At 45.7% G+C, this 57,671-nt stretch carries 49 protein-coding genes; 30 read left to right on the top strand and 19 right to left on the bottom strand.

All coding sequences use genetic code 11. From position 1 onward, the window contains the following. The 3 genes from EZE20_RS14130 (at position 1) to EZE20_RS14120 (ending at position 4,912) form a co-directional block, all read left to right on the top strand. Positions 1 to 1,035 (top strand): efflux RND transporter periplasmic adaptor subunit, encoded by a 1,035-nt coding sequence (locus tag EZE20_RS14130; protein ID WP_132118728.1) that lies wholly within the window; start codon positions 1 to 3, stop codon positions 1,033 to 1,035. 138 nt (positions 1,036 to 1,173) lie between these two features. Beyond that, positions 1,174 to 4,224 (top strand): efflux RND transporter permease subunit, encoded by a 3,051-nt coding sequence (locus tag EZE20_RS14125; RefSeq protein WP_132118726.1) that lies wholly within the window; start codon positions 1,174 to 1,176, stop codon positions 4,222 to 4,224. A gap of 76 nt (positions 4,225 to 4,300) precedes the next feature. Next, positions 4,301 to 4,912 (top strand): pseudouridine synthase, encoded by a 612-nt coding sequence (locus EZE20_RS14120; RefSeq protein WP_132118724.1) that lies wholly within the window; start codon positions 4,301 to 4,303, stop codon positions 4,910 to 4,912. A 194-nt stretch (positions 4,913 to 5,106) separates the two neighbouring features. Here EZE20_RS14120 and EZE20_RS14115 read toward each other — a convergent pair whose 3' ends face one another. After that, on the bottom strand, positions 5,107 to 5,868 hold the full coding sequence (locus EZE20_RS14115; protein WP_132118722.1) for a creatininase family protein: 762 nt from the start codon (positions 5,866 to 5,868) through the stop codon (positions 5,107 to 5,109). 146 nt (positions 5,869 to 6,014) lie between these two features. Between EZE20_RS14115 and EZE20_RS14110 the strand changes: the two genes are divergently transcribed. The 5 genes from EZE20_RS14110 to EZE20_RS14090 all read left to right on the top strand — a co-directional run bounded on the left by EZE20_RS14110 (position 6,015) and on the right by EZE20_RS14090 (position 11,548). Beyond that, entirely contained in the window at positions 6,015 to 7,373 is a 1,359-nt protein-coding gene (locus EZE20_RS14110; RefSeq protein ID WP_132118721.1) for a neutral/alkaline non-lysosomal ceramidase N-terminal domain-containing protein, read from the top strand. Positions 7,374 to 7,391: 18 nt separating this feature from the next. Continuing rightward, positions 7,392 to 7,943: an acyl-CoA thioesterase gene (locus EZE20_RS14105; RefSeq protein WP_132118719.1), complete on the top strand. Its 552-nt coding sequence runs from the start codon at positions 7,392 to 7,394 to the stop codon at positions 7,941 to 7,943. Between the two features lie 149 nt (positions 7,944 to 8,092). Continuing rightward, complete coding sequence (locus tag EZE20_RS14100) at positions 8,093 to 8,740, top strand: hypothetical protein (protein ID WP_132118717.1); 648 nt, start codon at positions 8,093 to 8,095, stop codon at positions 8,738 to 8,740. An 88-nt stretch (positions 8,741 to 8,828) separates the two neighbouring features. Further along, the gene (locus EZE20_RS14095; RefSeq protein WP_132118715.1) at positions 8,829 to 9,248 is read left to right on the top strand and encodes a DUF2141 domain-containing protein; all 420 of its coding nucleotides are present in this window, start codon (positions 8,829 to 8,831) and stop codon (positions 9,246 to 9,248) included. Positions 9,249 to 9,349: 101 nt separating this feature from the next. Continuing rightward, a complete protein-coding gene (locus tag EZE20_RS14090; RefSeq protein WP_132118713.1) occupies positions 9,350 to 11,548 on the top strand; it encodes a penicillin acylase family protein in 2,199 nt (732 codons plus the stop codon). Positions 11,549 to 11,626: 78 nt separating this feature from the next. Here EZE20_RS14090 and EZE20_RS24055 read toward each other — a convergent pair whose 3' ends face one another. From EZE20_RS24055 to EZE20_RS14035, 12 genes are all read right to left on the bottom strand, one after another. Further along, positions 11,627 to 11,764, bottom strand: a complete 138-nt coding sequence (locus EZE20_RS24055; protein ID WP_165933482.1) for a hypothetical protein — start codon at positions 11,762 to 11,764, stop codon at positions 11,627 to 11,629. Positions 11,765 to 11,795: 31 nt separating this feature from the next. After that, positions 11,796 to 12,710: a T9SS type A sorting domain-containing protein gene (locus EZE20_RS14085; protein ID WP_132118711.1), complete on the bottom strand. Its 915-nt coding sequence runs from the start codon at positions 12,708 to 12,710 to the stop codon at positions 11,796 to 11,798. Positions 12,711 to 12,737: 27 nt separating this feature from the next. After that, the gene (locus tag EZE20_RS14080; RefSeq protein ID WP_132118709.1) at positions 12,738 to 13,364 is read right to left on the bottom strand and encodes a leucine-rich repeat domain-containing protein; all 627 of its coding nucleotides are present in this window, start codon (positions 13,362 to 13,364) and stop codon (positions 12,738 to 12,740) included. A 72-nt stretch (positions 13,365 to 13,436) separates the two neighbouring features. Continuing rightward, positions 13,437 to 13,958 carry a phage tail protein gene (locus EZE20_RS14075; protein ID WP_132118707.1) on the bottom strand — a complete coding sequence of 174 codons (522 nt, stop codon included), beginning with the start codon at positions 13,956 to 13,958 and terminating at the stop codon, positions 13,437 to 13,439. 48 nt (positions 13,959 to 14,006) lie between these two features. Next, on the bottom strand, positions 14,007 to 14,705 hold the full coding sequence (locus EZE20_RS14070) for a hypothetical protein (protein ID WP_132118705.1): 699 nt from the start codon (positions 14,703 to 14,705) through the stop codon (positions 14,007 to 14,009). 21 nt (positions 14,706 to 14,726) lie between these two features. Beyond that, positions 14,727 to 15,254, bottom strand: coding sequence for a hypothetical protein (locus tag EZE20_RS14065; RefSeq protein WP_132118703.1), 528 nt, complete (start codon positions 15,252 to 15,254; stop codon positions 14,727 to 14,729). 45 nt (positions 15,255 to 15,299) lie between these two features. Then, the gene (locus EZE20_RS14060; protein WP_132118701.1) at positions 15,300 to 15,833 is read right to left on the bottom strand and encodes a hypothetical protein; all 534 of its coding nucleotides are present in this window, start codon (positions 15,831 to 15,833) and stop codon (positions 15,300 to 15,302) included. Between the two features lie 33 nt (positions 15,834 to 15,866). Then, complete coding sequence (locus EZE20_RS14055) at positions 15,867 to 16,709, bottom strand: Ca2+-dependent phosphoinositide-specific phospholipase C (RefSeq protein ID WP_165933481.1); 843 nt, start codon at positions 16,707 to 16,709, stop codon at positions 15,867 to 15,869. 291 nt (positions 16,710 to 17,000) lie between these two features. Further along, entirely contained in the window at positions 17,001 to 19,769 is a 2,769-nt protein-coding gene (locus EZE20_RS14050) for an ATP-binding protein (protein ID WP_132118697.1), read from the bottom strand. A 250-nt stretch (positions 19,770 to 20,019) separates the two neighbouring features. Further along, on the bottom strand, positions 20,020 to 21,855 hold the full coding sequence (locus EZE20_RS14045; RefSeq protein ID WP_132118695.1) for an ABC transporter ATP-binding protein: 1,836 nt from the start codon (positions 21,853 to 21,855) through the stop codon (positions 20,020 to 20,022). A 45-nt stretch (positions 21,856 to 21,900) separates the two neighbouring features. Then, positions 21,901 to 22,683, bottom strand: a complete 783-nt coding sequence (locus EZE20_RS14040) for a 3-keto-disaccharide hydrolase (protein WP_132118693.1) — start codon at positions 22,681 to 22,683, stop codon at positions 21,901 to 21,903. Positions 22,684 to 22,780: 97 nt separating this feature from the next. After that, on the bottom strand, positions 22,781 to 22,963 hold the full coding sequence (locus tag EZE20_RS14035) for a hypothetical protein (RefSeq protein WP_132118691.1): 183 nt from the start codon (positions 22,961 to 22,963) through the stop codon (positions 22,781 to 22,783). Between the two features lie 527 nt (positions 22,964 to 23,490). Here EZE20_RS14035 and EZE20_RS14030 point away from each other — a divergent pair. The 11 genes from EZE20_RS14030 to EZE20_RS13985 all read left to right on the top strand — a co-directional run bounded on the left by EZE20_RS14030 (position 23,491) and on the right by EZE20_RS13985 (position 37,863). After that, a complete protein-coding gene (locus EZE20_RS14030) occupies positions 23,491 to 24,135 on the top strand; it encodes a response regulator transcription factor (RefSeq protein WP_165933480.1) in 645 nt (214 codons plus the stop codon). Positions 24,136 to 24,293: 158 nt separating this feature from the next. Further along, complete coding sequence (locus EZE20_RS24050) at positions 24,294 to 24,440, top strand: hypothetical protein (RefSeq protein ID WP_165933479.1); 147 nt, start codon at positions 24,294 to 24,296, stop codon at positions 24,438 to 24,440. A 91-nt stretch (positions 24,441 to 24,531) separates the two neighbouring features. Then, entirely contained in the window at positions 24,532 to 25,920 is a 1,389-nt protein-coding gene (locus EZE20_RS14025) for a hypothetical protein (protein ID WP_132118687.1), read from the top strand. A 49-nt stretch (positions 25,921 to 25,969) separates the two neighbouring features. Further along, positions 25,970 to 30,889, top strand: a complete 4,920-nt coding sequence (locus EZE20_RS14020; protein WP_132118685.1) for a beta strand repeat-containing protein — start codon at positions 25,970 to 25,972, stop codon at positions 30,887 to 30,889. A 128-nt stretch (positions 30,890 to 31,017) separates the two neighbouring features. Next, positions 31,018 to 31,392, top strand: coding sequence for a hypothetical protein (locus EZE20_RS14015; RefSeq protein ID WP_132118683.1), 375 nt, complete (start codon positions 31,018 to 31,020; stop codon positions 31,390 to 31,392). Further along, positions 31,389 to 31,868, top strand: a complete 480-nt coding sequence (locus EZE20_RS14010; protein ID WP_132118681.1) for a hypothetical protein — start codon at positions 31,389 to 31,391, stop codon at positions 31,866 to 31,868. Before EZE20_RS14015 ends, EZE20_RS14010 begins: the two co-directional genes overlap by 4 nt. Further along, positions 31,855 to 32,364, top strand: coding sequence for a CsgE family curli-type amyloid fiber assembly protein (locus EZE20_RS14005; protein WP_132118679.1), 510 nt, complete (start codon positions 31,855 to 31,857; stop codon positions 32,362 to 32,364). Before EZE20_RS14010 ends, EZE20_RS14005 begins: the two co-directional genes overlap by 14 nt. 23 nt (positions 32,365 to 32,387) lie before the next feature. Continuing rightward, entirely contained in the window at positions 32,388 to 32,816 is a 429-nt protein-coding gene (locus EZE20_RS14000) for a curli production assembly/transport component CsgF (RefSeq protein ID WP_132118677.1), read from the top strand. A 46-nt stretch (positions 32,817 to 32,862) separates the two neighbouring features. Then, positions 32,863 to 34,287, top strand: coding sequence for a CsgG/HfaB family protein (locus EZE20_RS13995; RefSeq protein WP_132118675.1), 1,425 nt, complete (start codon positions 32,863 to 32,865; stop codon positions 34,285 to 34,287). 51 nt (positions 34,288 to 34,338) lie between these two features. Further along, the gene (locus EZE20_RS13990) at positions 34,339 to 35,865 is read left to right on the top strand and encodes a carboxypeptidase regulatory-like domain-containing protein (RefSeq protein WP_132118673.1); all 1,527 of its coding nucleotides are present in this window, start codon (positions 34,339 to 34,341) and stop codon (positions 35,863 to 35,865) included. 12 nt (positions 35,866 to 35,877) lie between these two features. Next, entirely contained in the window at positions 35,878 to 37,863 is a 1,986-nt protein-coding gene (locus tag EZE20_RS13985; protein WP_132118671.1) for an asparagine synthase-related protein, read from the top strand. 15 nt (positions 37,864 to 37,878) lie between these two features. Here EZE20_RS13985 and EZE20_RS13980 read toward each other — a convergent pair whose 3' ends face one another. After that, on the bottom strand, positions 37,879 to 38,346 hold the full coding sequence (locus tag EZE20_RS13980) for a nuclear transport factor 2 family protein (RefSeq protein WP_132118669.1): 468 nt from the start codon (positions 38,344 to 38,346) through the stop codon (positions 37,879 to 37,881). A 128-nt stretch (positions 38,347 to 38,474) separates the two neighbouring features. Here EZE20_RS13980 and EZE20_RS13975 point away from each other — a divergent pair, with 128 nt between their 5' ends. Beyond that, a complete protein-coding gene (locus tag EZE20_RS13975; RefSeq protein ID WP_132118667.1) occupies positions 38,475 to 39,767 on the top strand; it encodes a sterol desaturase family protein in 1,293 nt (430 codons plus the stop codon). 21 nt (positions 39,768 to 39,788) lie between these two features. Here the strand turns inward: EZE20_RS13975 and EZE20_RS13970 are convergent, their stop codons facing one another. Then, positions 39,789 to 40,757 carry a 1-phosphofructokinase family hexose kinase gene (locus EZE20_RS13970; protein ID WP_132118665.1) on the bottom strand — a complete coding sequence of 323 codons (969 nt, stop codon included), beginning with the start codon at positions 40,755 to 40,757 and terminating at the stop codon, positions 39,789 to 39,791. Between the two features lie 328 nt (positions 40,758 to 41,085). Here EZE20_RS13970 and EZE20_RS13965 point away from each other — a divergent pair, with 328 nt between their 5' ends. The 5 genes from EZE20_RS13965 to EZE20_RS13945 all read left to right on the top strand — a co-directional run bounded on the left by EZE20_RS13965 (position 41,086) and on the right by EZE20_RS13945 (position 48,718). Beyond that, positions 41,086 to 42,780, top strand: coding sequence for an FAD-dependent oxidoreductase (locus tag EZE20_RS13965; RefSeq protein ID WP_132118663.1), 1,695 nt, complete (start codon positions 41,086 to 41,088; stop codon positions 42,778 to 42,780). Between the two features lie 78 nt (positions 42,781 to 42,858). Beyond that, the gene (locus EZE20_RS13960; protein WP_132118661.1) at positions 42,859 to 45,159 is read left to right on the top strand and encodes a PSD1 and planctomycete cytochrome C domain-containing protein; all 2,301 of its coding nucleotides are present in this window, start codon (positions 42,859 to 42,861) and stop codon (positions 45,157 to 45,159) included. A gap of 46 nt (positions 45,160 to 45,205) precedes the next feature. Next, complete coding sequence (locus EZE20_RS13955; protein WP_132118659.1) at positions 45,206 to 46,675, top strand: DUF1501 domain-containing protein; 1,470 nt, start codon at positions 45,206 to 45,208, stop codon at positions 46,673 to 46,675. 83 nt (positions 46,676 to 46,758) lie between these two features. Then, positions 46,759 to 47,823: an NHL repeat-containing protein gene (locus tag EZE20_RS13950; protein WP_132118657.1), complete on the top strand. Its 1,065-nt coding sequence runs from the start codon at positions 46,759 to 46,761 to the stop codon at positions 47,821 to 47,823. Positions 47,824 to 48,025: 202 nt separating this feature from the next. Next, complete coding sequence (locus EZE20_RS13945) at positions 48,026 to 48,718, top strand: response regulator transcription factor (RefSeq protein WP_132118655.1); 693 nt, start codon at positions 48,026 to 48,028, stop codon at positions 48,716 to 48,718. On the opposite strand, the gene EZE20_RS13940 is transcribed toward EZE20_RS13945, so the two are convergent. After that, positions 48,687 to 49,691, bottom strand: coding sequence for a LytTR family DNA-binding domain-containing protein (locus tag EZE20_RS13940; RefSeq protein WP_132118653.1), 1,005 nt, complete (start codon positions 49,689 to 49,691; stop codon positions 48,687 to 48,689). The two genes, EZE20_RS13945 and EZE20_RS13940, sit on opposite strands and share 32 nt — an antisense overlap. A gap of 243 nt (positions 49,692 to 49,934) precedes the next feature. On the opposite strand from EZE20_RS13940, the gene EZE20_RS13935 reads away from it, so the two are divergent. Together EZE20_RS13935 and EZE20_RS13930 are read left to right on the top strand one after the other, a co-directional pair. Further along, positions 49,935 to 50,114: a hypothetical protein gene (locus EZE20_RS13935; RefSeq protein ID WP_132118651.1), complete on the top strand. Its 180-nt coding sequence runs from the start codon at positions 49,935 to 49,937 to the stop codon at positions 50,112 to 50,114. A 36-nt stretch (positions 50,115 to 50,150) separates the two neighbouring features. Beyond that, positions 50,151 to 51,266: a lysophospholipid acyltransferase family protein gene (locus EZE20_RS13930; protein WP_132118649.1), complete on the top strand. Its 1,116-nt coding sequence runs from the start codon at positions 50,151 to 50,153 to the stop codon at positions 51,264 to 51,266. 109 nt (positions 51,267 to 51,375) lie between these two features. Here the strand turns inward: EZE20_RS13930 and EZE20_RS13925 are convergent, their stop codons facing one another. After that, positions 51,376 to 52,104, bottom strand: a complete 729-nt coding sequence (locus EZE20_RS13925; RefSeq protein ID WP_228713752.1) for a hypothetical protein — start codon at positions 52,102 to 52,104, stop codon at positions 51,376 to 51,378. A 212-nt stretch (positions 52,105 to 52,316) separates the two neighbouring features. On the opposite strand from EZE20_RS13925, the gene EZE20_RS13920 reads away from it, so the two are divergent. Next, positions 52,317 to 54,611, top strand: a complete 2,295-nt coding sequence (locus EZE20_RS13920; RefSeq protein ID WP_228713750.1) for a TonB-dependent receptor — start codon at positions 52,317 to 52,319, stop codon at positions 54,609 to 54,611. A gap of 46 nt (positions 54,612 to 54,657) precedes the next feature. Further along, positions 54,658 to 55,224: a hypothetical protein gene (locus EZE20_RS13915; protein WP_132118647.1), complete on the top strand. Its 567-nt coding sequence runs from the start codon at positions 54,658 to 54,660 to the stop codon at positions 55,222 to 55,224. Positions 55,225 to 55,233: 9 nt separating this feature from the next. On the opposite strand, the gene EZE20_RS13910 is transcribed toward EZE20_RS13915, so the two are convergent. Further along, the gene (locus EZE20_RS13910; protein ID WP_132118645.1) at positions 55,234 to 55,653 is read right to left on the bottom strand and encodes a Fur family transcriptional regulator; all 420 of its coding nucleotides are present in this window, start codon (positions 55,651 to 55,653) and stop codon (positions 55,234 to 55,236) included. A gap of 215 nt (positions 55,654 to 55,868) precedes the next feature. Here EZE20_RS13910 and EZE20_RS13905 point away from each other — a divergent pair, with 215 nt between their 5' ends. After that, on the top strand, positions 55,869 to 56,282 hold the full coding sequence (locus tag EZE20_RS13905; RefSeq protein ID WP_132118643.1) for a MerC domain-containing protein: 414 nt from the start codon (positions 55,869 to 55,871) through the stop codon (positions 56,280 to 56,282). A gap of 27 nt (positions 56,283 to 56,309) precedes the next feature. Here EZE20_RS13905 and EZE20_RS13900 read toward each other — a convergent pair whose 3' ends face one another. After that, complete coding sequence (locus EZE20_RS13900) at positions 56,310 to 57,602, bottom strand: serine hydrolase (RefSeq protein WP_228713748.1); 1,293 nt, start codon at positions 57,600 to 57,602, stop codon at positions 56,310 to 56,312. Between the last annotated feature and the right edge of the window lie 69 nt (positions 57,603 to 57,671).

The following is a 57,671-nucleotide window of genomic DNA, read 5'->3' as shown; positions in this document are numbered from 1 at the left end:
ATGAAATCCATTGTACTTCCATCCATTTTCCTTCTTTCCTGGGTTTTGGCGGCATGTTCTGAGAAAGAAGCTCAGCAAACCAAGGTGACCGATGAAGAGTTTATTGCTATCAAAACGGTTTCGGTACGGGACACCATTCGGGTAGAACCGGTACTGGTTTCGGGCCGGGTAGCCTCGTCGGAAGAGGCAAGACTTTCGTTCAAAATCGGTGGAATTGTGAGCCAAATCCTGGTAAAAGAAGGGCAGGCCGTTCGAAAAGGTCAGTTGTTGGCCGTTCTGGATCAGACCGAAATTAGCGCACAGGTAAAACAGGCGCAGTTTTCTGCCGAAAAGGCAGAACGCGACCGCAATCGGGTAGAGCAAATGCTTCGCGACACCGCTGCCACGCTGGAACAAATGCAAAATGCCAGCACGGGATACGATGTGGCCAACCAAAGTCTACAAATTGCCCGTTTTAATCAGGCTTATTCACGCATTACCTCTCCCATCGACGGCACCGTCACACGTAAGTTTATGAATGAAGGCGAGTTGGCTTCTTCCGGTGCGCCGGTCCTGTTGCTGGCTTCCAACCGCCGCAGCGACTGGGTAGTGCGCGTGGGAGTTTCTGATAAAGATTGGGCCCGCCTCGCTCCCGGCGATCAGGCCACGATAGAGCTGGATGCTTATCCGGATGAGATTTTTAAAGGCAAAGTGACCACTATGGCGCAGGCTGCCGACCCGTTGAGTAGTTTATATGAAGTAGAAATTCGCCTGGATAATTCGGACAAAAGATTAGCTACCGGGCTCTTTGCCACCGTGACGCTTCTGCCCCGTCAAAGTCGTTCGTATGCGGTAGTTCCGATTGAGGCTATTGTGGAAGGAAACGGAAAAAATGCCTTTGTCTTCGTCAATGCACAGGGAAAAGCCCGGCGAATTCCGGTTGTTGTGGGCTTTCTGGATGGCAAAAATGTGCTGATCCGCAGCGGATTGGATGGCGTTTCTCAGGTCATCACGGCCGGAAGTGGTTTTCTGCGGGACGGTTCCAGAATTCAGTAATGCACGGATATCTTGCTAACTCAGATTCGCTGGAACCACTCACTTTTGGTTTTTCTACGTATTCCCAAACTCTCTTGATTCCGGTTTGAAATTTCGATCGGAGAAGGAAAAATTATCTTTATTCTAGCTCATATAACCATGAACTTATCGGAATTTAGTGTAAAAAACTGGCAGTTTATGCTGGTGATGTTTATCGGTGTGGTGGCCTTGGGTGTCAACTCGCTGCTCAATATGCCCCGGGGCGAGGACCCCGAATTTTTCGCACCTTCTTTTGCCGTGGTTTACGTATATCCGGGTACGGATGCGCTTGACATGGAAGAACTGGTGGTAGATAAAGTAGAGGAGCGATTTTCGGCCCTTGACAATGTAAAAACGATTATAACAACCATCGACGATGGCCTCGCCGTGGTACAGGTAGACTACGAGTTTAGCGAAGATCCCGACGAAAAATACCAGGAAATGGTCCGGGAAGTAGGCGCCTTGCAAAGCCAATTGCCGCAGGATATTTTCCGAACCGAAATCCGCCGATTTTCTCCTACCGACGTAAACATCGTACAGGTGGCATTGCTGTCTGAAACCGCCTCCGATAAAGAATTGGGCGATCAGGCAGACCGGCTCAAAGATGAACTTACCAAAATAAAAAGTCTGAAAAGCGTGGCAGACTGGGGCTATCCGGCAAGTACGGTGCGGGTAACGCTCAATATTGAAAAAATGGCTCTCGAAGGCATTGCGCTGAATCGGGTGCTGGGGGCGGTACAGGCAGAAAACGCCACGATTCCGGGCGGAAGTTTGCAGGCTGGTGAGCGAAAATTTAATGTAAAAACATCCGGCGACTACACCACAATCGACGAAATACGGAATACGATTGTGGGTACCAATGGTAGCAAAATTGTGTATCTGCGAAACGTTGCGGACGTAGACTTTAACTACGAAGAAGAAACGCACATTACCCGGCTCAACGGTCGGCGCTGTGTATTGGTCACGGCGGCCCAAAAGGAAGGTCAGAACATCGAGCAGGTTGGGAAGGCCATCAATCCGGTGATCGAAAAGTTTTCTGCCACGTTGCCCCAACATATTGAACTGGTCAAGAATTTTGATCAGGCGGAAAGTGTAAGCAAACGTCTGGGACGCTTTTCCAAAGATTTTGCCATTGCCATTTTTCTGGTTTCCCTGACGTTACTTCCTTTGGGGTTTCGGGCGGCGCTGGTGGTCATGATCTCCATTCCACTTTCGCTGGCTATCGGCCTTGCAGCCATTGATTATCTGGGATTTAGTATTAATCAGCTGAGTATAGTCGGACTAATTGTAGCGCTTGGAATTCTGGTTGATGATTCCATTGTGGTGGTCGAAAACATCGAACGATGGATGCGCGAAGGCTATCCACGCCGCGAAGCGGCTATTAAAGCTACGCGCCAAATTACCCTGGCCGTTATTGGTTGCACCGTTACGCTGGTGCTGGCGTTTTTGCCGCTTAATTTTCTGCCCGAAGCCTCCGGCGATTTCATCCGCAGTTTGCCAATGGCCGTCACCATGACGATCCTTGCCTCGATGGTTGTATCGCTCACAATTGTGCCGTTTTTGAGTAGTCGTTTGTTAAAAGCTGATCATAATCCAGAGGGAAATATTTTTCTTCGTGCCCTCAAAAAAGTAATCAGTGGCTCGTATAGTAAACTCTTATTCTGGGCGTTACGGCATCCGCTTCCAACACTTGCGGTGGCCGGAATGCTTTTTGTGGCTTCGCTCGGGTTGGTAAAAGTGATTGGCTTTGCGCTATTTCCAAAATCCGAAAAACCAATGTTTCTGGTTACCGTCGAAACGCCCGATGGTACGGCACTTTCTGAAACCAACCGGATTGCTCGCCTGGTGGAAGCTGAACTGAAAATGATTCCCGAAGTAAAATACAGCACCACCAATGTAGGAAGGGGAAATCCACGGATTTACTACAATGTCATTCAGAAATCGGAAGCTTCCAATGCAGCAGAATTTTTTGTGCAACTTACCGATGTGTCCACGAGCAAAAAAGGCGAAATTATTGATGAACTAAGAAACCGTTTTGCACAGGTTCCCAATGCCAAAGTTCAGGTAAAGGACTTTGAACAAGGGCCCAATACCGAAGCGCCCATTGCCATTCGCGTGTTTGGAGAAGACCTCGAAAAGCTGCGTTCGGTTGCCGCTGAGGTTGAGTCAATTCTCAAAAATACGCCCGGAACCATTTATGTGAATAACCCATTGGCAAACCGAAAAACGGATTTGCGGGTAAAAGTCAATAAAGAAAAAGCCGGAATGCTGGGCGTATCTATGGTTGACCTGAATCGCACGATTCGGCTGGCGGTGGCGGGCCTTTCGGTTGGTACGTTTAAGGATACTAACGGAGACGATTTTACGATCACGGTCACGATGCCCAAGGGAAAGGTGACGGATCAGCGGGTTTTGAACAATCTATACATTAATTCGCAAACGGGCGTTTCAATTCCGTTGAAACAAATCGCAGATATTGAATTTGAGAGCGCAACCAATCAGATTCGTCACTACGATAAAGACCGCTATGTAACGATTTCAGCTTTTGTCAAAAGTGATTTTCTGGTAGATAATGTCTATAATCAAATCATCGGAAAGTTGGATCAATATACCTTCCCGGCGGGTTTCAGCTACGCAGCAGCGGGCGAACTCGAAGCCCGCGCCAAGTCTTTTGGTGGGTTGGGCACCATTATTCTCATCACCGCATTTGGTTTTCTGGGTGTTTTAGTGCTCGAATTTGGTACGTTTAAAAGTTCTTTAATTGTGCTTTCGGTTATTCCGTTGGGCGTTATTGGAGCACTTTCGGCACTTTTTCTGGTGGGTTATCCTCTTTCATTTGTGGCCATTATCGGGCTCATTGCGTTGATTGGTATCGAAGTCAAAAACTCAATTCTACTCGTCGATTTCACCAATCAGTTACGGGCGCAGGGTGTGCCGCTCATTGAAGCCATTCAGCAGGCGGGGGAAGTTCGGTTTGTGCCCATTGTGCTTACGTCGCTTACGGCAATCGGAGGGCTGATTCCGCTGGCGATTGAAGGCAATCCGCTCTACTCGCCGTTGGCGTGGGTGCTGATTGGCGGACTCGTCAGCTCCACCATTCTGTCACGAGTCGTGACGCCCGTTTTGTATAAATTGCTTCCGCCGGCGGTGGAGGAGGAAATAAAAGCCTGATTTTTTTTATAAACTATATTGAAGAATTTTGTCCAGGAAAGAAGCCTTACATACAAGATTTAAATAAAGTCCACGAATGCCGCATCGCTATTTTATCCTGAATAAACCCTACGATATGTTGTCGCAATTTAAGGGAGTACCGTCTATGCGCATGTTGGGTGACTTGGGGATTGATTTTCCGGAAGGCACGCATCCCATCGGCCGGCTCGACAATATTTCGGAAGGATTACTGATTCTGACGACCAACAAAAAAGTAACGAGACTGCTTTTTCAAGGCCCCAAAACCCACGCCCGTACCTACCTCGTACGTGTGATTCGGGAAGTAAGTGAGGATACTTTGCAGCAAATCAGAAGCGGAATTTCTATTAGAATCAAGGGAAATGTGGACTACACAACCGCGCCCTGCGAAGCATCGATTGTAGTACCGCCCGAAAATTTGTTTGCCGCCGGGTACAGCTTTCGCGAAGATCTGCCGCATACGTGGCTTCGGCTATCGCTGACGGAAGGGAAGTTTCGGCAGATCCGAAAAATGATGAAAGTGATTCGACATCCGGTGCAGCGGCTCATTCGCGTGTCGATTGAAAACCTATCGTTGGGCGACTTGCGGCCGGGAGAAATTCGGGAAGTAAATGAAAAAGATTTTTTTAGCCAATTGAATATTGAGTATTCCCCAGATTATCAGGATTGAAATTTAGGTAAGATTATGAAGAAAAAATACCGTACTCTGGAAGGAGTACGGTATAGTTGGTTAAAGGCTAGGAAGTTAGTGAATTGGCCTATTCACGTGTGATTTTTAGATAACCATTTCTGAAAACGCAAAAATGATTTTCAAATATAGTTAAATTTTTTATTTATTTAATTATATAAAATTAGTAAAAAAAATTACTCGTACATTGCTTTGGGATCAGCCTGAGCGAGTTCTACAAAGAATTGCCCGAGCTTTTGGGTAAGATCCATAAAGAAACGCTCGCCTTTTGGAGCAGATGATTTTTTAGGATTTCCAATGCCCGTATCTTCTGTCACCTGCGACCATTTACGCTCGGTCCAGGCCCAGCCTTCCCGAAAAGCCTCCACGGTATGCACTTTGGCGGAGCCATCGCCCGCTTCTTCGAGCGGACGGACCAAATCGGGCCGCAGATGCATCATCAGGCTTGTCTCGACTTCGTCGGCATGATCGCCCTTTTCTTCAAAGTACTGGCTTCTATCCAACACCGAAAACCAAAAACACAGGCTCAAATGCATGCTCGGAAACCGCACGCCCAATTCCCGCAAAATGGGTTTGAAGTCGTTGCCACCGTGACTATTCAGCACAAGCAGTTTGTAAATCCCCTGACGATTAAGAACCTCTACGATGTCATTCAGCACGGCAAGTTGCGTGCTTGGGTGCATGTTAATATCCAGCAAAATATCCGTTTGGCCGCTATTGACCCCAAAAGGAATTGTCGGCAAAACCATCACTTTGGCACCGGCTTCCCACGCAATGCGGGCCGACTCGGCAGCGATATGATCCGCTTCAATCACATCCGTAGCGTAAGGCAAATGGTAGTTGTGCGCCTCAGTAGCTCCCCACGGCAAAATGACCAGGTCAATTGTTTGATTTTTTAGAGCTTTCCAGTTGGTTTCGGCAAGAATATAGGGGCGCATCGTGGTTTTTAGTAGTAAATTGTAGAATTAAAAATGCGGTAAAAAAGTAAATTCTGAGGTTATTTGTCAATAAAAACCCGGTAATTCGTTTTTTCAGACGTTAAGATAAACCCAACCTACTGTTCTACCTGCTTTCGGAAAACGGCATGAAACTACTAAAAATTTCTTTGAAAATCCTGGCAGGATTCCTCCTGCTGATCCTGCTTTTGCTGGTAAGTCTTGTCACAACGCTTGACTATACGCCATACCAGGAAATGGACTATTACCGGGTATGGAAAAAAAATATAAGTCAGATCAAATCCGTTCCGTTCGATTCGACCGGACAGATGCAGGCGGGTTGGGCCAAAGTTAATTTTACGCCTGACAGCCCAACGCCAATGGCAGGCTACGGCAATCGACGGGGCAAGCATTACGAAAGTGTGCATGATTCAGTTTTTGTCCGGGCTCTGGTTTTTGACAATGGACATACACAGGCCGTAATTCTGGCTGCCGATTTATTGATTATTCCGCCAGCCGTTACCGACAGTCTGAAAGCCCGCCTCCCCGCTTTGGGGTTGAACTTCGATCAGGTGTATCCGGGAGCCACGCATACGCACAATAGCATTGGTGGCTGGGGCGATACCGTCACCGGGAAATTATTTGCGGGTGATTACAATCCGGCTACGGCAGGGAAAATTGCCGATGCCATGATTCGGGCGATTCAATTGTCCCAAAAAAACAAGCAGAATGTTGAGATTGACTACGTTCAGGTAAGCGACTCGGCGGATGTCCGTAACCGCCTGCGCGGGCTCACAGATACCACAGTTGACCCATGGGTACGGAACATTGTTCTCCGGGCTGCTGATGGCCAAACGGTCCTTTTGAGTTCGTATGCCGCGCATGCTACGGTTCTTAATTCCAAAAATCTGGTGCTGTCGCGCGACTACGCCGGGGCGTTGGTGGATTCTCTGGAAGATGGCGAAGCAGATTTTGCGATTTACCTGGCTGGCGCAGTTGGCAGCATGGGGCCGGAAGAGGTAGGGAATACCGATTTTGAAGAAATCGGGCATCAGGCTGACGGCGTTGAAACGGCAATCCAATCAGTTCTAGACTCAGTACGTGTGCAGCCAACTTTTCACTTACAGGCCTATACGGTTGCTTTGCCACTTCGGGAGCCAAGCCCACGATTGAATCAGACATGGGCCCTGCGCTCGTGGGTGTTTCGCTGGGCCTTTGGCGATTACCCGGCTTTTGTGAAAGTGCTGCGCCTGGGTGATATTCTGATGGTTGGTATGCCCTGTGATTTTTCGGGGGAGCTCATGCAGGAACTGACCGCCTACGCTTCCTCCAAAGGACTGCATCTGATGGTAACAAGTTTTAATGGAGCCTATGCCGGATACATTACGGATGACCGCCATTTTGATAAAGACCAATACGAAACCCTCACAATGAGCTGGTTTGGGCCGTACAACGGGGCCTATTTTCAGGAAGTAGTGCGTGATATAATTGATCGTTCAACCCTTTGATGCTAGATTAATCGATTTATGGCGACTCCCCCCAAAGCAGTCAGTTACTCCAAAACTACCCTCACCGAATTGATGATTCCGTCCTATGCCAATTTTGGCGGAAAAATCCACGGCGGAATTATCCTCTCCCTGATGGACAAAGTGGCATACGCCTGTGCGTCGCGGCATGCGGGTACTTACTGCGTCACGGTGAGGGTCGACGAAGTGAATTTTCTGCAACCCGTAGAAGTTGGCGAACTTGTATCACTACATGCCGCGGTCAATTTTGTAGGTCGCACGTCCATGGTCGTTGGTATCAGAGTTGTGGCTGAACACATTCAGACAGGAACACAGAAACACACCAATACATCCTATTTTACAATGGTGGCCAAAGACGAAGACAACCGCCCGATGGAGGTTCCCCCGCTGTTGCTTGAAAATCCGGAAGACGCTCGCCGATTTCTGGAAGCCATCAAAAGGCGGGAGTTGCAGGAAGGCTATCGGGATGCATTTGACAATGAAAAAAATCGAATTTCGTTGCAGGATGAAATCCATCTTTTGGAAAATTACCGGTGTGTATTGGCCTGGTAAATCAGCACCATTAATCTGCCACAGGTTGGGGAATATTGTGCTCAAAAAAATCAAAGAACCGTTCAGGAGCTGTGTGGCATGCTTTTCACTGGCAAAGAAATCAACAATTCATTTCAGTTGTTTTTCTTTAACCTTGAATTTTTTACCCCATGCAAAAAATCAGTACCCTTTGCTTGCTCGCTACCATCGTAGTGCTTGGTAGCTGTGGCCGTCAGTACCCCACTTTTAACCAAATGCCTGTCAATGCGCACTACGAACCACGCGAACGTGTGCAGCCTGTGGCCGAAACTCCAACAGTAGTTGCAGAAGCCCCGTCCCAGGCAAACGAAGCAACTCCGGCGGTCAGTCCGATAGTTTCATCTGTGTCAGAAGGTGAGGTTTTGGCAGGTATCGAATCAGATGAGCGCATGACGGCGATACTTGCCGAAAAGAGCCCAAAACAAATCGATCAGCAACTCGAAAATGCACTTGCATCAGCCGAAGGACAAAAACTACTGGCCCGCCCGGCCGTAGCCGCCCAAATCGAAAAAGTGCGCAGTATGCTGGCACAGACGAATATCCAAAAGGTAAATCCATCGGAGGTTCAGGTGTCAAAAGCGAGCAAACTGGTCGATAAATCCATTCGTAAACACATGGGGCCGAGTGCCGCCAAAGCGCTGAATCGCGATTTGAAAATCGGTTTGATTTTGATTGCCGTTGCTATTTTAGTAGGTTTGATTCCTGGCTTAGGACTTGTTTCGCTAATTGTCGGAGTTATCGGAGTCGTATTTGTTATTTTGGGGTTAATCGCTCTCTAGCATAGGTTTTTCCCTGAAAGAAGTTACACGCCGACTCTGAAACAATTTTTCAGAGTCGGCGTTTTTCTTTTTACAAACCTCTTTTTACATGCTGAAAATCCTGATTGCTTCTTTACTTATCGTATCCACCGATTTGAACCAGAAAATGGCAAAGCTAACCGTAGAAATAACGAATATCCGTCATCCTACCGGACAGTTACGGGTTGGCGTGTATAAGCCCTCCAATACGTTTGGCAAAGCCAAACCGGACTACAACAAAATAGTGGACGTAAAGGCCGTTGGTAGTCAAAAAGTTGTACTTGATGTAGAGCCGGGGACTTATGCTGTGGCGCTGTATCATGATGTAAATAACAATCAGGCTTTGGATAAAAACATGATCGGCTATCCAAAAGAGCCATTCGGATTTAGTAACAATTATCGTCCGATTGTCTCCGGGCCTGACTTCAAAGACTGTGCGTTTGAGATTAGCGAAGCAGGGAAAACAATTTCTATTAAACTCATCAAATAAGAATGTCTGTGTAGTTTTTTGAGAAATTTAACCAGCAGATTCCCTGCAAAAGTGCGTAGATTTGTTTGCCGCGCTTTGTTCAACCTGGTTTAATTTATCTCATGAAAAAAGTACTACTGCTCTTTCTTTTCGTCCCGTTTAGCCTTCTTGCCCAACCTTTTACGCCCAAAGAAATCAAAGGATGGGAAAAACAGGCGCAGCGCGTCTCCATTCATCGCGATACCTGGGGCATTCCGCATATTTATGGCAAAACAGACGCGGATGCGGTATTCGGTTTGCTGTATGCGCAGTGTGAAGATGATTTTAGTCGGGTAGAAATGAACTACATCGAGAAATTGGGGCGCCTGGCAGAAATAAAAGGAGAAGAAGAATTGTATAACGATTTGCTGATTCGGCTTTTGATTGACGAAAATGAGGCAAAAGCGGAATACAAAAAAGCCCCCGAATGGCTGCGAAAATTGTTAAATGCCTATGCCGACGGCATCAATTTTTACCTGCACAAACACCCGGCAGTTAAGCCTGCGCTCCTCACGCGCTTTGAGCCCTGGTTTCCGTTGCTTTGGACAGACGGGAGCATCGGCGCCATCAGCACGGCGGATATAACTACCCGCGATCTGAAAAATTTCTATGGCAACGAATCGCCTTCCGTAGGCTACGAACCAACTCCGCAAGTGCTGGAAGAGGAGATTCTGACCGGTTCCAATGGATTTGCATTTGCACCAAAAATCACCGAATCAGGCAAAGCCATTTTGTACATTAATCCCCACGTAACATTTTATTTCCGGCCCGAAGTACACATGGTTAGTGAAGAGGGATTGAACGCCTACGGTGCTGTTACCTGGGGTCAGTTTTTTGTGTATCAGGGTTTTAATGAATATTGCGGATGGATGCATACCTCTTCCCGAGCCGATGTGGCCGATACGTACCTTGAAAAAGTACAAAAGCAAAAAGACGGGTGGGTTTACGAATACGATCAGGAATTACGGCCTTTGAAAGAAAAAACAATTGCCCTTACCGTTAAGGAAGGAAACGCCCTTACCTCAAAATCTATTCAGGCGTACTATACGCACCACGGACCCATTATGGGCAAGAGGGAAGGGCAGTGGGTGAGCATGAAAGCCAACAACCGCTCGATGAACATGCTGATTCAGAGCTGGCAACGAACCAAAGCCAAAGGATTTGCAGATTATAAAAAAGCGATGGATTTGCTGGAAAATACATCCAATAATACCGTTTATGCTGATGCCGAAGGAAATATTGCTTACTGGCACGGCAACTTTCTGCCCCGCCGCGACCCGTCCTACGATTGGTCGAAGCCTGTAGACGGTAGTACCTCAGCCACCGAATGGAAGGGTTTGCACCCCGTTAGCGAGTCGGTTCATGTGTATAATCCAAACAGCGGATGGCTTCAAAACTGTAACTCAACACCCTTTACCGTTGCGGGAAAAGAAAGTCCAAATCCAGAGAAATTTCCTGCCTACATGGCACCTGACGGGGAAAATTTTCGTGGGGTAAATGCCGTACGCGTTCTGGGAAAACCCCGCAAATATTCGCTCGATCAGGTAATTGCCGCCGGCTATGATACCTATCTCACTTCCTTTGAAATACTGGTCCCGGCATTGGTAAATGCTTTTGAAACGAGCGTTCCTTATACTGACGCCCGCTATCCTTACCTTGTGGGGCCGGTGATGGTACTGAAAAACTGGGATTTTTATAGCCATGAAAATTCTGTGGCTACCACATTAGCCGTAGAGTGGGGACAAAAGATTTCTTCCAAGATGGCTCGCACGTCGATTCCCGGTAAGCCCAATGCCGATCAGGTAGAAAAAGCCGTAGCTTTTGCGGCTACCGCTTCGGCAGAAGATTTGCTGGTTCCTTTTTCTGAAATGCTAGCAGAATTAGAAAAAAATCATGGCAAATGGCAGATTGCCTGGGGAGAAATTAATCGGTTTCAACGCGTATCAGCTGATATTGATCAAAAGTATTCCGACGATCAGCCAAGCCTTCCGGTTGGGTTTACTTCTTCGGCCTGGGGCATGTTACCTTCGTATACGGCCCGCTATTTTCCCGGAACCAAAAAGCGCTATGGCGTCAATGGCAACAGTTTTATTTGTGCCGTGGAATTTGGTGAAAAAGTTACGGCCAAATCCCTGCTGGCAGGCGGGCAGAGCGGCGATCCAACCTCACCTCATTTCTTTGATCAGGGCGAAATGTACACCCAAGGGAAGTTTAAAGATGTACTTTTTTATAAAGAAGATGTCCTGAAACACACCGAACGAACGTACCATCCCGGAGAATAAAAATAATTTTTAAACCAATAAAAGCGGCCTTAGAATTCACTAAGGCCGCTTTTGTGTGTATAGAGCGATATGTTAAACTCAGGGCATGGGTTGCATTCCGCCCACATCAGAAGTGGAGCCTATTTTTAGCGTCAGTGCTTTCACTCCACCATGAGAAACAAGGGTTGGCCTGGTGTAGCGCTTGCGTGCTGGTATGTTTGATATACTTGAATTCATAGCAGAAGGAAGTAGAGAATTAGAAAGATTTTTATTTTTTTAAGAAACGTTCAGCAAATCGGCCACCTTCGGTTGTGCCTGCTTCCAGCAGATAAGTACCTGCGGGTAAATTTGCAATATCAAGGTTTCGTTGTCCGGTTTCAAAGGTTTTTATGGTGCGTCCGGTCATATCCTTTATACGAATAAAACTTGCGGAAGTCATGTCGGGTAGACGAATCTGTAAACTATTCTCGGTAGGATTGGGATAAATCAGGAAAGCATTTTTTCCATCAAAACGTATGGCAATTGCTTTTGACAAGGCAAATTTGCCATCCAAATCGAGTTGTTTCAATCGGTAATAATTGATACCGTTCAAAGGCTGAACGTCTTCAAAGGAATAAGCTTTTCTTTCGGTAGTAGTTTCATTTCCTTTTACAAACCCGATTCGTTCCCAGCTTTTGGCATTGGCCGATTGCTGAATCTCAAAACCGGCATTGGAAACTTCCTCGGCTGTTTCCCAGCGAAGCAACACACTTTCGGGCCCGGCTCCACCAGTAAACGACACTAGTTTGACGGGAAGTGGGTCGTTCTGTGTGCCTGTACCGTTTATCACAACAGCTGTTGTAACTGGACAGCCGCCAACAGCGAGCTGCGTCCAGCTTAATGAATTGTTATTTGGTGGGGCTGGAGTATCGCCAACATATTGAAAAGCGGGCGTACCCCCACCAAGTAGCAGGAACCAGGAATTTGCACCGGTGTTCCATAGAATGTTTATGGTTACGGGAGTTCCTCCGATAGAGCCTGTTCCGCCATAGGCTGTTTTTCCATCATTTGTGCCTACTACACTTAATGTAGCGGTGCCTGTAAAACAGCTACTCGAAACGTCAATGGTTTGAGCCGAACTTTCCTGCGCTTGAAGCAACAGTAGAATACAGGTGGATAAACAAGTAAGTAATAGTTTTTTCATAAAAGTGAATTGATAATTTAGAGTGAATTATTTACAACGAATTCCCAGTTGGTTTTCCACCCTTAGCAGTTCGCGCCGCCGGAGGTGTTCATTGGGCATACAGATAAATGTGTACAGCGAATCGGCATGATGCTCCTTCAATCCTTCGAGCGACAATAGCTGATTATTGTATATATGTAACTCACTAATATTCAGTAAGTTTTCAATAGGTTGCAGGCTTTCAATGCGATTGTTTTGCACGTATAGTTTTTCCAGTTTTTCGAGTGACTCCACACCATCCAGGCTACGGATGCGATTATTGAATACGAACACATCCCGCAGATTGTGAAGCTTTCGCAGGGTAGTCAACTCTTCGATTTGATGATCGCTGATGATTAAAATTTCGAGTTGAGACAGTTGTTCTATTCCTGAAAGATTCGTGAGTTCAGGCGTCACGTTTGGGTGAAAGGAACGGGGCCCGGCAATTCGAAGTACTTTACTCGAAAATAGGTTTTGCAACGCCTCATCTGTTGGTTCTGTAATTTCTTTCTGTTGCCAAAGGGCTTCTGAAAAAGCTTGTTTCCATTGGTCTTCTAAAGAATTCCACCACCGACGCCTAAGGTTGGTAGTAGTTTGGGCAGGAGCTTGTGCCGGGGTTGTGTCGGATGTATTCATACAAGCGTAGAAAAAAGAACACTTCCGCCTACCCATGTATGGTACAAGGGTAGGCGGAAGTAGCATTAGAAATTAGTCATTCCGAGATGGATAAATTCCGTACAAGCATATGCAGGACTGTATAGCAAGGTAGGGTTGCATATTGTTGACAGGCATATTGTTTCCGGTCATTCCAATCGCCTGTGAGCTCATTACAGCATTTGGAGGTCCTGAATGGTATTCTGAATCAAAACTTCCGGTATTGGCCAGTAGATTGCCGCTTGGGTCGGGGCTGTTTCCGGGCACTTCTGTTGCTAAAAGTGAATGGCTATGTGCCGGTAGGTTTGGTAAAAGTAATGTGTTGTGCTCAGCCCCGCTCATTTCACCTTGTACGTGAGGAGTAAGGCCGGGACCCTGTCCGGGACCTATCACGACACGCCCCCGAAGATCGGGAAGAGCAAAGGTATGTACTCCGTCACCGCCGAAGGTGGTACCCAATAAGGAAAAAAGTGCAGAGTTTTCCGCAATGGAAATCAACTGTCCGTTGCAATAGGCCCAGTTTCTTGGGGCAAAGGTGTAGGGAAAAAGGCATATCATGCCAATGTAAGCATCCATAGTAGTTGAGCAGTTAATAGTTAAGGAATTTGTAAATGTAACTAAATATCAAGACTTTTTTCCAAACAAATACACAATTTTTATTGCCATTGTACCAAAATATTCGGTTTTAAAAAATCCCCCATCTGTCGTGTCAAGGGTGGTTAATGGTTGTCCATTAATGGTGATCACCTGATTTTGATAGTCAAACAAAAAATCTCGTGGTTGTCGGATCGACAGTTTTTCGTAAGTCAGCGAAACCATCAGGTCATGATTGATCCGGTAGCCAAGTCCAAGTCCGCCGTCAATTCGTTGGTTAAAAACTCCTCCATTCATGGCATCATGAAAGGCCGTGAGATTCACTGTGGCGACCAGGTATAAGCCATACGGAATGTAGTACACCGGACCAAATGGTTTGCCTGATTCATCATATTTTCTGAAATAACTTCCTCCCAGCTCTCCCTTAGACAGCGGCATAGCCAGTACCGTACTCATCAAAAATGCCGATTGTTTCATCCGATTCAGATAAAGCCGGGAATCGATGGGAGAGATGACAGCCTCATACAACGGATTAAACACCACTGTACTCCCAAGGCTGACACCCAGACTGTACCCCTTGTTTACTTTTCCCGAAATACTATCCGCGCTCCATTCAGGAAGTGTTTTGGATTTAATTTTTTGAGCATGCCCTGCATTCACCGTTAGTAACAGCCAGCAAAACAGGTATAATGCCTTACTTTGAGAAAAAAAATCAGGTGGTACAATCATGGTTTCTGAGTGGTAAACTTCTTAGATACTGGTGGCCTCGTCCATTGCTTCCAGGTTCACTTTGGCAATGTAGGGCAAGGTATGCCGGCCGTCGGTGCTGTCGTCAACGTGTCCATAGCTATCCAGAATTTGTTCTTGAATGGCATCCTGCAATCCCTGAGCGATATCGCCCGATGTAATTGGAGAAGTAATAATATTGGCATCTTCGTGGCCATGAAACTGAACAGACGCCTGTGCAAAAATGAGGTCGGCCTTGTGGTTAAACCCTGCCATCAGAATGATGTGATCATCACCGGTACCACGGTTGAAATCAATTTTGGCAGACACCATCATTCCCGCATTTTGCTTCATCAAAGAAGTTTCCTGATGCCAGGTTTCGTAGTGAAAAGTGCCTTTGCTGTTTTCGTAGGTATATTTTACAACTTTGTTAAAATCGTCGGTACTTTTCTTGTCCCATTGCACCCAGCCATAGTTGGTATGCTCGTCGTCTACGTCCATACCCGAGTAGCCGTCCAGTTTTTGTGCGAAAGTATTATAGTTAAAATTCATGTTTTTAAGGTTTAGAATGATAGAAGTAAAAAGAGAAACGATAACCTAGGCGCTCACTGACACGCACAGGCGATTGAAGGTGTGGCACACCACCGGCAGGAAGTAAAAACGGCCGCCGTTGTCGGTCCACTTGACGATGTGCGTCGAAAGCTCGTTGAAAATCTTGCAGCAGGTATCAAACGTTTCGACGATTTCCTGTGCGGCTGCTTCCGAAATACCGGCAGTTTCGAGCGCTCCCACTGCGCCAAGTACCTCTGCCGTTATATCGACAGCCTCAATAACGCCTTTCGGAATCTGATAGCCATCATTGCCGGGAGTCCAGGTATAGGCAACCGATTGTACCACTGCGCTGCCGTTAAAAGTTACCGTTAGCTGTACGTGGTCGTCCGTAGCACCGCCCCGAACGTGATCGAGCTGCAAATCAAAGGTGGTTGCAGAAGAAGAGTTTGAGGTAATGCTCGGGTTGTAAATGCGATACGTTGAGTCCTCTACGGTATACTCAATTGCCGTTCCGTTCTTGGCTGACACCGCGCCTGGAAACAGGCTGGTGAAATTCTGTTGATTGAAAGTTACTGACATAGGAAAATAGTTAGGAAAAGGTTTAAGGTATATTTATTGACGTAATTCAAAAGCGGAATAGGGCGCCTGCGAAGAAACTGCGGCCCAGGAATGATCCGATACTTTGTCTGTTGCAATGATGGTTGCGCCTTGGGTTTGTGCGTCGTCCCAATCGTCATCACCATCAGCATCGTAGACTCTTGCCAGAATATTCGCAGCTTTCAGGTTGCTCAGGTCGCTGTGCTTTTCATCACCGGCCTTTACATTATATACGGCTCGCTTGTTGGGGGAAAGCAGCGTACTTACGCTTTCACAATCGGCCAGGCAAAGGCGTACAGAAGGTTGATGTTCGGCATAGTATTTTTTCCAATCTTCATCGCCACTGAGACAAAAAATGAATTTTCTCGTCATGGCACTCAATTTTGGCCAGCCGGTAGCTTTCACCAAATCCGACAGAAAATTTGTATCGGTCAATTCGGAGAACATGTCTTTCGGACTAAGGATCAGGTCACGGCCCAGGAAATTGGTCAGGTATCGGTCGAGTTCATCCGGGAAAGTGCTTTTATCACCACTCCAACTTTTTACATCCAACGAAACCCAAATCACATCGTGCCCGGGATTGGCTGTGTGCCAGTTTATGAGTTGATCGAGGTAATATTTTAGCTGCGGACCACCGTTGGTAAGATGATTGACCGTAAACCAATCGGCTGAATTTGGATCACTCTGCGAATGACGCCAAATGTCCAGTTCCAAACCCCTGCACCCACAGTTGTAGTAGTTACTGGATTGAGGATGAAAGTCAAGTTGTCTGCCTAACGGCTTTTCCTGTCGGTCATAGGAGTTGTGCGAAGATTTAAATACGACCTGATGATAGGCGTAATCCTGGTAATTGGTCATAACTGATTGAGTAAATAGGTAAAAGTTTAGGAAGAGTAACTGGCAGAAATTATTAAGCCTGCGCATCGGATACAAATCTATAAAGCCTATTCGTGTAACTGTTGAACGCATGTTTCAATCCTTGCTCTATTGTTCCACGCCCAATTTTTCTTTTGCTCTATTGTTCCAATCGTTTGTCCATATGTTCCATTTTGGGCACAAACCCAAAAAAAACGGGAGACAGCCAAACTTTCCGTTGGCTTATCTCCCGATAAATACTATTGAAATAATTAAATTTTTTCTTCTTATATTTTAATGTTTAGCCACCCACTCGGTGGGTGAATACCCAATTTGTTCCTGGAATGAACGTGAAAAATAGGATAGGCTTTCGAATCCAACTTTATAGGCTACCTCTGAAATAGAGCCCTCCCGGTTTTTTAGTAAGGTAGCAGCCCGGTAAAGCCGCATGTTGCGAATGAATTCGGTCGTTGACTGATTGGCCAATGCTTTAAGCTTTCGGTGCATGTTGGTTCGGCTAACCTGCATGAGTTCACAGAATTGGTCTACCTTAAACTTACTATCGTGCATGTGCGCTTCCACTACCCGGATGGCTTCTTTCAGAAATAGTTCATCGGGACCTACGGGCTCTGGAATGGCTTCCTGCCTGCTGCCGTAGTTAGCTACCTGTATACTATATTTCTCACGTAATTCGGCTCTGATTTTTAGTAAATTCCGCACCCGCACCTGCAGCTCTGCCTTACTGAAAGGCTTTTCCAGATAATCATCCGCCCCTAATTCCAAACCTTCCAGTCGATCTTTGAGGCTAGCTTTGGCCGTCAGAAGTACTACCGGAATGTGGCTCGACCGTGCGTCTGTTTTTATTTTTCTGCACATGTCAAATCCGTCCATTATGGGCATCATTACATCAGAAATCACAATGTCCGGACTATATTCAAATGCTTTTGATAATCCTTCAAGGCCGTCAACAGCTTCAATAACCAGAAAGGTTTCGTCAAAAATTGTACGTATGTAGGCTCTCAGATCCGGATTGTCTTCCACCACAAGCAGAATCTGTCCGTCATATTCATTCAGGATTGGATCCACGGGTTTGGTCGGAACGGTCAGTTCATATGCTCCGGGATCGTAGAATGTCGGCGAGGTTTTTGTCTGAATAGCAAACTCAGCCCACGTGGCCTGATCGATGGGCAATTTCACGGTAAATGTACTGCCGGCTCCCGGTTCGCTATTGACCCAAATTTGGCCCTTCATAACGTCTACCAGCTCATTCACCAACGACAATCCAATGCCTGAACCTTCGAGTTGGCGGGCATCTTTGGGTTCTATCTGGTAAAAGCGATCAAAAATATAGGGGAGACGTTCGGCTTCAATTCCGATGCCGTAGTCCTGAATTTTCAGCAGCAGATGCGTGTCGGTATAGTCTGCCCGCACTTCAACCCGTCCGTTATCGGGTGTATATTTGAAGGCATTGGATAGCAGATTGGTCACAATTTTATCCAGCTTATCCTCATCAAAACAACCGATTTTATGATATTCCGATTGCTCATGATTGAAAATGATGGCCCTGCTTTGCGCCAACGACTCAAAGGAAGCAAAAAGCTGCTGCAGGTAGGCCGCAATGTTACTTTGTATTAGTTGGGGTTGCAGTTTTCCGGCTTCCAGTTTCGACAAATCCAGCAGTTGATTGATCAGCACATGAAGCCTTTTCAGGTTACGTTGCATGGCCGGAATCATTTTTTCCTGTGGATATTTGCTGCGTAAATCAGCAAGTGGACCAATGAGCAGGGTAATTGGCGTTCGGAATTCGTGGGAGATATTGGCAAAAAAATTGGATTTCAGCGCATCCAGTTCTTTCAGTTTATGCGTTTGAGCCTGATTGAAGACAACTTCCCGCTGCGAAGCCGCCTCCGCCTGCTGCGAACTGAGAATGATTTTGCCCAGAAACAGGCCAAAAACGAATATTTCACTTATAAAGAAGAAGTTTGCAACCTCAAATACCCATAAGGCATTTAGTAGGCCGGCCTGACTGAGCAATAGGAAAAAGTAGCTCATGATGCCCAACAGAAATGGCACGGAATAGTACCAGTCAATTGCGTATTTCTTTTTTACAGAAAACACGTAGAGTCCAAAGACCAAAAGCTGCGAACAAATGACAAGATAAGTACTCGCCTGTAACCAGTACCAGCTATAATCCAGCCAGATAAATACCAAAAGCAATACGTCAACACCCATAATCGCATGCACGAGATGCCGCACGTATCCCGGAAAACGCTGGAATGGGAGCAGCACTTTGATCACAAGCATATACCCGATTGGGAGCAGGTGGTAGGAAGAAAAATTGAGCAAGGTTGCCAGGTAAGCATTGGAGGTAAGAAAATTTCCCAAACTGGTTTTAAGACCCCAATAGGATAAGGAGCGCAACAGAAGCATGAGCGAATAATACCGGAAAGTAATTTCTTTCACAGCAAATGCCGCTAACAGCAGGATGTAAAACAAGCGGAGAGAAACGAGCCCGTTAAAAAAACTATTGGTAGAGGCATTGCTTACACGGTTTGCCTGATAGGTTTTCTCATCAAACAGCAGAATGTCTACCCGATGTCCGCGCTGACTTTTTACTTTCAGGTACACCTTTTTGGTTTGACCGGCGGGGAGGTTTATTCTGAATGTTGGATCTCGGGTTGTGTAATTTCTTTCGTTTTTTGGAATAAACGTCCCCCCTTTGTCTTCACTGAACGTCCCGTCAGGTTGTTCAACGTAACAGGTAATGAGCTCTACAACAGGGTTTTCCCATTGAATATACCAGGTTTCGTTTGTTGAAATCGTGTTCGTGAGGTTGCAGATATACCAATAGGTATTATCCGAAAAAGGCAGCAGGAAATTTGATTGGGGTACGGGTAAGAATTTCTGCTTTTGAGCTTCGCTGAATCTGAGCGCCGACGTAGAATCTTTGAAAAAAAAAGCATTCTCTGTAAGAATGACCGGCTGTTTGGTGGTGGCCGTCAGCTGAATGGACTGACCATTCGCGAGACCGCAAATAAGTAAAGAAAAGAGGAGTAATCTCATGTACTTTATTAGTCTCTCAGTGTTGAGTTTGTGTGTAATTCTTTTTCCTATAGTATCTGTGCAGGAGCAAATCTAATACAGAAACATATTTCCTGATAGTGTTTTTCAATTATGTCTTTTTCTTTCCCTGCGGCAATATAGTACAATCATTCCTATGAAAAGCACTATTCGTTCAAGCAGTTTTTTTTAAAGACCGTAAAAGTCAGGGAGGGGTGTAATAGATTTAAATATAAAAATATGAATAAGTTACTTATACACCCTGCATGAGCGTCAGTTTTTTATAAAAACCCTGTGAATTTTCAAGCAATTGATCGTGGGTTCCGCGCTCGATAATTTGCCCCTGATGAACCACGAGAATCTCATCGGCGTGCTGAATCGTACTTAGTCGGTGCGCAATAACCAACACCGTCCGGTTTTGCATCAGATGTGTAAGTGCTTCCTGCACAAGCTTTTCTGATTCGGTGTCCAACGCAGACGTGGCTTCGTCTAAAATCAAAATTGGTGGATTTTTCAAAATCGCCCTCGCAATGCTGATTCGCTGACGTTGTCCGCCCGACAGTTTTGAGCCGCGGTCGCCAATAATAGTTTGGTACGCCTCGGGTTGTTCCAGAATAAACGCATGCGCATTGGCAATTTTTGCGGCTGCTACCACCTGCTCTTCCGAAGCCGATGAGCCAAAGGCGATGTTATTGAAAATTGTATCATTGAATAAAATAGATTCCTGCGTTACAATCCCCATTTGCTCTCGCAGGGAGGAGGTTGTAAGATCCCTAAGGTCGGTTCCGTCTAACAGAATCTGCCCTTCTTTTGGATCGTAGAAGCGCGGTACGAGATCGGCAATTGTCGATTTTCCCCCACCCGAACTACCCACTAGGGCAACTGTTTTGCCTTTTTTCATCCTGAAACTGATGTCTTTCAGAATCGGCAGTCCAGGTTGGTATTCAAAAGAAACATTGCGGACCTCAATCGAATCCTGAAATGACTTCGCGGCCTGTGCGCCCACTTTTTCCTGAATGGTATTTTTTGCATCCACGAGTTCGAGTACCCGTTCGCCCGAAGCTATGCCCCGCTGCGTATTGCTGAATGCGTTGGAGATTTCTTTGGCCGGACGAAGTACCTGAGAAAACGTAATGATATAAAAAATGAACTCGGAAGCCGATAGTTCTGATTGGTTAGAAAGCACAAGCGAGCCCCCATAAAGCAAAATAAATGCAACAATTGTTACTCCCATGAACTCAGAAAAAGGCCCGGCCATTTCACGTTTATAGGCCATCGACTTGATGGCTTTTTTGTAGGCGTCATTTTCGGTACGAAACCGATTTTTTATGAAATTCTCGGCATTAAATCCTTTCACGACCCGCATACCTCCAAAGGTTTCGTCCATCAGGCTGATGAGCCCGCCGAGTTTGCTTTGGCCCGTTCGGGCATCTTTACGCATTTGCTTTACAATGTAGGCAATGAACGCTCCCGAAATTGGAAAGACCAGAAACGCAAAGAGCGTCAGGCTGATAGAGACCTGAAAAAGTACGATCAGATAAACAAGAAGCGTAAAAACTTCTTTAAAAGCCGCTGAAAATGTATTGGCAATGGAGTTTTCTACCTCCTGAACGTCCGTCATAACCCGGGAAATAAGATCGCCCTTGCGCTCATTGGAGAAAAAGCCAAGATGCAGCCCGACGGCATTGTCAAAAACGGCCTGCCGAAGCCGGGCCACCATGTTTACCTTGAAGCGTTCGAGAATACGCGCCGACAGATACCGAAATACATCCGACAAAAAAACGGACGCTACGATGATGGCACACACAAACTGCAACGCGCCAAGCTTCCCGCGACTTTGCAGGAAGGTACCAAAATAATAGTTGAAAAGTCCGCTTAGATAATCAAAGCTAAACGCAGGGTCCGGTTTTGTGGTGAGAAGCGGCACGTCGGCCTGACCTACCTGATTGAATAGCAGATTGAGCAGCGGAATCAGCAGCGAGAAATTGAGAATGCCAAACAGACTCGCCAACAGGGAGGTTATAAAAAAAGGAATGATGTATTGTCGAAGCGGTCGGGCATACGACAACAGGCGCCAGTAAATTTTCATGGCGTAAATGTACAGCAAAAGTACTAGTGAAAGGAATCAGGCGTGTTAAAAGTCCGTGTCGGCTTTTTGAAGATCGAGTTTCTGAATCCAGATGTTTTTATACAAAACATCATGTCCTTCGGCTTGCAATTTCAGTCCACCGGGTGTGTCGGTTATGCCCTTTCCACCGTCGTTTCCGCCGTCAATGCCCGAGTTCGGTCCGCCCCACACCTGACTGATCGGTTGGTTGGTATGTACTTTTTGGCCGTTAAAATACATCGTAAGCATGGCCTTTTCGGTACGTTTGCCGTTTTCAAACCGGGCGGCCCGAAACACAATGTCGTAGGAATTCCAGGCACCCACGCCTTTGTAGGCATAGTAGGGAGAAGGCGTTTCGTTAATCACCGCCGCCATGCCGTGGTTTGTGGTGTCGCCATCAAGTACCTGAATTTCGTAGCGGTTTTGTAGATACACCCCGCTATTGCCGCCTTCTTTGGAAATGTAAAACTCAATGTGCAGGCGAAAATCCCGGAAGGTATCTTTGGTAACAATGTCTGCCGCCCCGTACTTACCGCCTGCCGCGGCCGGGTCGTTGGTATTGAGTACGGTTCCTTTTCCGGTCGGGTTTTGCACAATCGCCCATTTGATCGGTGGCTCGGCGGCCAATCGGGGCCCCTCCCAATACATCCATTTTTCATCCAACATTGCACGGCTGCCGTCAAAATAGATTTCAGCACCTTTGGGCGGTTTGGCACCAACCGCTTTCTTTTGCGCAACCACAAACAAAGGGAATGTACTCAGCAACAGGACAAAAAGCGGTGCAGCACTGCGATGTATCAGGTATTTCATCAGGATCATAGGTTAAATGTATTCTTCTTGACTACGTATATGTAAAGGCGAACTACTCATTAGCCTACTTAATGCAAAACCTGCAATCTTTTTCAGCCTAGTCCGCCGAATATCCTCTGAGCATATTCACAAAATCATCTTCATAGGCTTTCAGTGCTTTCAGAAGTTGATCCAATTCTTTCTTCCCGGCAGTTCCGGGCTTTGCGCCCATGAGTTCCTCGGCTCGTTCGGAAGCCTTTTCGTAGTCACTTTCGTTTTTGATTGGTAACGTGTAGTCCATTGGTCGTAATGAAAAAAGTGAAGTTTAAAGGTAGGAAGAATATTTTTTCGGGAAAACGGGAAGGCTGATATGAGAAATGTTCCTATAAATTAGCCTCGGTTATCTATTTGATCAATTTTATTGTACCGTTGGATAAATTTCCTGAATTTAAAAACTCTTCCATTTGTCAATAGATATAGGGTTACGTATATACATGAGAGTTTAAATATAAAACCTAATAAGTAACCTGTATGCTTTTGGTTACTGGGCCCAGAATATGTTTTAGATACTTTCACTGATTAGAAATCACTTTTAATTCAAAATACAGAGGATTAGTTGGACGTGCATTAAGTATCCAATAGTTATTAAAAAATTAGTGCATGGTTGAGTAAAATTATATAAGTCCAAATAAAATAGGATATTATACTATATTGGCTTGATGGACAATTTCTCATATTTGTATAATGAAATGGCGCTAGTAGCACATGATTTTACCTAGTACAACCTTTAACTACACACAACTAATACTTTCCACGCACTCACGCACTATGGTAAACCTCTCATCCAAAAACCAATTGATTTATTTTTGTGGATTCCCCGAGCTAAAAGCAGTTCAATTTGATACTTCTTTCGTGGAGACCACCTATTCAAGTTACCAAAGGGAATACTTAGGGCTGGAAGACGGCCTTAAAATTTCCATTCATACCAATCCCGCTAACCTTTTTATTTTTATCACGTCAATTCAGGATCTGCAACGGATATTCTCAGATATTACCTTCCTGAGACGTTTTCTGCCACATATCAATCGAATATTAGTGTGTAGCCAATTTGTCTTTGATGATTCGCTGACCGAAGAAATAAGTTTTGACGGCTTCCTGCCGCCGGACGCGACGATCCCAGATGTTTTGGCTTGCCTTGAAAAAGTACAAAAGGGAATGCGCTTCGTGCATCCGGATTTTAGACGTGTGGGCTCCCAGTACAGTCAACTGCCGGATAGCCTAACATTGCATGAGCAAAAAGTACTGCAACTCATTGCCAGTGGATTACAAAATAAACAGATTGCCGAGAAGCTATTCATCAGCCCGCATACCGTCAAGAACCACAAGACCAAACTAATGCAAAAGTTGGGTTTGCCCAGTACACTTGACCTCTACAAATATGCCATGCAGCACATGCAAACCCGTCGGCAGTAAGGCCTCCACTCGATCAATAAGGTAAGTTTCCTATCTATATAAGCCCGCTTTCCTATTTCAGGCGGGTGAGAATATCAACAATTTTGCAGAGTTGAGAAATCTGTCTTACCCAATCATTTTTCGAATTGTCGAACGTCTAACCAATCATTTCAAAACTCATGGAAATTAAACCAAACACCAACAAAAAAAGCTACAAAAAACCCGTGCTAAGCACCAAGGGAGCTGTCCGGAATCTGACCTTAGCAGGAGGCTCATTTAGTGCTGATGTACCAGGTGGCGCCACAGACGGGCCTTTTGGAGGCTAATTTGACCATCGTCGTGCTGAGATTATATTATTAAAAATAGTTTCAGCAGGATCAAGTAGTTATTAAACTAGTACCTTAACAAACCCCAAGTATGAAAAAAATTATTTTAACCGTAGCCATGCTCGTCGCAATTGCAACCGCGAGCTACGCACAGAGTAATACGAGCACGGTGAACCAATCCACTGGTGAGCGCAATACTGCGAACATCACTCAGGCGGGTAATTTGAACACCGCTACCGTAACACAAACAACTGCATCGACGACTGATAACAAAGCTACAATCGATCAAACCGGAAAGTCAAATGCCGCAACTATTTCAGAGAAAGGTACTTTCAATGAAGTGACTATTACACAGACTGGCGTACAAACGCCGGCATCCAGCCATGAAGCTACTGTTACCATTGCCGGCGCAGGTAGTTCATTAAACGCGGTGACAATTACACAGGCAGGTCAGGACATGGAATCTAGTGTAGTTCTGAATGGAAGTACGAACACCATCGGTTTCAACCAATCCGGTCTTGGAAATCAGGCGAAGCTTGTTGCAAATGTAGGAACAAACAGTGACAACATCATCTCCATTACACAGGCTGGTACGACCAATCAAACTTATGCTAAGGTTGCTGGTAACACTAATACCATACTTGTTGGTCAGGCTGGTACAAGTAACAAAATCGGGACTTTTGCGGGAACTGGAAATGTAACACTTACAAATTCAAGAACTGCAGGCCCGGCCCCAATTACAACCGGTAAGCTTAACAATGGCCTCATTGATATTCTTGGTGGTATTGGAGTAACGGGTAATCAGAACAGTGTAGCAGTAAATCAAGATCCAACTACAACCCTGAATGAAGTAGCGATCAAAATTGATGGTGCTAATCAGAACAGCGCCACAGTTTCGCAGTTGGGAATGGCTGAGTCTAATAAGGCTGCTATTTGGGTCGCTGCAGGTTCCACGAACAACATGGCTACTATTGAGCAAACTGGTTCGGCTGAAGGAAACGAAGCAGGGATTTATCAGGGTGGATCGGACGATATAGCTAAAATTGTTCAAACAGGCATGAACAATAAAGCAATGACCTCACAGGTGGCTTCTACGATTACTGGCTCTAATAATGCAACAATCACACAATCTGGAAACGGTAACCTTGGCTGGATAGAGCAGGACGGTCTTGCAGGTAGTACGGCAACTATCACTCAGGAAAGCAATTTGAATACCGCCGAAATTCGTCAGACTGCAGACGGAGGTCACACCGCTAACCTGACACAAAAATCTGTAGATGGACAACGCTTCGTATTGGTTCAGGAAGGAACAGGTCATACGCTAAATTTCACGCAGAGTGGCGTTGGGGTAGGCAAGGCATTTCCTTCTGATGTAGAACTTGTTCAGACAGGTACAAACAACACTATTAACGGACAGACCGGGAATACAGCTCAGGTACGCTTTGTCCAGGTTGGAAACAACAATGTCATTGGATTCTAAGGATACAGCTTTCAGTTTCCTATTATTTTAACTCTTCCAGAATTTTATTATGAAAAGAATATTTCTAATCGTGGGTCTTGCGTTCGGATGTTCCTCCGTCTACGCACAGACTATCAACCAAACAGGAAATAATAATCAGGTGCTTGCCAATCAAACAGCCCTGAATCCTGCTTCCCAGTATACGATCAATCAAACCAATGATTGGAACTGGGTGGACCTAACCCAGGGAGGAGCACTTGCAAATCCTGCTAATAACATTACGCTCACTCAGATTTCGATTGGTGCAACAGCCACTAACCTGAAAAACCTATTTAACGTTGTTCAGAATGGATCTGGCAACACAATAATTGGTAATCAGCTTGGGCGTAACAACCGTGCTACCCTGCGGCAGCAAGGACCAAGTAGCGGTGGAACTATTACAACCTCACAAATTGGTGAGAGGAATGGTATAGTTGTAACGCAGAGCTCGGGAGCAGGTAATACTGCTACTGTAAATCAGGGCACCGATTTAACACCTGGTTTATTATCGACCACTATGCGTAACTCAGCTACCTTGACTCAATCAGGTAAGGCCGGAGCTGCCACAATTACCCAAAGCGGAAGTGCTGGATTGGTAACGGCCGTTCAGTCGGGTGGAGCTACCACTGCTAACACAATGACAATCATCCAAAGCAACAATGCGGGTGCGGTGGTTGATCAGTCGGGTGACAATAACAAAATTAATGCCGATCAAAAGGGGTATCAGTATGCAAAGGTTACACAAGGAGCGACATCTCTAAATGGAACTGTTACTATTAAACAAGGTGCAACTGTTGACGCTGATACAAGAAACTCAGCTACTGTTGCACAGACGCAAGGTGATGGCAATACGGCTACCGTTACGCAAACTAATGCGAATGCAGAGAAAAATATAGCCTTGGTTACTCAATCGGGTACCAAATCGGGTGCTACAAAGAGTACTGTAACAGTCACTCAGGCGGGTAAATCAGGGTATGTAGATGCTGACCAATCGGGCGAAGGCAATAAGGCTACCTTTACACAGAATCAATCTGCATTAGCCAATGGTAGCGTAGCTATTCTTGACCAAAGTGGTGTAAAGAATGAATACAAGAGTACCCAAACAGGAAATGGACATCGGGTAGTTGGTGCTGTTGATACCTACTCAGCCGCCATTCAAACAGGAACTGACAATGAAGCAACAATTACCCAAAAGGGTAGCAAACAACAAGCTGCTTTCCAGCAGGCTGCTTCTGGTAACACGTTGACGGTAGATCAGGATGGTTTGGAAAACAAAGCCACGGTTAGCCAATTGGTTGGTTCAGGAATGACTGCCCTCATTGAGCAAAAAGAAGCAGCTGGGAATTCGCAAAAAAATTCAGCTACTATTACACAGACTGGAACAGATATTGCAGATGCAACTACTGTTACTGATCCAGGTGGGATTGATTATTCAGATCCTTACAATCCTGTAGTTACTCCACCAACAACATCTACGGGTGGAGGATCATCCGCTGGTTTGTATGCTGAAATATTGCAAGAAGGTCGGGAAGGGATTGCTTCTATTGATCAAAAGGGAAGTTCTAATTTTGCTTCTATTGATCAATTAGCAGACTACTCATTTCAAAGTAAAGCTACAATTGTTCAGGATGGGAAAGGACATGTTGGCAAAAAGGATCCAACAGATCCAACATCTCCTGAAAGGGGTGCCAGGATATCCCAATTTGGTGGTCGTCAGAATGCCGAGGTAGTACAAGCGGCTGGTACAGAAAAAAGTACAATCACCGTTTTACAGGGGATCTATTCACTTTTTAATGCTGATGTGCTTAACAACCCTGAGCTGTACACTAACGATAATAAGGCGGTGGTAAAGCAGTTGGCGGGTTCTGATAATTACATTTACCTGGATCAGAACAATGAGCGTAATGAAGCAACATTGACGCAGGAAAGTGGCAACAGTAATACGATTGAAGTTGTACAATATCCACAAGATCTTACAGATGCTGTACCAGGTGGAGGTTTTGGAAATAACAACCAAGATGGTAACAAAGTAACGATTACCCAGAAATCAGGTGATGAAAACACGGCTAAACTATCTCAGACAGGTTACTCCAATGAATTGACTCTGACCCAGGATGGCGGATTGAATATCCTGAAGGGTCTGTATGGTGATGATGTGGCTCAGCAAACGGGCAACGACAACACGGCAACTCTGACCCAAACAGGAGACGAGCAAACGATCAGCCTGGAACAATCAGGTGATATGAATTCGGCCACGGTAGATCAGACAGGAATGCAGCTTGATGCCCTGGTAGAGCAAGCTGGTGAAAAAGGTGTCGCAGACGTTGATCAGATGGGGGAAATGAACCAGGCATTGGTTTTCCAGGTTTCTGGAGAGTTCAACGATGCCATGATTAATCAGTCGGGCGAAGTGAACTTTGTGGCTGTTGGTCAGGATGGTGGACGTAACGGTGCTAGTGTTTTGCAATCCGGCACTGAAAATGTTACCTATTTAGGGCAGTCACAGGATGGTTTGTTTGGTGTAGCAGGAAATACGGCAGCAATTGGTCAGTCTGGTACATCAGGACAAATTGCCGCTGCTCAGGTTGGGTCTGATAACGCAGCCGCAATGACACAGGCTGGTACTGATAATTTTGCCTTGGGTATACAGTATGGCACTAGCAATACGGCTACTACCTCACAGGATGCCGGTACAGATGGTGGAACTGCAGTTGTTTTGCAGGGTGAATTCGATATTGAAGATCCAGGCGTTCAGGCTGCAGTTCTTGGGGGCATAGGTTCACGTGATGCAGGGTCAATCGCCGGAGCTATTTTGGACAACACCGATATCTTTGGTGATGAGGTGTTGCCGGTTTCAGGAAACACCGCCACTGTTACGCAATCTGCCGGAAATGACCAAATTGGTGCAATTGGTCAGTTGGGTGATGACAATTTAGCGGATTTAACTCAATCGGGCACCCAAAATGCAGGCTTAGTATTGCAGGGTGGAGAAGCCAAAAATATGGCAGATATTGACCAAACAGGCTCTCAGGGAATCGTAATTCTCGGCCAATTGGGTGAAATCGGTGGTACAATGGGTAACACCGCTAACATTACACAAGGTGGAACAGAAAACGCAATGCTGATTGGTCAGGGCGGACAAGACAACACAGCCACTATTGATCAGAAGGGTACAGGCAATGGTCTTGTTGGTGGTAGCACACTTGAAGGTGGTATTGCCGTTGGTCAGTATGGCTCTGGTAACGATGTCAAAGTGGATCAAAATGCAACAACAAGTGCGGTAATCATTGGACAAGGTAATATTGATCCTTCGTTTCCTCTTACTCTGAGCCTATCATCCTTAGGTACTGCAATCGTTCCTGTTGAGGGGAACTCGGCAGATGTAACCCAAACCGGAGAGGATAACATTGCGGTTATTGCCCAGGCTGGTGATGACAACACCGCAACGGTTACCTCACAAGCAGGTATGGAGAATGACATCCTAATACTTCAAACGGGTGATGACAACGAAGGCAAAGCTGCACAATCTGGCTCAGAAAACGAGGGAGGAATTTTCCAAATAGGTGATGGCAACTTTGGAGACCTGACCCAAAATGGCACATTGAGCCAAGTTAGTATTGATCAACTTGGTGATAATAACGAAGCTGAGGTAGACCAAAAGTCTGGTAGTAAGTTCAATGTAACATCGGTTAGTCAAGCGGGGAATGAAAATACCGCTGCGGTTGTTCAAACGGGCGTAAATGACGAGTCTTTGGCTTTTGGAGGACTTGTACTAATTGATCAGAATGGCAATTCGGGAGTTGCTGAGGCGACGCAGGGTGGTGTATTGAATACGATATTTATCACTCAGTCAAATTCTCTTACAAACGGCCCTTCTGTTGGAAACAAGGCCTACGCAACCCAATCCGAGGATGTAAAATTAGGCGTTGCTACTATTGATCAAATCGGGCTTACCAACACGGCCACTATAGATCAGATTAAGGGTTCTGTTCTTTCTGCTTCAATCGTTCAGTCTGAGACAGGTGATGCAACTTCCGATGAAGGGAATTCTCAGGACAACACGGCAACGATTACTCAGGATGGAACGAATGGAGAAGGTTCTATCTCAACTCCCCCTGGAGACTGGGATTATTCAGATCCTTACAATCCGATATTTACTCCCGGCACACCTGTTTCAACCCCTGGAAGTACTGCATCATTGACAGCAGAGATTACCCAGCAAGGTCGTGAAGGTTTGGCTACGATTAATCAGACTGGTTCATCCAATACTGCGACTGCTTTGCAAAAAGCACCCTATTCTTTTGAAAACGAGGTGTTAATAACGCAGGGTGGAAAAGGGAATGAGGTTGCTGTTCAGCAATTTGGTGGTCAACAGAAGGCGACTTTGGAGCAAGGTTCTGCAGTCCAAGACGGTATAATAGAAGTATCTCAGGGAATTGGATCTTCTTTTATTCCAGAGGCTGAGGCTAATCCGGAGTTATTTACAAATGGAAATGTAGCCTTTGTTTATCAACTTGCGGGAATTGATAATGGTATCAAACTCGTTCAAGACAATCAGGGAAGTACTGCTACACTAACTCAAGATGAGACTATCGGGGATAATAATACAATTGAGGTTTCGCAACGCCCTCAGGATCTAACCCTCCCCTATCCGGGCCTTGCTGTCGGCTTTGGTAATATTTTGAGCAATGGTAATACAGTAACAATCACTCAGAAAACGGGAGATAGTAACGTTGCTAAGTTGCAGCAAGATGGTTTGGATAACGTACTTACCCTTACTCAGGATGGTAGCAATAACATCCTGCGTAAATCATCGGGTGCAGGTAACGAGGCTGCCTTGCAAAATGGTATCGGTGGTTCTGCCACACTTTCCCAAACCGGCACAGGCCATATCATCAACCTAAATCAGGGCGGTGTAGGCAACATGACCACAATCACGCAAATGAACTAAGAGATAAGGGTATCCCTTTCTCTTGGTGCATGGTATTCAAAAAATACCACACACTAAAAACGGAGACTAGCTCATCTTGGGCTAGTCTCCTTCCTTACTGGTTTTCACTTCTTTTGACAAATAGCCTTATGAAAAATAATCTCATCATTCTGGGTCTGATCGGCATCGGGGGCAGTGCGCTCGGGCAAACGGCTCCAAAATCTACCGAAATTGTGCAGCAGGGAGAAAAGAACGTAATCAAAATGGAGGTAAAAGGCTCAGAGAAAGATACCACCACTCGCACCACTATTGTAACTCAAAACGGCACCAATCAACTGCGCATTGATGCCAAGATGCCTGCCGATTCTCTCCGCAAAGCGCTGGAAAACATCGACATCACGCAGGAGGGAAAGAGCAACAAAGTATCCATCCAAACCGAAAGCACAACCGGAAACAGCGTAAAAATTCAGCAATCCGGCTCCAATAACAAAGTAACAATCGTTCAAAAATCTGGAAACGAATGAAAAAACTAACCTGTATCCTCATCCTGATGTTTGGGCTCGGCCGCGCGTACGCCCAACAAAATGGAACAGATTTGTCCCTGCAACTCTTGCCCCAATCGCAACAACAGATGCGGCAGGTGGCGGCCACAGCTTCGTCGGTGCGGGTAGAAGATATGATGGGCCTGCAACTCGGCAACGGCAATGTGCAGCGGGTAACCGCAAACGGACAGGACAATCAGCTGCGTATGGCTCAGGATGGTGATTTCAACACAATGAACATGCAGCTGAGCGGCAACGGAAACGCCTATGAGTTTGTGCAGCAGGGCAACCGCAACCTACTTGATGTCCGTGGCGTGCAGTCCTCAAACTCAACACTGCAAATTATTCAACGCGGAAATGGCAACCAATTGGTTGACGAAGGGTCAGGGATGTTGAATCGCTCCATACGGATTGAGCAATCCGGCGGGATGAAAGTTTTCATCAATGGTAAACAGTAAGCGACTTTTCCTCCGGCTCCTGTTTTTTACGGCCTGTCTTTTTACATCGGGGTTTTGCTACGCACAAAGTGTGGAGGAAGCCTACGATGAAACGGCGTTTGTACCCGTCGAAATCAGCATGCAGGTGGAGTCGTCCGCAGGTTTTCTATTGGACAATACCCGGACAAAAAACGGACGGGATTTTTACGAATTTTTTTATCAGCAGTGGCTCGTCGTACAAACGGACACCACCTATTTTTCGCCCGATGCCATTCAAAACATTGGGGAAGAGCTCACAATCACGATTGACGAACAACCCGCTCAGGGTATTTCGAGCATCGTTTCGCTGACGGTCAACGATATCATGATTTGGCAGCAGTTTTTACAACCCCGTTTGGGAGTGATTGAACTCCTCGCCGAAGACGCAGCGGCAAGCCTTGCTCAATACGTAATTAATTTTCAGGAATTTCAACAACAATTAGGAAGCGATGATCAGAAAGGAACGGGGATTTTTTAACCGTTTCAAAGTCTACTTAACCCATGAAACAAACCTTACTTCTTGCCTTTCTCCTGCTTACAGGAACGTACTATACACACGCACAGGCTTTACTCTATCGTCCCCAAAACCCAGCTTTTGGCGGTCAGACTTTTAACTATCAGTGGTTGCAGAGTTCGGCGCAGGCGCAGGACAAAACCAAAGACCCCAACGCACTTACCTCTACCGGGGCAAGGTCCAGCTTTAGCTCTACGAGCTCTTTGGATAACTTTTCAGAAACCCTGAGCCGGCAGCTTCTAAGCCGGATTTCTTCCCAATTGCTAAGCTCGCAGTTTGGTGAGGAAACACTTACCCCGGGAACGTATCAATACGGCGATCTTCGGGTCGATATCACCAATGCTGCTGATGGTATTAACATCCGGATTGTGGATGGGCAGGGAGGGGAAACCACCGTTACTGTGCCATACTTCTGACCCTTACTTCACCTTCTTTTTTAAGTATAATTTTTGTTTTCAATTTATGCAAATTACCAATCACCTCTTGAAGGGTTGCCTGCTCGTGGTGGGTCTTATGCTTTATGGATGTAGAGCGTATTTTCACCAACCTACCAAACTAGAACAGGCCCGGCTCGGAGAGGAAACTACGTTTTCGGAAGAACTGCGAAGCCTTCCGGCTCCCAAAGAAGCACTCGCTACGGCGGTCTATAAATTTCGTGATCAAACGGGGCAATACAAGCCCTCCGATAATGCGAGTTGGTCTACGGCCGTCACGCAGGGTGCTACCAATATTTTGCTCAAAGCCATGGAAGACAGCAAATGGTTTTTGAACATTGAGCGCGAAAATGTGAGTAATCTACTTAACGAGCGTAAGATCATTCGTTCGAGTATGTCACAGTACAATAAAGCCGAAAATGATGTATTACCTCCGCTTCTTTTTGCCGGCATGATCCTGGAAGGCGGCATTGTGTCCTATGATGCCAACATTATTACCGGTGGTGCAGGGTTGCGTTACTTTGGTGCCGGTGGGTCTACGGAATATCGGCAGGACCGCGTGACGGTTTACCTGCGGGCAATCGCTACGCGGTCGGGTAAAATCCTGAAAACGGTGTATTCGTCGAAGACGATTTTGTCACAATCCGTCAATGCCAGTTTGTTCCGTTACGTACGCTTTAAGCGTATCCTGGAAGCTGAAACGGGCTTTACTACCAATGAGCCTTCCCAAATGGCTGTTACTGAAGCAATAGAAAAAGCCGTGCATGCGATGGTTTTGGAAGGAATAAAAGATGGATTATGGGCAGCCGCTGATGCCGACTCTACCCGCACAAAAGAGCAAATCAAACTTTATGAAGAAGAGAAAAAGCTGATGGCACTAACGGATGTGTACGGCATTGACAATGCGGTCGAACGTCCCCGCATTAGCCTCATGCCCTACGCTTCTGCCTTCAAACTTCAAGGCGATTATCAGGTGCCAAGCTGGCAGCCCGGTGGGGGAGTTCAGCTGAACGCACAGCTGACACCGAATTGGGGCTTGATAGCCAACGGATTCAGAAGTTCTTTTTCTACTTCTACCTCTGATAGAACCTTTACCCTCAAACGAAATTGGCGGAATGCAGATTTGTCGGTGGTTTACATGGCTTTACCTTTTCAGAAATACTCGCCTTTCCTGACCGCTGGTGCCGGAATCTCGCAAGTCTCTCCTCTAAACGATTTTTCTGCCGACACCAAAACCTTTCACTTTGCCAAGGCCGGAGCCGGTTTGGAAGTCAGCCTGACCAAATACCTTGGCCTGCGGGCGATGATGGACTACTATTGGATGACTACTGACATGGTCGACGGCGTCAAGAACGGTCAGCTTAATGATTCCTTCCTGAGGGTTTCCGTTGGTACTGCTATTTACATCGGGAAAGCCTCCCGAAAAAGGGTATTGCCTTTACCAGCCAATTGATTTCCCTGGTCTTTTTCTAAAATCTACCCGTGACTCTTTTTATTTATTTATATGTTACTAAAAGTTAAGTATTTAGCCTCTTTTCTGATCGTTTTATCCTCCATTTGGCTGCTATCCTGTTCCGAAGAGATTTTTGTTACTCCCAAGACCTTCGGAAAAATCAGCGGAAAAGTAATTGACAATTCTACAAAAAAAGCGCTGGGAGAAGTCCTCATTCGACTCAATCCATCGGGAAGAAGCCTTGAAACTGACACCTCAGGGACGTTCTTTTTTGACAGCCTAACGGTAGGGAAATATACTATAACCGCCACGAAAGAAGCTCTTTATAATGAATATGTTACCGTTGAGATTACCGATACATGGAATCCCAACGTAACGCTATACATGTCGGAAGACTTAAAAACCAATCGTGCCCCGACGCGCCCGTTGCGTGTAACTCCGGAAAATCGAAGTACAGTTGCGGTGGTTGATAGTTTGTTGCTTTCATGGACGGCTTCTGATCCTGACCGGGATACGTTAACCTATGACGTGTACCTGTATAGCGAAGGTACTGCACCGGATACAGCCTATATTTCTGGTTTTAAAAATGACTCTCTTTATGTTTCCAACCTGGAATACAGCAAGCGATACTACTGGCAGGTGGTGGCAAGAGATAAGAGCGAGGCGGTTTTTAGTGAAACATGGTCTTTTGTAACACCTTCATTTCCCGCATTAACCTACGTGTTTAGCCGGGAAACGGAAGGACTTTATCAAATTTTTTCGGCCAATACTGCTGACAAACAGGTACAGCTTACAACAACCGGAAGCAATTGGAGACCAATTGTGAGTCCTAATCGGGAACAAATTGCCTTTATTTCCAACAGAGCCACAACCACGCAGATTTACCTCATGAACCGGGATGGCAGAAACCTGCGGAAGGTGACTTCCGTCCCTGTTTCGGGGCTTTCTCCACTCGATTTGTCATTTACGTGGGCCTACAACGGATCGAAGATTATCTACCCATCAAACAATCGATTATACTCAATTAATACGGATGGCACAGGACTTGCCGTTGTGGCCACGGCTCCCGCCGGGCGGTTATTTGCGGGTTGCGATTGGAATGAAGCCACCAAAACCATTATTGCCCGAACCACCGGACAAACGTTGTACGATAATGAACTAGTGCTCATTCAGCCCCATGGGGAGATGAATACCGTATTGCAATCAGCAACACGCACTGGAAATCCCGTATTTTCCATTGAAGGAACGCAAATCCTGTATTCGAGAGATATTGGTACGTTTACCAACGAGGAAGGCCGTCAGCTTGATGCCCGGATTTTCCTCATGAATTTATTTGATCGGACTGTGCAGGATCTATCGGCAATCAATACCGGATCGGTTATTAATACTTCCGAAAAATCGCCGGGCACCAATGACCTGGAACCCCGTTACTCACCCACCGGTCGAACCATAATCTTTACCAACACCAATAATGACGGGGTCTCCCCCAGAAACATTTGGGTTACCGATAGCAATGGACGTGGTCGTACCCGACTATTTGAAAACGCAGAAATGGGAACTTATCGTCAGCAACCCTAATCAGCTATTCCTATGAGCGGTATTGCGGGAATGGTTCGGTGGGACAATCAGTCGATTCCTGCCGGACTGCTTAGTCAGATGTCAGAAAAAATGGCGCATCGGGGTACGGATGGAATTCAGTTTCTGGATCAACCCTCCGCTGGTTTTGTGTATCTGCATCTGAACGTAACCTTCGAGTCGTTCAATGAAGCCCAACCGCTCACAAATGATGCGGGAATTACGCTCGTGGCAGATGCTCGTATTGACAATCGAAAAGAATTGATCGAGGCACTTGGACTTGCCGAAAAAGACGGCATCCCGGATAGCGAGTTGGTTTTGGCTGCTTATCAAAAATGGTCTACGGATTGTGTGCAACATTTGATAGGAGATTTTGCTTTTGTGGTGTGGGATTCAGGTACGCAAACGCTCTTCTGTGCCCGCGATCATTCGGGTATTCGGCCGCTATTTTACCACTTCGTTCCCGGAAAATATTTTCTATTTGCCTCTGAAATTAAAGCACTTTGGGCGTTTGGAAATCTTGATAAAGCACCTGACGAACAGCGCATTGCTACCTACCTTTGTCATTGGGGACAATTCCCGATTTATCAGCGGAATACTTTCTTCAAAGATGTGTTGAGTCTTCCTCCGGCGCATAGTTTACGCGTCGATAAAAAGGATGTTGAGGAAAAAATGTACTGGGAAATAAATCCGTCAAAATATGCATTCCAAACCTCCGAAGAATATCTGACTGCATTCAGGGAGATTTTTCTGGAAGCCGTTCACTGCCGAATCCGCACACCGTTTCAGGTTAGTTCATTTTTAAGTGGTGGGTTGGATTCATCATCCGTCGCGGCGGTTGCTGCTACAAAACTACACGCTGAAGGGCGGATACTTGACACCTACTACTTAGATACTGAACTGGAAGAAACCTCTGAAAAAGAGTTCGTTGCGTCTTTCTTGGAGTTGCATTCGGTGGAGCATGCAGAGATAAAGGCTGATAAGTCTTTTTATGATGATTTGGCAGCAATTGCCCGATTGACGGATATGCCCGAGATGTTTTCCATTACATACTCGCATTTTAAACCCCTTCTGAAAGAGGTAAACAGCGTCAAAAGCCGGGTACTTCTGACCGGAAGTGACGGTGATACGGTAGTTGGCTACGGGATGGAATGCATTGACGAAGCAATTCAGAAAAAAGATTGGAAAACCGCAGCACAATTACTTAGTAAAAGCCACAATAAACAGGATTATCAGGAAAAATTTGGGAAAGTAAAAGGAGAAAAAAAGTATCAGAAAGGCACGCTTGGTGTCGTTTGGAGAAAACTCCGGAAAAACCATAACGTCCCGGTATCTCTTGTGCTGTTGGTTAAAGTGTTACTTCTTGAATTTAATTTTTCACCACTAGTCATTAGTCGACTATTGGCAGAAAATGCTCTTCAAAAAAAGGATCAAAGTGGAGAAAATCAGGAGTTTATGCTCAAAAAAAGCCTGTGGTCAAAATGCCTGCCTTTCATGAAAGAGGCTACGGAATCGAACCCCACCACAAAGCTGCTCATAAAAAAAGGAATGCTTTACCAAATGATGAGCGAAATAGAGGAGCAATACGATGTTCTAGGAGCCGCTTACCAAATTCAAATGTGCCATCCTTTTTTCGACAAACGGTTGATTGAACTGTGTTTGTTTATTCCAACCGAGCTGAAATTTTATGAAGGCTTTGGCCGTGGACCCCTGCGGTTTGCTATGAAAGAATTCTTGCCAAAGAAAATATTGTTTAGAAAGAGCAAAATTGATTTTAGCCCCTCAGTTAATCACAAACTTGTTCAGCAATCAATCAAAACGGAGGCAGTTTTACGGGAGAATCTCCATGAGTTACACGAAATTATAGAATTGAACAACCAAAAATCTAGTTCTCAAAAACCGATTACAATCTATCCTCGTTACTATCATCGGTTACTACATTTTCTTTTCTGGAAAAAAGCAGTATTCTCTACCCAAAAGGTGGAAAAAGTTATGATGTAAAATGGTTGGTGAAATTCACCTCTTGTTCAGAAATTCGGTCAAACCCACCGCAGCGGATTTCTGCACTTTTTTTCTTAAAAAAGGCGACCAACCCAAAAACAGTCCGGAGATTCCCAGGGCCTGCCGCGCCCACTTATAAAAATCGAAACGGTCTACATGATGAACAATCTTGCCGTCTTCAAACATAAAGTTGGCGTGAATATGATTAATTACCTTCCTGTTTGACCTGGAAAAAGTGTAGGTCGCAATCCATTCGGCGCTTCCAAGGGTCTCATTTGCTTCGATGTTTTTAAACTCAATTTGTAAATCCTTCCCTCGTTTGATCAGCATTTCCCACATTGCCCGAACCCTAACGGTATCAAGATTCCTGAATACTTCATCACTAAAAGTGGCTGACTCGGCATAGCATTGTTGCATAGTTTTGTAATCTTTCTGCTGGAAAGCGTTGTAAAAAGTTGTCAGAAGTTTTTCGTTGGGAGTCATCGAATAGAAAAAATTAAGGGTTGCCAGGAGAATTCATTACTTCAAATAGAGGATGTTGTAGCTAATTTGCTAACTATTTAGCAAATTTATACCCGAAAAATGATAAAATTCCTCTTCAAGGTTACCTTATGGAACAGTACGCAAAAATTCTGACAATAGCGATGCCCGTGTTTCTGATTGCCGTTTTATCAGAAAAGCTTTACGGTTGGATGAAGTTCAGGCATAGCTTCAAACATATGGACATGATTTCGAGCCTGAGTTCAGGCTTCACCAACAGCCTGAAAGACGCACTCGGACTTGGGATTTCGATCATTACGTACAGTTGGATGGTGACCAATTGGGCATTCTTCGAAATTAAATCTACGGTTTGGGTATACCTGATAGCCTTTATTGTCCTTGATTTGGCGGGTTATTTGGGTCATATGCTTAGTCATAAAATCAATGTTTTATGGAATCGGCATTTGATTCATCACAGCAGCGAGGAGTTCAATTTGGCCTGTGCCTTACGTCAGAGTATTTCTGGAATTATTAATATTTTCACAATTTTTCTGATTCCGGCTGCTTTGGTTGGAGTTCCTGCTCAGGTGATTGCCGTAGTGGCTCCGCTGCATCTTTTTGCGCAGTTTTGGTACCACACCACTTACATTGGCAGAATGGGCTTTTTAGAAAAAATTCTGGTGACACCATCGCATCATCGGGTACATCATGCCATCAATCCTCAGTACATTGACAAAAACCACGGACAGATTTTTATCATTTGGGATAAATTATTTGGGACTTATCAGGAAGAACTGCCGGAAGAGCCGCCCGTGTATGGCATTACCCGTCCGGTAAGTACCTGGAATCCAATTAAAATAAATTGGGGACATTTGTGGTTGTTGATGCAGGATGCATACCGCTGCAAAAGTTGGACTGATAAATTGCGCATTTGGTTTATGCCTACCGGGTGGCGTCCGGCGGATGTAGAGGAACGATATCCTGTATACAAAATAGAAGATGTACATAACTTTGAAAAGTACAATCAACAGCATTCTGGCAGAGTGATGGTCTGGATTTGGTGCCAATTCTTATTTACTTTTCTCCTTATTTACACCCTCTTTTCCAATCTTGCTCAAATTGGATTCCAAAATGCTGTCCTCTGTGGCGGGTTCATCATGCTTGGAATTTATGCCTACACGGAGCTGATGGATCGTAATCCGTATGCTTGGCTGTGGGAAGCACTTAAAAACGGTCTCGGCCTGGGCATTCTGATTTACATGGGAAATTGGTTCGGGATTTCTACACCGGGAAATTGGCTGAGTTATTTTCTGGGAGCTTACTTTTTACTTTCATCACTCATTACGTTTGTAATCGTTCGTTTTGAAATAAAAAAACAACCTGCCCGGCAAACCGAACAGGTTGTGGATTATTCAATATCCTGAGAAGCCAACGGTTATTGCTGCTTATCGTATAGCCGAAGCATACCGCACCTCGTACCGATTGAGCCAATCGAGCAGTCTGTTCACGTCGTTTACTTTAAAAAGTTCACTTCCGGGATTCATCGTAGCGGCGGAGCCACAGGCTACGCCCATGCGCACAGCCTCGCGGATAGATTTTCCCTGCGATAGTGTCCAAACCATACCGGCAACCATGCTGTCGCCCGCACCAACGGTACTTTTCTTGGTAACAGGCGGTGCCGGAATATGCTCAACGTAGTCAGACGTAACAAGCATGGCACCCATTGCGCCCATAGAAATAACGACGATTTCACAATTATTTCGAATGATCAGTGCGCGGGCTGCTTCATCAAGCTCGTCCATTTCGAGTTTATCGACACCAATTAACTGGCTGAGCTCGCTAATATTGGGCTTCAACAAATAAACTCCTGCCTGACATGCCAACCGGAGTGATTCGCCGGAGGTATCGGCAATGAACTTCGCTCCCTGCCTCTTGGCTAAGGTCGCAATTTGACAATAAAAATCAGCGGGGACACCGGGTGGAAGGCTGCCGCTCGCAATAATGAACGAAGGCGAAGGGGTAATTTCTTCCAGAGTGTCAATAATGGCTTCTATCTCGGTAGGCATCAGCTGCGTGCCGGGCATGCTGAATCGGTATTGCAGGGAGGTCGTAGTTTCAACAATATTCAGATTCTCACGCGTCCATTCTTTGGTTTCTACAATGCGCACATCCACTTTTTCCGCCTTTACCAGCGCTTGCAGTCGCTGACCGGAAGGCCCTCCGGCTGTAAAAACCGCAATGGGCTCGCCACCGAGCCGATGAATGGCCTTGGCTACGTTAATTCCTCCGCCCCCGGCTTCAAATTGCGGTTTTTCGCACCGCAATTTATCATCAGGAACCAAACGATCCACAGTAGTGCTTTTGTCTACCGCTGGGTTTACTGTCAGTGTTACAATCGGTCTTTTAGTAGCCATGAGGACAGGTCAATTAGATGTACTGGTTAAATAACGTATGCTCAAATGTAAGGAAAAATAGTGTTGGGATTTCAAAAACTATGGGTTCTTGTAGAGGCGGGGGTTTCCTTTGAAACCTGCCAAAATTGGAATAAAAAAGAATTCAACCGTGCAATTCTCCTGCTAAATTAGCTGTTAAGAATAACCTATGCTTGCTGAACAGCGAACCGGGCAGGGAAAACCACCCAAATTGTCGTCTATCAGCAGGAGTGGTCTTTCCTTGAATATAAACTCATTTTTGTATCTGATCGTCCTGTAAACTCTTATCTGTACATCTTACTATTAGTCAATGAACCTTAACCTTAAAGCCGCAAAACAAAATACCTACGATGCCATAGTTGTAGGTTCTGGAATTAGTGGAGGCTGGGCCGCCATGGAACTTACAAAAAAAGGGCTTAAAGTACTTCTTTTGGAACGGGGCCGAAACGTAGAGCACGTTACGGATTATCCCACCGCCATGAAGGCGCCCTGGGAAATTCCGCATGCCGGCCGTCTGACTCCCGAGGAAGAGGTTCGGTATTCTATTCAGTCCCGGAATTATGGTGTAAATGCAACAAATAAGCATTTTTTTGTCGATGAAATTGAAAATCCCTACGTGCAAACCAAAAATGAGTTGTTTGTATGGGCGCGAGGACATCAGGTAGGGGGCAGGTCACTCATTTGGGGACGGCAATGTTACCGACTCAGCGATCTGGATTTTGAGGCCAATGCCCGTGACGGAGTAGGTATCGACTGGCCAATACGCTATAAAGAACTGGAACCGTGGTATGCGTATGCTGAGAAATTTGCGGGAATCAGTGGGAGCAAAGAAAATCTGCCTCAGTTGCCGGATAGCGTTTTTTTGCCTCCCATGCAGATGAACTGTGTCGAAAAGCACACCTCAGCCGAAATTGTAAAGCACTATCCCGACCGCCGCATGATCATCGGGCGGGTGGCGCATTTAACTGAGGCCAAAGAAGGCCGTGGTGTATGTCAGTTTCGGGATATGTGCTCACGGGGCTGCCCATTTGGTGGCTTTTTTAGTACCAATTCGTCCACATTGCCCGAAGCCGTCAAGACCGGAAACCTGACTTTGCGTCCGCATAGCATCGTAACAAAAGTTATGTATGACGAACAAAAACAGAAAGCCTCTGGTGTAGAGGTCCTTGATGCCGAAACCGGAACGACCTACGAGTACAGCGCCCGGTTGATTTTTCTGAACGCAAGTACGATCAGTTCTACCATGATCATGCTCAATTCTATTTCCTCTCGTTTCCCAACCGGATTAGGAAATGACTCCGGGCAATTGGGTAAAAACTTGATGACTCACCACAAAGCGGGCGTGCGCGGAACCTACGAGGGCTTTACTGATAAATATGTTTTTGGCCGGCGTGCCAACGGGATTTATATTCCCCGATTCAGAAATGTGAACGAAAAACACCCGGATTTTTTACGGGGCTACAACTATCAGGGAAGTGGAAGCAGAGGACGTGGAGGAGCCGGAAGCGGATTTGGAATTGAACTCAAAGAACGTATGTCACAGCCGGGCGATGCGTGGGGACTCGGGTTAACTTCCTTTGGCGAGCAGCTTCCCTATGAAGACAATCTCGTAAGACTAAGTCAGGATGTGAAGGATAAATATGGCATGCCCGTGGCAGAAATTCAGTTTGAATGGAAGGAAAACGAACTAAAAATGGCGAAAGATTCCGTCGTTCAGGGAATTGAAATGCTGGAAAAAGCAGGATTTAAGGACGTAAAGATGACATTCGGTGATCCAATGCCCCGCTCGACGGTTCATGAAGTAGGCACAGCCCGCATGGGAGCAGACCCGAAACAGTCGCTATTGAACAAGCATAATCAGATGCATACCGTGGCCAATGTTTTCAATACGGACGGAGCCTGCATGCCTTCGGTTTCTTGTGTAAATCCCTCGCTGACGTACATGGCACTCACCGCAAGGGCATGTGACTATGCCGTTTCGGAAATGAAAAAGGGGAATATTTAAGGTAAATCTCAAAAATCATTCACTTTAAGAGACAAAAGAAAAGGTACTGTAATTTTCAATCAGGCGAAGCCGATACCTATGCTGGCAAAAGGTAAACTTGTTTTTTTTCTGCTAATTGGCGGTGGGGTAGTGCTTGCAACACTTACTTCATGGCTCGATTGGGGCAAAAGCCGGGTTGACTTCAATACGCAGATTCGCCCGATTCTGAATGCCAACTGCACCGGTTGTCACGGAGGCGTAAAACAACAAGGTGGCATCAGCCTGCTCTATCGGGAGTCCGCTTTGGCGAAAGGGAAGTCGGGGAAGCCTTGTATAGTGCCGGGCTATCCTGACCAAAGTGAGTTAATCCTCCGGCTGCGTCATCATGACCCCGACGAGCGCATGCCGCTCAAAGCCCCGCCACTCACGGATGAACAAATAGCGCTTCTTGCAAATTGGGTAAAAGAGGGTGCATCCTGGGAAACGCATTGGGCCTACATCCTGCCCGTAGCCATAACCCCGCCCTCCGTGTGGAGCCGGTGGCCCGAAAGTCCGATTGACCAATTTATTTATAAAAAGTTAGATGACGAAGGACTCTCGCCTTCCGAAGAAGCTGATCGTGCGACTTTACTGAGACGAGTAACGCTCGATCTCACCGGACTTGCGCCTACGGCGCAGGCGTATGACGCATTTTTAAAAGATGAATCAGATGATGCTTATGAAAAAGTAGTGGACAATCTCCTGAAATCCCCAGGCTATGGGGAACGATGGGCGGCACTTTGGATGGATCTTGCCCGCTACGGTGACTCACAGGGCTATCAAAAAGATCGTCACCGGGACATTTGGCAATACCGCGATTGGCTTATCTCGGCGTTTAATGCCGATATGCCTTTTGACCAGTTTACGGTTGAACAGCTGGCGGGTGATTTATTGCCAAAACCTACCACAGAGCAATTAATCGCGACGGCATTTCACCGCAATACCAGCACCAACGACGAAGGTGGAACGGACGATGAGGAGTTTCGGGTAGTAGCAGTGCTGGACCGGATTAATACAACTATGGAAGTTTGGCAGGGCACGACAATCGCCTGCGTACAGTGCCACAGCCATCCCTACGATCCGTTTCCACACAAGGAGTACTACCAATTAATGGCATTTTTCAATACAACGCAAGACACCGACCGGACCGATGACCGCCCAACGCTGAGGGTACTTTCTGATAGACAAAAAGCAGATTTTACGCAGGCGCTCGCCCGATTTAGTGCATTGAAAGATACAGCCTCTTTGGAATACAAAAACGCATGTCGTGATCTTGATGCAATAAAACCATCCAATACGCCCATTATGCAGGAGCTCCCGGCAGACAGTAGCCGACGAACCTTTATGTTTGTGCGCGGCAACTGGATGGTTCATGGGGATGAAGTTTTTCCGCAAACCCCAAAAATGCTATCCAATTTACCCAAAGACTATCCCAAAAACAGGCTTGGGCTGGCGCAGTGGCTGGTAAGTCCGCAAAATCCACTCACAGCCCGGGTTATGGTCAATCGGTTTTGGGAGCAGCTTTTTGGTATTGGTTTGGTAGAAACTCTGGAAGACTTTGGCACGCAGGGTGCCAAACCCATTCATCCGGAATTGCTGGATTGGCTGGCTCTCCGATTTATGAATGAGCATCAATGGAGCACAAAAAAACTATTGAAAGATATTGTACTTTCGGCTACGTATCGGCAATCTTCGGTGGTAAGTGCTGATTTACAGGAAAAAGACCCCTACAACTATTTGTTAGCGCGAGGCCCGCGGGTTCGACTTTCGGCGGAACAGGTTCGCGATCAGGCTTTAACGGCTGCCGGACTACTTTCGCAGAAAATGTATGGCCCGAGCGTGATGCCCCCTCAGCCGGATGGCGTTTGGCAGGTGATCCGGAATGTGGTCAAATGGCGTACAGATACTACCCAAAACCGTTACCGCCGGGCGTTGTATACCTACTGGCGAAAGTCCAGTCCCTATCCGTCATTTGTCACTTTTGATGCCCCGAGCCGGGAATTATGCGTTTCGCGAAGAATCCGCACCAATACGCCCTTGCAGGCACTCGTCACTCTGAATGACCCGGTATATCTGGAAGCTTCGCAGGGACTAGCCGGACAAATGGCCCGAAGTGCCGGGCTGGCACCAACTGAAAATATCCGGCAAGGGTATTTTCGTTTAACCGGGCATTATCCTTCTTCGGAGCGTTTGTCGTTGCTTTTAAAGTATTACTATACCTCCATCAACCATTATAGAAAACACCCGGAAGATGTACGGAGTTACCTAACCATGGCTGCGCCCAAAACGGCTCAATTAGCAGCTTTGTCGGCCACTGCCAATGTCATGCTGAACCTGGATGAGGTAGTTACAAAAGAGTAATCCATAGGAGGTTAAGAACTAAAAATCGCTGACGAAAGGATATTTCATGGAAAAAATTCTGAAAGAACTCGAACATACACAACGGCAAACCACTACCCGCCGTTTCTTTTTGCAGCAAAGCATCGGTCATTTGGGGGCTATGGCGCTTGGCGGAATGATGATGGGTTGTGATGTGTTTAAAGGAGAAAAAAATCAGAATGAGACGCTTTCGCAGCTCCGACATTTTGCGCCAAAAGCCAAACGTGTGATCTTTATGCACATGTCGGGTGCGCCATCGCAGTTGGAGTTATTTGAAAATAAACCCCTGCTCAAAGATTTGGACGGACTGGACTGCCCGAAGTCTTTTCTGGAAGGAAAACGCTTTGCCTTTATTGTGGGCACACCCAAAATGCTGGGACCATATGCCAATTTTGAACAATATGGACAAACCGGCAGCTGGGTGTCGCATCACATGCCTTACTTCCAACAGGTAGTTGATGAAGTCACGTTTTTGCGGGCTATGCATACCGACGAGTTTAATCATGCGCCCGCACAGCTGTTTATGCATACAGGAAGTCCGCGAACGGGACGCCCGAGTTTTGGCTCGTGGGTAACGTATGGATTGGGTTCTGACAATGAGAATTTACCGGGTTTTATCGTTCTGGCATCTGGCGATGCTATTCCCAGTGCCGGAAAAAGTATTTGGGGGAGTGGTTTTCTGCCTTCTCAGTTTCAGGGGGTACAATGCCGTTCGGAGGGAGATCCCGTGCTGTACATTGGTGATCCCAAAGGAATGCCCCGGGATCTGAAAAAAGCAGCCATTAAAACTATTTCTGAGCTTAACAGGGTGCAGCATCAGGAAATCGGCGACCCCGAAATCATGGCCCGAATAGAGCAGTATGAGCTTGCATTTCGTATGCAAACGACCGTTCCTGAGGCCATGGATATTACCAAAGAACCAGACTACATGCACCAATTGTATGGAACTACGCCCGGTCAGAATTCATACGCTAACAACTGCCTGCTGGCAAGGCGATTGGCTGAGCGGGGCGTGCGGTTTATTCAGCTGTACCATGCCGACTGGGATACGCACGGAAGTAATCAAAACGAAGCACTTGAAATCGGCTTCGTAAACCGTTGCCGCGAAACCGATCAGGCCACTACCGCCTTGCTGCTTGATCTGAAACAACGCGGCATGCTCGACGATACGCTGCTCGTTTGGGGAGGTGAATTTGGACGAACACCGATGGCCGAAAACCGCGGAGGCAAGAAAGCACCGTTCAAGGGACGAGACCATCACAAGGACGCATTCACGATGTGGGTTGCGGGCGGCGGTGTCAAGAAAGGGTTTAGTTTTGGCGAAACCGACGAAATAGGGTACTACGGTGTCAAGGATCAGGTTCATGTCCACGACTTGCAGGCGACGATTTTACATCAGCTGGGTTTTGATCACGAAAAATTAACCTACCCGTTTCAAGGTCGGAACTTTCGGCTTACGGATGTGCACGGCAAAATCGTGAATGAAATTTTGGCTTGAAAAACAGCATTGGGATCCTGACAAACGACTTAGTAAATTTAAACCTTCCTGCGCTTTCTATCTGAAAACAATCATCTGAACTCATGGATCTTACGTCTTCTCGCCGATTTTTTTTAAAGTCAACGGCTGTAACAGCCACTGCACTTACCTTTAAGCCCTTCTATATCCTGAATGCCAAACCAAAAGCCAATGGTGAAATTGTGGGTCATGGAACTCATAAGTACCGGGTGCAGCAGGGGTGGGGAAATCTGGATTCGTCTCAGTTTCCCGTCAACAACTGCCACGAAATGGTGCAGGATAGCAAAGGAAGGCTGATTATGATTGGCGACGAAGTAAAGAATAATATACTGGTCTATGATCGTTCCGGTAAATTGCTCGAAAGCTGGGGGCACGAATATCCCGGGGGACATGGCCTTACGCTCTGGAATGCTAATGGTGAAGAGTTCCTCTTTATTTGCGATCCTAATCTGGGGAAAGTTTTCAAAACAGATATGAAAGGTAAAGTACTGCTTACCATCGAACATCCATCGAAGGTAGGTGCCTATAAACCCGAAATGAATTTCAAACCAACTGAAACCGCAATCGGTCCGGATGGTACAATTTACGTTGCCGATGGCTATGGCTCGCAGTGGGTGTTGCGGTATACCAAGGAGGGCGAATATATTGATAAATTTGGTGGACCCGGCGATGAAGAGCATCAGTTTGCAACCGCGCACGGGGTAGCAATTGACAGTAGAAATAAATCAAATCCGACGGTTTTAGTTACCTCAAGGGTTCATAATTCTTTCAAACGTTTTAGCCTGGACGGAAAATATTTGTCTTCAATTTTTTTGCCGGGAGCCTTTGTGTGTCGTCCCGTATTGGATGGAGAAAATATTTATGCGGGAGTTTGCTGGTCTCGTTTGAAGTATCTCAACCAAACGCCAAACTCTGGCTTCGTAACGATTTTAGATAAAAATGATAAGGTCATTTCGAACCCCGGTGGTACCAAACCCGAGTACAGAAACGGTCAGCTGCAAGTAATGGTTCAGGAGTATCACGACCTTATGCATTGCCATGATGTGTGCATTGATGCAGACAAAAATATTTACATCTGTCAGTGGAATGCCCGCAAAACCTATCCATTGAAACTGGAACGGATTTCTTGATCCAAACCAAGGTGCATTTTGAGAAACCCGGAGGACATTTCCTTCGGGTTTTTGTAATTATGGCCTTTACAAGCAGTTAGGGCCGAAATTAAAGTGTTGATTTCACGGCCAAAAGTGTTGATTTCACCGGAAATCATTATAATGGTATAAATTCTCATTCTATTTTCGATCCAGAATTCGCGCACTAACTGCTGTCTGTATCATGAAAAAAGAAATGGAATCTAAGTGGTCATTAAGAAAAACGGATGCCACCGTGCTTGTTGCAAAGTCAGAACCATTTACCTGTGAAGTATTGGGAAGCCTTCTGAAAAGTGAAGGATTTGATGTTGTCGGGCGTGCCTCTCAGCTCGACGATTTGATAAGTAAAATACAGACAAAAAAACCAGCCTGCGTCATTACTGAGGTTGGACTGATCGGTGATGCATCACGTTTGATCAGCGCTTTGGGAGAACTCAAAAAAGTACCGAAGGTTGTGTTGTATGTGAATACCCACGATACACAGGATATATCAAAAGTGCTGGAAGCAAAGTTTAGTGCTTACCTGCATGCCGAAGATCAGCTCGAAGAGTTGTATCGCTGCCTGCAATCGACGAGTAGAGACACAACTTATTTTAGCTCCTGCTTTCGGGAGTTGATCCGGGAATTGGGAATTAATGAAGCAGATAGCGAGACATTGGCGATCATCAAGTCGCTCACCAAGCGCGAGCGGCAGGTACTATACTATTTGACCAAAGGCCTGACCGGGCACGAGGTAGCCGAGCAGCTCAACATGAGCTACCGGACGTTGGCCAATCATAAACAAAATATTACCCAAAAGTTTTCTTTGGATAGCGGAAGGCAATTGTTGCGCCACGGATTGCGGATCAGGAGTTTCCTTGGGGATCCGCGAGCGTAACTTTTGGTCCGGGAGCCGCGGAACGGTTGCTTTCGAGGGCCTCTTTGAAACTTTGCATGCGGGCACGAGGCATAATCAGCTGTTTGCCTGGTAACTTACGACTATATAAAATATACTTGCCTTTTTCCCAATAAGAATAACTGTCGAAAAAATCCAGATTTAGAATATAATTTCGGTTCCCCCTGAAAAATCGCTGCGGATCCAATTCGTTTTCGAGTTCGGCAAGTGACTTGGAAACCGTAAAACGACCCGTACGATGCTCCACAAAATATTCTCCGGAAACAGTTTCAAACAAGTAGCAATCCTCCACACTGAGCAGGGTGTCACCTGTACTCATCTTAGCCTCAATTAATTGGGTGTAGGTTCTTGGAGTGCCAGTGGCAAAGGAGGCAAACGCACTAAATACAGAGTCTGATGGATCGGCAACTTTTCTCAGGTTTTGTAAAAAATCCAAAATCAGAGAGGTATTCAATAGGATATAGCCCAGGAGAATGACAAAAGGTGTGTAGCTGATGTATCCCTCAACGGTATAGAAGTATACCAAATAGCGTTGTTGGTAGCGAAGCATATCATACTCCGGAAATTCCCTCAGGAAAAAACGTAGGTGAAGTGTAATCGGAATAAAAAAGAAGTAGGCGGTTAGGAAAAGAGGTAAAAAACTTGCCTGATATTGGAGAATAGACTTAGTTGATAAAGTTAATTCGTTGATTTTGAATAGAGTATGGAATTTATTTACAAGAATTACAAGAATGTATAAGGTAACGAGTTCTGGAAGGTAAAATCCAAAAAGCCAATTGAACAGATAAGATGTAAAGCTTTCTGAATTATTATAAAAGGAAAGCCTTGTTTCGGGAGTTATAGCCCAGCTTAGCAGTTCATAGAGTACGACGATTATAAACAGGATGGCTATACCGCTTAACGGTTTTCGTAAGAAAGAACGGTTTAACTCAAGGGTTTTCACAGGCTGATGCATTTGTTGTTAAGTTTTCAATGGCTACAAAAGGGCGGCTTCATGCTGAATTCCGAGTACAAAGAAACTAGTAATTAATGACTATTTTTTGAATTGAATATAGAAAAAAACACGGATTATTTGGAGGCCCCCTGTGGTATACCTTTGTAATCGAAAGTTAAGCACATCACAAACGCTTGCTTTCAACCAAAAGTTAATTAATTCCAGATAATAGTCCTAACCGTTCATTCTAAACAATTCAAAATCATGAAAAACTTCGAAATTAAGTCAAAAGGAACGTTGTCTCAGTACTTGAAAGATAACGCAATTAAGGCAAAAGGTGAAATTAAAAGCTCATTATTTGCAAGCGAAGGTGGTTTACGTGGCGAGTCCTGCTTTGGTATAGTAGTCCCAAAAACATCGAAAGGACTGTCTGTTTCTCTCTAAGTAATTGCACTTGCCCAACTCCTAAATCCGGTTACAATGAAAACGAAATCACTAGCAGCTTATCGGGAGGTAGCCCAGGAATGTATTACCGCATTTGATCGGGTTGATATGCGCCGGGAAGAAGGTTACTGTGTACGGTCCGGGCTGTTTTCGGCCAATCTTACAAACTTTCTTCCCACTATTTCTGAGTCAGGTCATGAGCAGTTGTATGTGAATCTTATTCGTAACCTTACGCTCGAAAAATTTGATCGTGAACTGATGCACCTTAGCGATGTGGCAGCTATTGAAGGAGATTTGTCACTGATAAGTAGTGCTAAGAAGCCATTTATTTTCTGCACGTTCCACATTGGGTCGTATCGTTTGATCGCCAATTTACTATTGCGCAAAGGATACCAGTTTTCTACCCTAGTACGTCAGGAGGTATTTGAAACGCAGCAGGCCGAGTTTAAAGAGTATTGCCGCAACATGCACGATACCTTTGGCACACCCAGTAAGGTAAATATTTTGAATGCTGAAGACCCCCGGGTATTACTTCAAATGACCCGGGAATTGCAGGCAGGCCGCTCGATTTTGGTCTATATCGACGGTGACACAGGTTCAGGTGAAGAACATAAGACTACTGTAAGTTTCCTGAATCAGAAACTGAAAGTCCGCAAAGGTGTACCATACGCAAGCTTTCTTTCGGGTGTCCCGATTCTGCCTATTGTTCAGTTTCGCAAGAGCAATCTGCAAAACGTTCTGAGAATTGGTAAGCCGATTGTTTGCAGAAAAAATGAGAACCGCGAGGAGTTTTGTGATCGTTCACTCTCCGCAATTTATAAGTACTTTGGACAGTATGTCGAGAAGTATCCTGATCAATGGGAAGGATGGAGTTACGTACATAATTCGATGGTTATTCCGCCCCAGACCTTTACTACTAACGTAACCTATGATGTAAGCAGAAAAAAAACTACCTACCGTTTCAATCAGAGTAGGTACCGGATTTTCGAGCTGGAAAGTAACTATCTACTCTTTGATCGAACGGCCTATGAAACCTTCGAGATTACGGCAGACATGAAAAAGTACCTTTCAGCTCCGGTGGTAAAAAATCCGATAAAGATATTGGGAGAAGGCATATTTGGTGAATTGCTCACCCGAAATATCCTGATCTAAATCGCAAGTAGCGAGCAAAGACAAAAAAAGTTTTAGTGTGTGTATAGTATGGCAAAGCTCCCGTTCCTTGGACGGGAGTTTTTGTATGTATACACTTGGACTTATTGATTTATCGAATGAGCTTAAAAGCAATTCCATTCAGCACAAGCGTTCCGAGCGTCAGGATAAAATAGGCCCAGCCAATAGGAAGCATCGGAACCAGGAAGTATACCCCGGTAAGAAATGTAGTAAATCCATAGCCGGCCAGTAACAAACCATACATGATTCGGGCGGTAGCGGCTGAACCCTGCTGAACATGCGTAAAAACCGCAAGAATAGAAGTCATAATGGGGAAGGGAGTCAGCAGACCACTCCACGTGGGGCCGAGGCGTTCGGCTGCCTGCGTCAATGCCAGAACAAAAAGCGTGGCAACTACCATCCGCAGCGGTATGTCGTAGCGGCGTTGTTTTGAAACGACTGCTTTAAATTCAGGTTTCGGAAAAAGATACAAAATGAGCGTAAGCGTTGCAAGATTCAACCCGAGAGCCTGCCACAGGCTGGGTGTCCATTGAAGCGACAGAAATGCAATTGTAAAAAAAACTCCATAACTCACCAAAACCGTAGGCAACCACGACCAACGGGTCGAAAGCCGGGCATAGGAATAGGCGAAAAGGATGGTTCCGGCAGAGCCCATCAAGGCACCTGGTATGGTATTGGCTACGAAGGGAGCGCCCTGCTCCCAGGCCATAAAAAAAGATATTGGTCCTGCAACCCACGGAAAACCGCCGATCCAGCCACCGATGGCAGCCCCCCACCGCCGAACGCTGAGCGTGACCCCGGCCATGAGTAAGGGCATCATCAGTAGTTTTAATATAAAAATATAATTCATTAAACTGGAATTGGAGTTTTGAGGGCGCAAAGGTACTAAACAACGAAAGTCTATCAACTTCAAAAGAAGTTTTAAAAAACTTTGCAACAAGGTTGCACAAAGCATATATTTGCAACATTGTGGCAAAGTATAGGAATTCATTCATATTATTCAAACAAGGGATTCTGATTCTTCTGGGACTCTTGAACCTGCTTCCCGGACTCGCACAGTCGGTGGAAAAGGATTGCCATTGCTTTGTTAAAGGCGTGGTAAAAGATGAGCACACCGGCCTGCCCGTGGTAGGTGCCACGGTTTTGCTGATCGGAAAAAACACCGGAACGTTTACGGATGCCGAAGGACGCTATCAGTTTGCGGGACTTTGTCCCGGGGTATATGATGTAGAGTGCAGGATCGTGGGTTATCAGTCGAGCCGCCACCGAATTGATCTCACCGAAGGCCACGAAGAAGATTTTTCGTTGGCTGAAACGGAAATCCACCTGAATGATATTGATATAACGACTCAACGGACCGATGCCCCAAGTACGCAGCCGTTGAGCATATTGTCCGGTTCGGCCTTAGCCCAAACCCGCGGACAGTCTCTGGGCGAAAGCCTGAAATCAATTACCGGCCTTACTACCTTACAAACCGGGGCATCTATTGCCAAGCCTGTCATTCATGGCATGCACAGCAACCGAATTCTGATCATGAATAATGGCATCAGGCAGGAAGGGCAGCAATGGGGCTCTGAGCATGCGCCCGAAATTGATCCATTTATTGCCACCCGGCTTGCAGTAGTAAAAGGAGCCGCCGGGGTGCGGTATGGCTCGGATGCTATTGGAGGGGTAATTTTGGTAGAGCCCAAAGAATTACCGATTGATAAACCGATTAGTGGTGAGGTAAATACCGTATACTTTTCCAATGGCCGACAAGGCGTTGCTTCGGCTACGCTTCAGGGAGGCATTAAGGGGCTGGAAGGCTTTGGCTGGCGCGCTCAGGCCACAGGCAAGCGGGGTGGAAATATCCGAACCCCAAACTATTTCCTGGATAATACCGGTATTTCCGAACAAAATTTTTCGCTTGCTGCCGGTTATCGCAAAGGTGGCTTTGGTATTGAAGCTTTTTACAGTCATTTCACCACCCAAATCGGTATTTTTTCCGGCGCACATATTGGCAGTGTTACCGATTTGCTGGCTGTACTGGAAAATGGGGAACCGCTCATCAAGTCAGATTTTAGCTACTCGATCAATCGTCCGTTTCAGGATGTCGAGCATGATTTGTTGAAAGTCGAAACACACTACCATTTTCCGGATGGAAACCGCATTCAGTGGGTAGTGGCCCGACAGCTAAACCAACGGGCCGAGTATGACCTGCATCGCCCCCGCAATGATTCGCTGGCAGCCCTCAATCGCCCCGAACTTAATTTTAAACTCAATACACTGACCAACGATCTGATTTGGGACCATAAGCCTTTGGCCCGGAAATTTGCCGGACAGCTAGGGCTCAGTACGCTTTATCAGTACAATTTGATGAGTGGAAGACCGTTGATTCCAAATTTTGACCAATGGAATATCGGGCTTTTTGCCATTGAGCGTCTCGTGCAAAACGGCTGGGAACTGGAAGCAGGATTTCGCTACGATTATCGCTTTCTTTCGACGTACAGAATTGTGAGCCGCGAAAAAGTAACGAACATTTTCCGGTTTCATAATGCTTCCGGAACCATCGGTGCCGGACGAAATCTTTCGGATGCCTGGTCGGTACGGTTCAATATGGGCTCGGCCTGGCGTGCGCCAAATGTTAGCGAGTTATTTAGTGATGGCGTACACCACGGAGCAGCCGCTTTTGAGGAAGGAAATGAAAATCTGCAACCCGAAAAAGCACTGAATTCTGTTCTGAGTGCGCAATATGAACATTCCCGACTTAGGGTAGAAGTAGGTGCTTACTATAATTATATCCGGGATTATATCTATCTGAAACCGCAGCCCGAGCCTATTCTGACCATTCGTGGTGCTTTTCCCTATTTCAAATATACCCAAACCAACGCCACTTTTGCCGGATTGGATGTAAACGCGGAACTGAACCTAACCAAAGAACTCGCCTGGACTAGTAAGTTTTCCTATTTGCGGGTTACAGACGTACGCAATGATAGTTACCTCGTGATGATTCCGGCAAATCGCTGGGACAATGCCTTGAAGTACCAATGGAAAGAAGCTGGACAATGGAGCAATCTGTATGCTTCGGTTACTAATCGTTGGGTGGCCGAACAGCGGCGGGTGCCACCGGCAAGTGATTTTGCTCCGCCTCCGGCGGCGTATTCGTTGTGGGCTGTTCAGGCCGGGGGTAAATGGGAAGTTAGTCCTAAAAATCAACTTGAACTGACTATAACCGTTGATAATCTTTTCGATACCGTTTACCGGGATTATCTGAACCGCTTCCGCTATTTCTCCGATGAAATCGGACGAATGATTTCTCTCAGAGCTCAGTGGAGTTTTGGAGGGTGAAAATCTGAATTTTTACTATTTTTTATAACTAATAAACTAAAATAAGATGAACAGAAAAAAGCAATGGATGTCGTTGGTAATGATAGGTTTGACCTTATTTCTTACACAGTGTAAGAAAGCAGAGGATGTAGAGCCTGAAGAAGAAAATGAGTTGATAACAACCGTTGTACTGAAATTTACAGAGTCTGGAAGCACTACTCCTTTACAGTTTACTTTCCGGGACACAGATGGTGATGGTGGAAACGCCCCAACTACTTTTGATAAGATAGCGCTCAAAGCAAATACAAGTTATACGCTTACAGTTGAATTTCTGGACGAGAGCAAAACTCCTGCCGAAGACATAACGGAAGAAGTAGAAGAAGAAGCCGATGAACATCTTGTAATATTTACGGCCACGCCTGCATCGTTGCTGACCTATGTCTACGGTGATAAAGATGCAAATAATTTCCCGATTGGCCTTACAGGAACTGCTACCACCGGAGCTGCCGGAACAGGGAAATTGAAAGTACAGCTACGGCATCAGACTCCTGTAAACGGCGTTCCCGTCAAGAATGGAACACCCGGTCCGGGAAGTGATGATGTAAATCTGGATTTTGATCTGGAAGTCAACTAATTCAGAGTTTTAATTCTCCGAGCATGCCGCGCACAGGCCTTGAATCAGTAGGTTCATTTCCTGTGCGTGGTAGCCCGCCGGAAGCTGAATGGACGGTATATGCAGGCTTTCCAGGCAATTGGTTTGCCCGCATTCGCTGCACTTAAAATGTACGTGATCGTGGTGATGATTATGTTCCGTGCAGCGCTCTTTGCACAGCGCATAGCGCATGCCTTCTTCATCAAGTACTTTGTGGATAATTCCTTTTTCAAGAAAAGTCTTCAAAGTCCGGTAAATCGTTACCCGGTCAAATTTTTCACCCAGTGAGTGTTCCAAATCACCATGTGAAAGGGCAACTTCCCTGGACAAAAATGTTTCCAGAATATCTTCCCGGCAAAGCGTGTTGCGCAGGCTATGATCTTTCAACGTATTTTTAACAAATTGATTCATAGCTCATTACTTGATTTTGGTTACTTTAAATATAATCTACTTTCCCGAAATAATCGTCCCTTTGTAAACTCATTGGTTGATTCTGTAAAGGTACAATTCAGCTTTTGATTTCTAAAAGTTCGTGAGGTGAAGCAGTAAATTGAATCTTTTATCCTGCAACAGCGTTGCAAAACATAAAGTTTCCTGTTACTTTTGCATCAGTATTGCATAAACTCATGAAGACGAATTCAACCATACATACCAAAGAACACACCCACGGAAAGGCTGATTATGTCGGTATTGCCGGCTCAGTCATGTGTCTGATTCACTGCCTTATAACTCCCGCCTTAGCTATTGGTTCTTCCTATTCAATGGATCATCAACATGCTGCGGGTGGTATTAGTTTTGACTATTTCTTCATTCTCATCAACGGTTTGGCGGTATATTATGCCTCACGTGACCATCAGCTTCCGGCACTTCGCGCGTTTATGTGGGGAGCCTTTGCCTTGTTTTCGGTGTCGATTCTTTTGGAAAACAAGCACGTTCTGTTCGAAATTCTGGGTTATGTAGGTTCTTTTCTGCTCATTGGCGGACACATGTACAATTTGTTCTACTGCCGTCCGTGGTTGTTTGGTAAACGAACTTCCTGAATTTAGAGCATCTAAAATTCCAGGGGCTTACTTATCGTATTCAACTTCAAATCGGCTCAGGTCAGGGCGGGTGCGTCGCTTGCGGCTAACCTCGTATTCAAAAACTGCTTTTCCAAGATGCGCCATGAACGGAAAGCCTACCGTTTCGTAGTCATAGGTGTCATCATTAAATATCTGATTCTGATTGCAATAGATAACCGCCGTGAGAAAAAACTCAATTCCGCGCTCAAAGTCTACGATGTAAGCATTGTCCAGCAGGTACCCATACGCATCCCCTACTTTATTAAACATCCGAATATGCCTCGGCATGCGCTTTTTGCTATCCCCAAACATCAGGAATTTTACATAACTATCGTGTAAATCTTCTGAATAATGTTCCGGATAGCTTGTTTCCATCGGCAGCTGCGACATATAGCGATACAAAAAAGTATAATCGTCGGGTAATAAATCAAAGCGTTGGGAAGGTTCGAGGGTTTCAGGAAAAAAAATGGCTCTCAGCATGTTATGCTGATTTTCGAGGCCAAAGAAATTTTTATCTGTAAAATCAAAAGGCTCTTCCACTAACGTATTGCCCTTCATGTAGCCTTTCCCCTGCCGAATCGGGTTTTCGGGGGCGTAGGTTTTTTGGGCATAAGCCATCGGCTGCTGATAAAGTACCTTTCCGTCTTTTTCAAATCGTACCGGATTCGTATAGCGGTTATTTTCAACACTCATGGGCTGTTCGAGCCGGTGGCGCATCCGCACATCCTGATAGCCTTTGGCTCGCAGCCGTTCGTTAAAATCTTCCTGACCAATAAATTCATACAAACGATTAAACGCATCATTATCACTCGCCAACAGGATTTTGCGGGCATAATGCGCAACGGACGGCAGGCCGTTTTCAGCGGTAGTGTCGGTCAAAGCTGCCGTTTGTTCCGGTCGTGCTGCCTCCGTAATCATCGGTGTTTCTTTATCTACTCCTGGAATTTTTAATTGATTCAGTTTTTCCAATGCCAGAAGCACAGCAGGCAGTTTGACCGTACTGGCCGGATAGAAATAGGCGTTACGATCTACATTATAGCGGTAGGTTGTAAATTTAGGCTCATTTTTACGATTCCGGTCAATTTTGGTGTAAAGTATCTGTACCCCATAATTTTTGGGATTTTTGAGAATGGAATCAAACCACTCAGGATTTTTTTCAAGAAGTTTTTGTAAAAACGGATCGGTGGCAGGCTGTGCAAAAGAGGAAATCATAGAGAAAAACAGCGCAATGAATAGAAAACCAACGTGTTTGGTTTGGATTGGTAAAAAGAAGCCGGACATAGGTTGACGTAAGATCATGAATATTCTGCTTTCTAATTTCTGCTTTTTAGTCCTAAGGACAAAATATCGGATCAACTTCTTTGCAAT

The sequence above is a fragment of the Arundinibacter roseus genome, from assembly GCF_004348825.1.
GTDB lineage: Bacteria > Bacteroidota > Bacteroidia > Cytophagales > Spirosomataceae > Arundinibacter > Arundinibacter roseus.
The sequence above is the reverse complement of the archived record's forward strand: the minus strand, read 5'-3'. Positions and strand labels throughout refer to the sequence as shown.

What these genes read in the sequence shown, in the direction of transcription:
- EZE20_RS14130 (WP_132118728.1), top strand. Translation starts at nt 1, where the DNA reads ATGAAATCCATTGTACTTCCATCCATTTTCCTTCTTTCCTGGGTTTTG.
- EZE20_RS14125 (WP_132118726.1), top strand. Translation starts at nt 1,174, where the DNA reads ATGAACTTATCGGAATTTAGTGTAAAAAACTGGCAGTTTATGCTGGTG.
- EZE20_RS14120 (WP_132118724.1), top strand. Translation starts at nt 4,301, where the DNA reads ATGCCGCATCGCTATTTTATCCTGAATAAACCCTACGATATGTTGTCG.
- EZE20_RS14115 (WP_132118722.1), bottom strand. Translation starts at nt 5,868, where the DNA reads ATGCGCCCCTATATTCTTGCCGAAACCAACTGGAAAGCTCTAAAAAAT.
- EZE20_RS14110 (WP_132118721.1), top strand. Translation starts at nt 6,015, where the DNA reads ATGAAACTACTAAAAATTTCTTTGAAAATCCTGGCAGGATTCCTCCTG.
- EZE20_RS14105 (WP_132118719.1), top strand. Translation starts at nt 7,392, where the DNA reads ATGGCGACTCCCCCCAAAGCAGTCAGTTACTCCAAAACTACCCTCACC.
- EZE20_RS14100 (WP_132118717.1), top strand. Translation starts at nt 8,093, where the DNA reads ATGCAAAAAATCAGTACCCTTTGCTTGCTCGCTACCATCGTAGTGCTT.
- EZE20_RS14095 (WP_132118715.1), top strand. Translation starts at nt 8,829, where the DNA reads ATGCTGAAAATCCTGATTGCTTCTTTACTTATCGTATCCACCGATTTG.
- EZE20_RS14090 (WP_132118713.1), top strand. Translation starts at nt 9,350, where the DNA reads ATGAAAAAAGTACTACTGCTCTTTCTTTTCGTCCCGTTTAGCCTTCTT.
- EZE20_RS24055 (WP_165933482.1), bottom strand. Translation starts at nt 11,764, where the DNA reads ATGAATTCAAGTATATCAAACATACCAGCACGCAAGCGCTACACCAGG.
- EZE20_RS14085 (WP_132118711.1), bottom strand. Translation starts at nt 12,710, where the DNA reads ATGAAAAAACTATTACTTACTTGTTTATCCACCTGTATTCTACTGTTG.
- EZE20_RS14080 (WP_132118709.1), bottom strand. Translation starts at nt 13,364, where the DNA reads ATGAATACATCCGACACAACCCCGGCACAAGCTCCTGCCCAAACTACT.
- EZE20_RS14075 (WP_132118707.1), bottom strand. Translation starts at nt 13,958, where the DNA reads ATGGATGCTTACATTGGCATGATATGCCTTTTTCCCTACACCTTTGCC.
- EZE20_RS14070 (WP_132118705.1), bottom strand. Translation starts at nt 14,705, where the DNA reads ATGATTGTACCACCTGATTTTTTTTCTCAAAGTAAGGCATTATACCTG.
- EZE20_RS14065 (WP_132118703.1), bottom strand. Translation starts at nt 15,254, where the DNA reads ATGAATTTTAACTATAATACTTTCGCACAAAAACTGGACGGCTACTCG.
- EZE20_RS14060 (WP_132118701.1), bottom strand. Translation starts at nt 15,833, where the DNA reads ATGTCAGTAACTTTCAATCAACAGAATTTCACCAGCCTGTTTCCAGGC.
- EZE20_RS14055 (WP_165933481.1), bottom strand. Translation starts at nt 16,709, where the DNA reads ATGACCAATTACCAGGATTACGCCTATCATCAGGTCGTATTTAAATCT.
- EZE20_RS14050 (WP_132118697.1), bottom strand. Translation starts at nt 19,769, where the DNA reads ATGAGATTACTCCTCTTTTCTTTACTTATTTGCGGTCTCGCGAATGGT.
- EZE20_RS14045 (WP_132118695.1), bottom strand. Translation starts at nt 21,855, where the DNA reads ATGAAAATTTACTGGCGCCTGTTGTCGTATGCCCGACCGCTTCGACAA.
- EZE20_RS14040 (WP_132118693.1), bottom strand. Translation starts at nt 22,683, where the DNA reads ATGAAATACCTGATACATCGCAGTGCTGCACCGCTTTTTGTCCTGTTG.
- EZE20_RS14035 (WP_132118691.1), bottom strand. Translation starts at nt 22,963, where the DNA reads ATGGACTACACGTTACCAATCAAAAACGAAAGTGACTACGAAAAGGCT.
- EZE20_RS14030 (WP_165933480.1), top strand. Translation starts at nt 23,491, where the DNA reads ATGGTAAACCTCTCATCCAAAAACCAATTGATTTATTTTTGTGGATTC.
- EZE20_RS24050 (WP_165933479.1), top strand. Translation starts at nt 24,294, where the DNA reads ATGGAAATTAAACCAAACACCAACAAAAAAAGCTACAAAAAACCCGTG.
- EZE20_RS14025 (WP_132118687.1), top strand. Translation starts at nt 24,532, where the DNA reads ATGAAAAAAATTATTTTAACCGTAGCCATGCTCGTCGCAATTGCAACC.
- EZE20_RS14020 (WP_132118685.1), top strand. Translation starts at nt 25,970, where the DNA reads ATGAAAAGAATATTTCTAATCGTGGGTCTTGCGTTCGGATGTTCCTCC.
- EZE20_RS14015 (WP_132118683.1), top strand. Translation starts at nt 31,018, where the DNA reads ATGAAAAATAATCTCATCATTCTGGGTCTGATCGGCATCGGGGGCAGT.
- EZE20_RS14010 (WP_132118681.1), top strand. Translation starts at nt 31,389, where the DNA reads ATGAAAAAACTAACCTGTATCCTCATCCTGATGTTTGGGCTCGGCCGC.
- EZE20_RS14005 (WP_132118679.1), top strand. Translation starts at nt 31,855, where the DNA reads ATGGTAAACAGTAAGCGACTTTTCCTCCGGCTCCTGTTTTTTACGGCC.
- EZE20_RS14000 (WP_132118677.1), top strand. Translation starts at nt 32,388, where the DNA reads ATGAAACAAACCTTACTTCTTGCCTTTCTCCTGCTTACAGGAACGTAC.
- EZE20_RS13995 (WP_132118675.1), top strand. Translation starts at nt 32,863, where the DNA reads ATGCAAATTACCAATCACCTCTTGAAGGGTTGCCTGCTCGTGGTGGGT.
- EZE20_RS13990 (WP_132118673.1), top strand. Translation starts at nt 34,339, where the DNA reads ATGTTACTAAAAGTTAAGTATTTAGCCTCTTTTCTGATCGTTTTATCC.
- EZE20_RS13985 (WP_132118671.1), top strand. Translation starts at nt 35,878, where the DNA reads ATGAGCGGTATTGCGGGAATGGTTCGGTGGGACAATCAGTCGATTCCT.
- EZE20_RS13980 (WP_132118669.1), bottom strand. Translation starts at nt 38,346, where the DNA reads ATGACTCCCAACGAAAAACTTCTGACAACTTTTTACAACGCTTTCCAG.
- EZE20_RS13975 (WP_132118667.1), top strand. Translation starts at nt 38,475, where the DNA reads ATGGAACAGTACGCAAAAATTCTGACAATAGCGATGCCCGTGTTTCTG.
- EZE20_RS13970 (WP_132118665.1), bottom strand. Translation starts at nt 40,757, where the DNA reads ATGGCTACTAAAAGACCGATTGTAACACTGACAGTAAACCCAGCGGTA.
- EZE20_RS13965 (WP_132118663.1), top strand. Translation starts at nt 41,086, where the DNA reads ATGAACCTTAACCTTAAAGCCGCAAAACAAAATACCTACGATGCCATA.
- EZE20_RS13960 (WP_132118661.1), top strand. Translation starts at nt 42,859, where the DNA reads ATGCTGGCAAAAGGTAAACTTGTTTTTTTTCTGCTAATTGGCGGTGGG.
- EZE20_RS13955 (WP_132118659.1), top strand. Translation starts at nt 45,206, where the DNA reads ATGGAAAAAATTCTGAAAGAACTCGAACATACACAACGGCAAACCACT.
- EZE20_RS13950 (WP_132118657.1), top strand. Translation starts at nt 46,759, where the DNA reads ATGGATCTTACGTCTTCTCGCCGATTTTTTTTAAAGTCAACGGCTGTA.
- EZE20_RS13945 (WP_132118655.1), top strand. Translation starts at nt 48,026, where the DNA reads ATGAAAAAAGAAATGGAATCTAAGTGGTCATTAAGAAAAACGGATGCC.
- EZE20_RS13940 (WP_132118653.1), bottom strand. Translation starts at nt 49,691, where the DNA reads ATGCATCAGCCTGTGAAAACCCTTGAGTTAAACCGTTCTTTCTTACGA.
- EZE20_RS13935 (WP_132118651.1), top strand. Translation starts at nt 49,935, where the DNA reads ATGAAAAACTTCGAAATTAAGTCAAAAGGAACGTTGTCTCAGTACTTG.
- EZE20_RS13930 (WP_132118649.1), top strand. Translation starts at nt 50,151, where the DNA reads ATGAAAACGAAATCACTAGCAGCTTATCGGGAGGTAGCCCAGGAATGT.
- EZE20_RS13925 (WP_228713752.1), bottom strand. Translation starts at nt 52,104, where the DNA reads ATGATGCCCTTACTCATGGCCGGGGTCACGCTCAGCGTTCGGCGGTGG.
- EZE20_RS13915 (WP_132118647.1), top strand. Translation starts at nt 54,658, where the DNA reads ATGAACAGAAAAAAGCAATGGATGTCGTTGGTAATGATAGGTTTGACC.
- EZE20_RS13910 (WP_132118645.1), bottom strand. Translation starts at nt 55,653, where the DNA reads ATGAATCAATTTGTTAAAAATACGTTGAAAGATCATAGCCTGCGCAAC.
- EZE20_RS13905 (WP_132118643.1), top strand. Translation starts at nt 55,869, where the DNA reads ATGAAGACGAATTCAACCATACATACCAAAGAACACACCCACGGAAAG.
- EZE20_RS13900 (WP_228713748.1), bottom strand. Translation starts at nt 57,602, where the DNA reads ATGATCTTACGTCAACCTATGTCCGGCTTCTTTTTACCAATCCAAACC.